Below are 56,662 nucleotides of genomic sequence, written 5' to 3'. Positions count from 1 at the left end.
GATCGCGCGTGTCGCCGTCAGGCCGTCCATGACCGGCATCTGCATATCCATCAGGATCACGTCGAAGCGCCCGGTCTTGAAAGCCTCCACGCCGATCTCGCCATTCTCCGCGATCACGACGTCGAGACCCTGGGCCTCGAGGATGAACCTGACGACCTGCTGGTTGACCGGGTGGTCCTCGACCAGAAGGACGCGTTCGACATTTCCCGAGCTCTGGGTCTCGGAAACGTCTTGGACCTTTGGCGCTAACACCGTCCGCGTGCTCGGAATGCGCACGGAGAAGCGGCTGCCCTCGCCCGGGCGCGATCGGACGCCGATCGTGCCTCCCATCAACTCCACAAGGGTCTTGACGATTGAGAGTCCAAGGCCTGTGCCACCGAAGCGACGGGTGATGCTGTTGTCGGCCTGATTGAAGCGCTGGAACAGACCGTCCGCCGCATCGGGGTCGAAGCCGATGCCCGTGTCCTCGACCTCGAGGGTCAAGGCTCCCGCTTTGTCGTCATAGCCGATACCGACGCGAACCTCTCCCCGCTGGGTAAACTTCAGCGCATTTCCCAGCAGATTACCCAGCACCTGCTTCAGCCGGGTCGGATCGGCGATGAAGTCTCCCTCGTCGTCGAACCGTAAAGAGAACCGGAGGCCCTTGCCTTCAGCCGCGATTCGCGTCGTCTCGATCACCCCGCCCAACTCTGCGCGAAGATTGAAGCTGCGTGGTTCAAGGGCCAGGGCACCCGCCTCGGCCTTGGAAACGTCGAGGACATCATTGACGAACCGTTCGAGCATCTCGCTGGACTGGGTGATGAGCGACAGCATGCGCAGTTGCGCCTCATCAAGGGCGGTGCGCCGAAGGGCTCCCGCCACGCCGACGATGCCGTTCAGCGGTGTGCGGATCTCGTGGCTGATGTTGGCCAGGAAGTCCGCCTTGACCTGCATCGCATCGGCCGCAGCCTGGCGGGCCTTGGGTACCTCCGCCTCGTAGGCGCGTTTGGCCGCGGCTCGCCATGCCGTCACGATGATGTCCCCAGGTGCCTCGGACTGGCTGATATCCTGAACAGCATTCAGCAGAATGGGCACCCGCACGCCGTCCGGCCGGCAGAGATCCAGCGCCAGTTCTTCAATTCGCCCGGACAATGAAAGCTCGGTCTGCAGCCGGGACTGGATGAAGATGCGGCCGGCGACGCTCGACAGGTCATGAAACCGGATGCCCTGTTCGAGATCCGATGCGTGTCGTCCGCAGAGATCGGCGAAATAGGGATTGACCCGACGGATCCTCAGGCTCGCATCCAGGACGACCAGGCCGCCGGGCATGCGCGCCAACAGGGTGGACGCGGTGTCTTCCGCAGCCTTGAGTTCAAGCGGCGCTGAGCCGGACATCCGACGTATCTCCAACGAAGCGCCTGATCGCGTCGATCACCCTCAAAGGGACTGTCACATGGGGGCAATGACCCGACGTCTCCAGTGTCAGCAGCGTGCTGTCCTTGACGGCCCAGTTTACGAAATCACCGACATCAGCCGGGGCGAGGGCATCCTCCCGGCATCCGATGATCAAGGTCTCGGTCTTGAGCTTTTGATAGTCCGCTCGATGGTCGGACTCGAAGGTCACGCGGGCGAACTGCTTGGCGATGTCAGGATCGGTGCGGCAGACGCTGTCGCGCCAGTCGTCCTGGTCGGCCTTGTCGCCGTCGGCACCCATCACGGTCGGTGCCATGATCGCGGACCAGTCCAGATGGTTCTTGTCCATCAGGTCGAGAAGTTCCTGGATGTCTTCGGCCGAGAATCCACCCCGATAGGTGTCGGTGTTGGCATATCTCGGAGACGGACAGATCATCACCATCCTGCCGATCAGGTCGGGGCGCTTGAGGGCGGAGAGAACCCCGATGGTTGCGCTCACCGAGTGGCCGATGAAGACCGCGTCCTTGATCCCGAGTGCGTCGCAGATTTCGATCACATCGTCGGCATAGCCGTGAAGCGTCGCGTATCGCGTTCGATCATAGGCCGTCGCATCGGAATGGCCGGCTCCGACGAGATCGAACAGGATCACCGACCCATGGGCCTCGAATGCGTGGGCCACGCGTCGCCACATCGTCTGATCGCAGCCAAACCCGTGAGAAAAGACGAAGGTGAGCTCGCCACTCCCATGCCGGGTGACATTGTTGCGCGCCAGAACGTCCATGCGAATCTCCAGTCTGCGGTCTGGATACACCGCCTAGCTTAAGCGTGCATTACTGTGACGCTTGGGCCGTGGCGAGTTTCTGCATTGGTATCGCTCGTCCGTATCACAGCATCTTGCGATTCAACATGGCAAGAAATTCCCTCGTTTCGCTCGCTTTAACAAACGCGAAATATCGGCGGGCGCGTAGATCAAGGCAATCAGAGTCCAAGTGCCGCCTTCAGTAAACAACTATAGAGAACTAATATGGTTGATGAGGATTTCACTGTCGTGAGGGCGAAGGATGGTTGGGAGGTTGAGACGAGCCGCCGACGTTTAGGTCCGTTCCAGACGCAGGAGCAGGCGACGGTGCTCGCAGTCAAGCTTTGCCGAGAGGCCGCCGGTGTGGGGTTTGCGTCGGCCGTACTCATCCGTGACGCCGCAGGCCGGTCACGGGCCATACCCGCCCAGGTCTTGTTCGGAACGGCGGGTCCGGCCAAGGGGCGGGACTGGATCGGAGATTAGGGGCCCTGCCAGGTCGGTTTGTTACCGATTCTGCCGCTCGGGTGTTCGAACCGTACGATTCCCGCGCGACCGATCATGAACCTGCGGCAAGAAGGCACGGCTCATAACGCGCAGTATTAGCCAACGATCTCACGAGCCCGTCGATCGCAACGAGAGCGTTGCTAGCGATCCGGGCTCCGTTTCGACTGTGAGTTTGTCGTTTGAGAGGACGGCGTCCCGGCCCCGGTTGATACGGGCCCGCACAAGGGTTTGACGCGAACTCGCCTCGTCCGCCGATATTTAATAATCGTTGAGTTGCCAGACTTGCCCAAAAGGCTGAGCGTCCTTCCAACGGTGAAAGGTCGACCCGATGAAGATGCTCGATTGGCTCATCCTTCCATTGGCTCTCCTCGCAACGACGGCGCAGGGTCAGACCGTTGACCCGCCGCTTTTGACCGTCGCCGAAGCGATTGACGCCCGGATCGAGGCTGCGATGACGACCACGCGCGCAAAGGGTCTGGCGCTCGCCGTGATAGACGACGGGCAGATCGTCTACATCACCGCGCGCGGCGTTCGGAATCCCGCTCGTGATCCGCTCACGACCGACACGGTGATGTACGGCGCGTCCCTGACGAAGGCGGTCTACGCCTATACGGTGATGCAGTTGGTGGACGAAGGCGTCGTCGATCTCGATCGCCCTATGGCCGAGGACCTCGCCCAGCCTCTGACGGACTACTATTCAGAAGATCTGGCTAATCGCTATGCGGACTGGCGGGCTCTGGACCCGCGCTGGCGCCACATCACCCACCGGATGAGCCTCACCCACAGCACCGGTTTCCCGAATTTCGGCTTCCTCGAGCCCGACGGGAAAGAGCGGATCCATTTCGATCCGGGCAGCCGGTATGCCTATTCGGGAGACGGCTTCATCCTGTCCCAGTTCGTTCTCGAAAAGGGCAGGGCGGGGCTGGAGATAGGTGCGGAAACCCAGCGCCGCGTCTTCGATCGTTTCGGCATGCCGAACAGTTCGCTGATCTGGCGTCCCGATTTCGCCAACAATCTGGCCGACGGATGGGACGAAGCCGGAGCTGTGGAGCCGCACGACGAGCGCAGCAAGGTTAGGGCAGCCGGGTCAATGGACACGACGATCGCGGACTTCGCGCGGTTCGCCGCCGGCTTCATGCGGGGCGAGGGTCTCAGTCCCGCCGCGCGTGAAGAGATCGTGCGTCCCCAACTGGCGATTACGACCGCGACGCAGTTCCCCAGCCTTCAGGTCGAACTCGCGCCTTCGCTTCGACGCCCGGATCTTGCGGCAGGACTGGGCGTGGTGACATTCGTTGGGCCTCAGGGCCGTGGCTTCTACAAGGGTGGCCACAACGGCACCACCGCCAACACCTGGGTCTGCGTCGAAGCTTCAGGCCGATGCGTCATCATCCTCTCCAATGATGTCCGCTCTGAACCGGCCTTTGCGGAACTGGTCGGCTTCGTCCTGGGTGAGACCGGGGTGCCGTTTGAATGGGAATATGGAACCACCCCTCCATCGCCGCCATAATCTACGTTTCATCAAGGACTGTGTGCCCGGTCTCCGACGCCGCTCATGACCACGACGGACCGCGACGACCGTTTTAAAGCCTGATCGCTGGTTCGAGGGCGGCCGCTCTCACGCAGCATGCTGGTGCATAGGGGCGGCGCGGGCCAACTCAGGCGGTTGCGCCTATGGCGCTATCGTGCGGTGATGGCGTCATGGGGGAATGCGGCGAAGAAAAGCCGAGTGGACAGACGAGCGGGTATGCGATCCGTCGGGACGCGTTCCTGGACGGACTGGCACGTCGCTACTCCCAGCCTCTGGCGCGCTTTTTCGCGCGTCGCGTGGCCAACAAGGCTGACGTTCCGGATCTCGTGCAGGACGTTTTCATCGGGCTGAGCCGTATGAAGGATCCCACGCAGATTGAGCGCCCAGAGACCTTCCTGTTCGTGGCGGCCGCGAACGCGCTGCGCGACCGCAACCGCCGCGAGATCACGCGGCGCGCCGGGGCGCACGACGAATTCGACGACCAGTTCAATTTCGGTTCGGGTTTTTCACCCGAGCGCGTCCTAGAAGCCAGGGACGCCCTCGTCCGCATTCGCGAGAGCCTGTCAGACTTGCCAGTCCGGACCCGGGACGCCTTCGTCCTGCGCGCTTTCGAGGAGTTGACCATGGCCGAAGTGGCCAGTGCTTTGGGTGTGTCGGTCAGGGCGGCCGAAAAACACTATGCCCGGGCCCTGGTGCATGTCGCCGCCGCGCTGGAGGGCCCAAGCCATCCGATCCGCGACTGACATGCCTGAAACAGCTGAAGCCCAGGCAGCACGCTGGTGCGCCACGCTCGCGCAGGAACGGGACGGCGATCGCGCACGCTTCGAGGCGTGGCGAGACAGTCATCCCGCGTACGCCCGTGCCTACGATCGCCTCACGGCGGCCGAAGCGCGCGCGGTATCACTGAGGGACACTCCGGAACTGCTCGCCCTGCGCCACGCAACGCTGGCGCGCGCGTCCCTCGGGCCTCGGCGCCACAGGTCGGAGCGCCGCCGTCTGTTCGGGGCGGTGGCGGCCGCCGTGGCGGTCCTGGCCTTCGTGCCCGTCACAATCTGGGCCGTCCGGACCGACGGCGGGCAGACCCCAGCGGCGCGGCCCGCCTCCTATGCCACCGCCGTCGGCCAGCGCATGGTCCTGACCTTGCAGGACGGTTCGCGCGTGACCCTGAACACCTCCAGTCGCCTGCGGGTGGCCTATTCGGGCAATGAGCGGCGGCTTCATCTCGATGCGGGACAAGCGCTGTTCGAAGTCGCGCACGATGCCGAGCGCCCCTTCAACGTGCAGGCTGGCGAGACGATGGTCACGGCCCACGGCACCCGCTTTGACGTCCGCCTGAAGCCAGGTGCCACGGAGGTGCTTCTGACCGAGGGGCGCGTGAGCGTCGTCGTCGGCGACCGCGACACCTCGGCCACGCGGGTCGTGCTGTCGCCTCGTGATCTCTTCACCGCCGACGCGTCCGGCGTGCGCGTGCGGCAGGTCGCCGACGCCGACGCCCGGGAAGGCTGGCGCGAGGGCGTCGTGGTGTTCGACGACCGACCCCTGGCCGAGGTCATCGAGGAGATCAACCGGTACGCGGCCCGGCCGTTGGTCCTGGACCCCGGCCGCATCGGTGCCATCCGCGTCAGCGGCGTCTTCAGGATCGGCGAGGAAGCCGTCTTCGCAGAAGCGCTCGAACGCGGGTTCGACCTGAGGGCCGATGCCTCGCGTCGCGACAGGATCACCCTGTCCGCCCGCCGCTGAGCTTAGGTTCCACCATTCGGTCAGAAAAAACGACGTTGGCCGTTCGGGTTTCAGCGAACGCTGCGTCCTTAACCCTGAGAGCTCCACCAAGGGGGCCGGGAGGACAACATCAAATGAGGACCACATCTATCGTGCGGGCGCTCGCGCTCTGCTCCGTCGCACTCGCCGCCGTCAGCCCCGCGCTGGCTCAGGCGCAAGCCGCCATCCGCATCGAGCGGAACAGCCTGAACGAAGCACTGACCCAGCTGGCCCGCCAGAGTGGCAGCCAGGTGATCTTCGCCCCCGCTGTCGTACGCGGCAAGAGCGCCCCCTCGCTACGCGGGCAGTTCACGCCCGAGCAGGCGCTGGAGCGTCTGCTGCAAGGCTCCAGCCTGGCCTACGAACGCACAACGGGGGGGGCCTATGTCATTCAGGCGCGTGCCGCTTCGCCGCAAGTCGGCGCACGGTCCAGCACCTCCACACGGCCCGCTTCAGGGTCGTCCCAGGATGCGACCATCATCCCCGATCAAGCGACCGAGATTGAGGAGGTCATCGTCATCGGCACCGCCGGAGCGGGGATCCGGCGTCAGGACGCAGCCTTCGCCGTGACCAACCTGTCGGCCGAGGCCATCAGCCAGGCCGCCCCCAGCAGCACGGCCGACCTGTTTCGACTGGTGCCCGGCGTCACCGCCGAGAGTTCGGGCGGCCAGAACGGGGCCAACATCTTCGTGCGCGGATATCCCTCGGGCGGAGATGCCGAATACGTCACCTTGCAAAGCGAGGGGGTACCGTTCTTCCCGCCGTCCACCCTGTCGTTCCTCGAGAACAGCCAGCTCATCCGCATCGACGAGACACTGCAGCGGGTCGAAGCCGTCCGAGGCGGCACCGGTGCCCTGTTCTCGTCGGGCCAGCCCGGCCTGACCGTCAACTTCGTCCAGCGCGAGGGCGGGCCGGAATTCGAAGGCCTGGCCAAGCTTTCGACCACCGACTACGGCGACGTGCGAGCGGACGGCTATGTCTCGGGGCCGCTTGGACCGGACACGACCTTCATGGTCGGGGGTTACTACGCCGGAGGGCCGGGCGTGCGCGATCCCCAGTTCGACGCGGAGCGGGGCGGCCAGATTACCGCGAACGTGCGCCACCGCTTCGAGCGCGGCTCGCTCCTCGTTTTCGGCCGCTATCTGAACGACAGGGGCCAGTGGCTGCTGCCCATCCCGGTCCTGCAGGACGGCGACGACATAAACGAGTGGAACGGGTTCGATGCAGGAACCGGGACCTTTGCCGGCAACGAGACCCGCCTGTCGGTACTGAACGACGGCAGCCGCGTCGATCTGGCCGACGGTCGGGGCGCCGATATCGTCAATCTGGGCTCGAACCTCGATTTCGACCTCAGCGACTCTATCACGCTGCGCAACCGTATGAGTTTCCTCAGCGGCTCGGCGGACACCTCGGGCCTGGTTCCCGGCGGTGCGCCGCCCCAGACGGCGGCGTCCTATGCGGCGTCGCTCGGCGGCGCGCTGACCAGCCTGACCTACACCAACGGCGGCGGCGCCGTAGCCAACGCTGCTGCGCAGCTGGTCATCCCGGTGGGGGTCTGGCGGGTGGAGAAGGACATAGAAGCCTTTGTCAACGATCTCGCGCTGGAGGTCCGCCTGGGCACCCACACGATAACGGCGGGGATCTATCACGCGCGGTACTCTTCCGAGGACCGGTGGAATCTAGGCAATGCGCAGTTGCTCACGGCCGAACCGAACGCCCGTCGGCTGGACATGACGATCCGCAGCACCGCGTCCAACGCGCTACAGCAGGTCACCCGCGCGGGCTTCGCCGGCGGTTCGTTCTTCAACGTCAACGCCAGCTACGACGGCAACGACACGGCCTTTTATGTGACCGACGAATGGAAGGTATCGCCCGAACTGACGATCGACGGCGGGGTTCGATTCCAGTCCCATGAGGTGGACGGGACGCTGGAGAACAATACCTTCGGGGTCGACACCGACGCCAACCCGAACACCCTGTTCAACAACGGTGCCGCTGTGTTGAACGGCACCTTCTCGATCATCGATTATGATGGCGAGGAAACGTCCTACACATTGGGGGCCAACTACGCCTTCTCGCCGTCCCTGTCGGCGTTCGGCCGGTACAGCCGGGGGCACAGCTTCCCCTTCTTCGACAATCTGCGCGACGGCCTGCGCCAAACGCAGCGAGTCGACAGCCTCGAGGCGGGACTGAAGGCCTCCTATGACCGGTTCGACCTTTATGCGACCCTGTTCCGAAATGAATTCGAGGGCCTGGCCACCACCGTCATCGTGTCCGGCGCGCCGCTCGCCTCGGTCGGCGGAGCCGAGACTACAGGCCTGGAGCTCGAAGGCCGCGTGCGGCCGACCGACGCCTTCACCGTTGCTTTCTCCGGCACCTGGCTGGACGCCACCTATCAGGACTTCTTCGCCAACGGCGGCACCCAGGACCTGACCGGCAATCGGGTCCAGCGCCAGCCCGAATGGCAGGGCCGGATCACGCCGTCCTACGTCCTGCCGCTTGGAGACGCGGGTCAGCTGACGCTCTACACGACCGTGGCCTATACTGGAGACCGCTTCTCCGACGTGCAGAACCAGCAGACCCTGCCGGCCTTCTACAAATGGGACGTCGGCGTCACCTGGGACATCAACGAGCGGATCCAGGTCCAGCTCACGGGCGACAACCTGAGCGATGAGATCGGCCTGACGGAAGGCAATCCGCGCACCTTAGGTGCCCAGGGCAGCGGGGTCATCCTGGCCCGCCCGATCCTGGGTCGGTCGTTCCGGATAGGCGTCGGCTACCGCTTCTGATCTCCCGCCCCGGCTCCGCGTCCGGATCCTTGCGAGACCCGATGCGGAGCCTCTTTTCGCCGATACCCGGCGAGCCTTTGCTGTCAAAGAGTTCTTCATGCGCGTCATCCGCTTTCCTGTCGTCCGCTGCCTTCTGGCCGGGCTTCTGGCCGTCGCGCTCGGCGCGGCCCAGGCGGAGCGATCGACGCCTTCGGATCTCTATGGTCCGCTCTTCGAGGCAGTTCAGGCCCGCCGGATCTTTCCCGACGGCAAGACCTTCGTTGACGCGACCCCGCGCGTGTCGGTGGCCCGGATCATGGCTGACTACGCACGCGAGCAACCGGCCGACGACGCGGCACTACGGCGCTTCGTGGAGGCGCGCTTCATCCTTCCCGAGGCTGGACCGATGCCGGAGGCCGACGCATCCTTGGCGCGCCTGCCGCTCAAGGATCATATCGCCGCCCTGTGGCCGGTGCTGACCCGGCCGGCGCTCGAGCCCGTCGAGGGCTCTTCGGCGCTGGCCCTGCCCCAGCCCTATGTCGTTCCCGGCGGTCGATTTCGCGAGATCTACTACTGGGACAGCTATTTCACCCTGCTCGGCCTGGCCGCCGACGGCCAGGCCGATCTGCTCGAATCCATGGTCGAGAACTTCGAGGCGATGGTCGAGACCCACGGGCTGATCCCCAACGGCTCGCGCACCTACTACCTCAGCCGGTCCCAGCCGCCCTTCTTCGCGCTAATGGTAGGCCTGTCGACGCGCGACGACGCGGAGAGCCTGGACCGCCAGCTTCGCGCGATGCGCCGGGAACATGCCTTCTGGATGGCGGGCGAGGCCTGCGTCCGGACCCAGGTCGCCTGCGCCCATGTTGTGAGGATGCCCGACGGGGCCCTGCTGAATCGTTATTACGACGAGCGCGACACGCCGCGCGATGAGTCCTGGAGCGAGGACGTGGCGACAGCGGCCGCGGCCGCGGATCGGCCTGCGCCGGAGATGTATCGACACCTGCGCTCGGGGGCCGAGAGCGGCTGGGATTTCAGCTCGCGCTGGCTTGACGACCCCCAGCGCCTCGCTTCGATCCGGACCACAGAAATCGTGCCGGTCGATCTCAACAGCCTGATGTGGACTCTGGAGCGGACCATCGCCGCACACTGCCGGGCCCTTGCCGAGCGCGCCTGCATGCGGGACTTCGAGCGGCGCGCCGCCGCCAGGCGCCGGGCAATTCATCGCCATCTCTGGAGCCGGTCCGAAGGCCGCTTCGGCGACCTGGACCTCCGGAGCGGGCGTCTGACGGACCGGGTCTCCGCCGCCATGCTTTATCCGCTGTTCGCAGGTCTGGCCACGCCCTCCCAGGCCCGGGCGACGGCGCGTCTGGCAGAGGCCGACCTGGTGGCGCCGGGCGGCCTTCGGACCACGACGGTGACTACTGGCCAGCAATGGGACCGGCCAAACGGCTGGGCGCCGCTGCAGTGGGTGGCCGTCGTGGGGTTGAACCGCTACGGCCACGACGCCTTGGCCGAGACCATCGCCGTGCGCTGGTTGGCGACCGTCCAGCGCGTCTATCTCGAGACCGGAAAATTGCTGGAGAAATACGACGTGGAGGAGCAGAGACCGGGCGGCGGCGGCGAGTATCCGCTTCAGGACGGGTTCGGATGGACCAACGGCGTGACGCGCGCCTTGCTGGACCGCTACCCCGACCATCCCGCCGCCGCATCGGGTGCTCCGTCACACGACACGCCTGCTCCCGACACTCCATAGGCCCCAAGTCATGGGGCCGCTTGGCGATGGGCGTATCGATTGCTAGGCTTCACGGCACTGACAAGCGCACCTTGCAGTCCAGGATCGGCGCAAATGCCGCCCACGATCGATCGCACAGCGTGACCATGGTCCCGGGCATCCGCTCTTCCAGCCACGCGTCCGTGACGACGCGCACGGCCCCCATCAGCGCAGCGGCGGTGGCCTGGCTGGACACGTCGGCAGGGCCAGCTCGATCGTGGAAGGCCTCGTGGCCTTCGAGGCCCCAGGCGACCAGATCGTCGATCCGCGCGGTCCGTTCACGAGCAAAGGCGCGGAGCATCGGGGACTGGATAATCACGGCATGCAGCGCCCGGAACAGGGCGGCGTGTCGATCGTAGATCGCGCCCATTTCACGGATCGTACACCGGATCGCCTCATGCGGCGGATGTTGGGCCAGGTTCCGGCCGAGGGTGGCCTCGAACAGTTCCACCAGTCCATCGTCGTCGAACAGGATGGCGTCCTTGGTCCGAAAATGACGGAAGAGGGTGCGTTGGGTGACCCCGACCGAGGCGGCGATCTGGGCGGTTGTGACATTGTCGAATCCCTCCTCGCGAAACAGGGCGACGGCCGCCGATCGGATGCGGGAGCGCGTCCGCAGCTTGGCATCGACGCGGCTGAGCGTTGCCTTGGGGTCGGGTGCGGCTTCGAGCGCGGTCTCAGTGGCCATGGGGTTTGATACAATCGAGCCGCTCGCCCGACCACCCGTCGCGGTCAGGGCGTGATCACGAGGGGCAGCCGCATCTCGATCAGTTCCAGCGTGCTCCGATCGATGCCCCAGACCGTCCGGTCCCCGCCCCAGGAGACGGCCTGGCCGCGTGCGGCGACCGGAATCGTCGCCACATGGATCAGGCGGCCGCCGGCCTCCGGCAGGGCCAGCACATAGAGCTCCTGTTCGTCGTGGCCGGTGACATACAGACGATCGTCATCGCCCCAGACACCCCCCGAACTGCTGTATGGGGCGAACCAGGCCAGGACCGTCTCCGGGAACAGCCAGGCCTCCAGCCGGTGCCAGTCGTCATCGAACTTCACCAGCACCGTGCTGCGGTGATCGCGGCCGGTGTCGCCGCCGCGCCCGTCGTAGTTCGCGAACGTCGCCCACCAGAAGCCGTCGTGGCGCTCGACCCAGGTCAGCGACCCCGTGCCGGGGCCGAGCGAGACCGAGCCGCTGTGTGTGAGGGTCTCCAGGTCGAAGACCTCGACCGAACTGGTCATAGGCGTGGCCGGATAGTTGGAGGAGGCGCAAACCAGCTGGCGCTCGACGACCGAGCAGCTGTTCAGATGCGGGATCAGGGCCGGGTCCCCGGACCACGCCGCCATCCTGCGACCGCTCGCGCGATCGTATTTGCCGATGCGGCTGTTATCGATGGCGTAAAGGTGGTCGGCATCGACGGCCACGCCCTGCCGCGCCTCCTCGGCCGGAATGCGACGCAGGACCTCGGCCGGCGCGGTCGTGGCCGGATCGGCCACCGCCGGGGTCGACAAGGCCATCGCGGCGGCGAACAGAAGCATGCGCATCGTCGGTGTCCTCAAGCGGCCGTCACGCCGGCGCGGCCATTCTCGACGACGAAGGCGTTCAGGGTCGACAGGGCGCTGTCGGGATCGCGGGCGTCGGCCAGGGCGCGGAAGGCGACGTAGGCCCGACCCGCAGTCAGGTCCAGCCGCCCATAGCCGCGGCGCGCCGTTTCCAGCACCTCGAGCCGTGGGTTCAGCCCCTTGATCAGACTGGCGATCGCCGGCTCCATTCCCAGGGAGGTCATGGAGCCGCCGACGAACTCGCTGGCGACGACCGGGCCGTCCGGGCCGTTCCGGATCGTCCCCGCCGCGAAGGCGTGGATGTCTCCGCCGAGGACCAGGGGGTTCGAGACGCCGGCCTCGACCCACCGGGCGGTGATGCGGTCGCGGCCGGCCGGATAGCCGTCCCAGCCGTCGTTCGAGAACCGCGCCTGGGTCATGTCGGCCGGGTCGCGCACCGCCATCGGGCCGAACAGGGTCTGTTGCGTCAGCAGGTTCCAGCGCGCGTCCGAACGGGCCAGGGTGTCCAGCAGCCAGGCCTCCTGCCGCCCGCCCAGGATCGAGCGGGCGGGGTCGCGGCGATCGTCGCAGTCCGCGATCAGCTTGCCCGTCTGCCCGGGGGCCATGCAGGGCGGGGCGTCGCGGTACTGGCGGTCGTCGACCAGCTGGAACTGGGCCAGGTCGCCCCAGTCGACGGTCCGGTACAGCTGCATGTCCGGGCCGACCGGCCGCATCGTCCGACGCAGGGGCATGTGCTCGAAATAGGCCTGGTAGGCGGCGGCGCGCCGGGCCAGGAAGCTCGCCGGATCTGCGCCGTCGCCCCGGTCGGCCCCGTAGTCGTTGACCACCTCGTGGTCGTCCCAGATGACGACCCAGGGGGCGGCCGCATGGGCGGCCTGAAGCAGGGGATCGGTCTTGTAGGTCGCGTAGCGGACGCGGTAGCCGCCGATGTCCAGGGGCTCCGGGTTCTGGTGCAGGCGCACGCTCTGGCGGCTGCCCGGATCGCCCTCGTAGATGTAGTCGCCCAGGAACAGGATCAGGTCGGGGTTCTCCTCGACCAGATGGCGATAGCCGGCATAGAAGCCCGCCTCGTATTTCTGGCACGAGGTGAAGCACGCCCTCAGGCGATCGACCGGCGCGCCGGCCGCCGGCGTGGTCCGGGCCCGCCCGATCTGGCTGGCCTCGCCGCCCGCCATGAACCGGTACCAGTACTCCCTGTCGGGTCGCAGGCCCTGGACCTCCACATGGACCGAGTGGCCGGCCTCGGGCGCGGCGATGGTCCGACCGTCGGCGACGACGCGGGTCAGGGCCGCGTCCTCGGCCACGATCCAGCGGACCTCGACCGGGGCGGCGGGCATGCCGCCGTCGGCCTCGAGCGGCCTGGGGGCCAGCCGGGTCCAGGCGACGAATCCGTCCGCCAGGGGATCGCCCGATGCGACCCCCAGGGTGAACGGATAGCCGCCCAGCGGGACGCGCGCCGAGACGCACCCCCAGACCGAGACCGGAGCCAGAGACAGCGCGGCGAGCGTCGCGGCGCTCCTCAGCAGGCGGCGACGCGAAACGGTCTGGAGGTCGGTCATCGTCCTAGAACCTGAAGTTCAGGCCGGCCGCCGCCGACAGGCCATAGATTTCCCGCGACGAGACCCGGCTCTTGTCGCCCAGATAGGTCTGGAGCGGCACATCGTTGATGTTGAGCACCGAGCCGAAGATCTCCAGCCCGTCGCGGATCTCGTACGAGGCCTTGAAGTCCAGCTGGTTGCGTTCGGCGACGTGCAGGTCGAGGCCGGGGGCGTTGAGCGCATCGATGTAGTCGCTGCGGTGCGCCAGGGCGAGGCGGGCCGAGAAGCCGTATTTCTCATAGTAGAGGGCGACATTGCCCAGGGTGTCCGACTGGCGGAAGAAGGGGATGTCGCCGGTGCGGCCGAAGACTTCGACCTCACTGTCCACCAGGGTGCCGTTGGCCGAGAACCCGAACCCGTCGAAGGGCGACGGCAGGAAGGTGAACTGCTGCTGGTAGTTGATCTCGACGCCCTTGATCTTGCCGTTGTCGGCGTTCGTCGGCCGGGTGATGCTCAGCAGATCGAAGACCTGGCCGTCAAGGGTGACGTTCGTCTGGTCGACCGTGCGGTTATAGACCGGGTTGTCGATGTCCTTGTAGAAGGCGCCGAAGGACAGGATGCCGGCCGGGGTCAGGTAGTATTCGGCCGAAAAATCCAGGTTCATCGATTCGAACGGTTCCAGGTCGGGATTGCCTTCGCTGCCCGCGCCGCGGAAGACGCCGGCCGCGATCTGGGTCGACTCGATCTGTCGACGCGGCACGATATCGGTGTAGTTCGGCCGGCCGATGGTGTTCGACCAGGCCGCGCGGATCAACAGATTGTCCATCGGCTCGGCCCGCAGGTGGATGCTGGGCAGGACGTTGGTGTAGTCCGTGCCGCCGCGCCGCAGCGGCGGGGTGCCGACCGAGCCGGTGCGCAGGTCGTAGGCCTCGTAGTCGGCGTTGGTCTGTTCGACCCGCAGACCGGCGATCACCGTCACGCCGTGGAACTCGAAGTTGCCCATGCCGTAACCGGCCAGGACCTCTTCCGAAGCGTTGAAGTCGGTGACAAGTGAGTCGGTCCGGGTCGTGGCGGCGTCGGGCGTGAACCGGGCCAGGTTGTCGCCCAGGAACTGCTCGGCCGCGCTGTAGTTGATCTGCGGCCCGAAGTTGAAACGGCCGTCCAGGAAGTCGGTGGGACCGACGTCGGAGACCTTCGACAGCAGGAAGGTCGTGGTCGCGCCGGTGAAATTCTGGTTGGTGCGATCCCAGGACTTGTCGCGGGTGACATAGCGGGTGCCGGCCTTGAGGAAGGCCGAGGACTGGCCCAGGTCGTAGCGCAGGTCGAAGCCCAACGAATAGGTGTCCTCCTGCACGTCGTCGGTGCGACGCCGCACGCGGCGGAAGGGATAGCGGCTGGCGTCGGCGAGGTTCGGCGACTGGATGTCGATGAACGGGCCCGAGGGGCCGAAGGTGTTCGGGAAAGCGTTGGCGGCGGACCGGAACTCCCAGTCGATCCGGCGCGGGGTGTCCTCGGTCGCATTGGCGTAGACGCCGTCGAAGTTCAGCGTCCACGGGCCGTTCACATATTCGCCGCCGGTCGAGAGGTTGTAGAGGGTCTGGACGACCTTGCGGCTGCGCAGTTCGACCGTGCCGCGACCCTGGGAATAGGTGCCTGAAGTCGTCGCCGTGCTGGGTGTCAAGGTTCCCAGGGCGTACTGGACCGTGAGCGTGTCGCGCTCTTCGTCGTCGGCGTAGCGGGTGTAGGTGTTGTTGGCGAACAGCCGCAGGTCGTCGTTCGGACGCCACTCCAAGTTGGCCACCGCGCCGACGCGCTGGCGCTCGATCGCATAGTCGCGGAACACCTGGCTGTCGGGCAGGATCTGACCGTTGATCGCGCGATAGCCGGCCCCCTCGATCGTGTCGGATTCATATTCCCGCAGCGAATAGCTGCCCGACAGGACGACGCCGAACTGGTTGTCCGGCCCGAAAAGGCTGCCGTACGACAGGTTGCCGCCGTAGGGGTGGTTGCCGCTCTTTTCGTTGTAGCCGTAGGTCGCCGAGCCATAGGCGAAGCCCTCGGGCCGGTCGAAGGCGCTGGCCGTCACGAGGTTGATCGAGCCGCCGACCGCGTTCGGGTCCATGTCCGGCGTCAGCGCCTTGACGATCTCGACGCGCGCGATGATGTCCGACGGGAAGGTGTCCAGCGCCACGCGCCGCGCACCGCCTTCGGGTCCTGGGAAGATCTGGCCGTTGACCGTGACGTTGTTCAGATTGCTGTCGACGCCGCGGATGACGACATAGCGGCCTTCGCCCTGGTCGATGGTGATGGACACGCCGGGCAGGCGCTGAACGGCGTCGGCCGCGTTGGCGTCGGGCAGCTTGCCGACGTCGTCGGCCGCCAGGGCCTCGATGATCGTCGGGGCCGACCGCTTGACCTGCAGGGCGCGGGCCTGGGCCGCGCGGGTGCCGGTGACGACGATCTCGCCGACTTCGGTGCCGGCGAGCTCGGCCCCCAGCCGCAGGCTGATCTCGGCCGAGCCGGTCTCGTCGACGACCACCTGCTGGGTGACGTCGGCATAGCCGGTGTAGCGGGCGACGACCGTATAGGTCCCGGCGGGCAGGCCGGTGACGGTGAAGGTCCCGGCGCTGTCGGCCACGATCTGGCGACCGGTCTCGACCAGGCGGATGTCCGCGCCCTGCAGGGCGGCGCCGCTGTTGGCGTCCGTGACCCGGCCGCGCAGGTCGCCGGCCTCGGCGGCCGTGCCGAGGGCCAGAAGGCTGACGCCCGTCAGGGCGGCGAGCAGGGTGGATCGGCGGCCGAAGCCGGTGCGGATGGTGTTCATGAATGCCCCCGAGGTTCGAAGGTCGATCGGACCTTCGCGTCAGCGACTGACATATTCGCTGTTTGTGACCGTCCCTCTGCGGGATTTCGGCAGTCTCGTGAATTCTGGCCGATGACGCAGCCAAACGGCGCCGTGGAGGTGTCTATCGGTGTGGTGGATCCCGACGATACCCGTGCATTGCGACCCCGTCGGCCTCAGGCCCGAAGGCCCGCCGCCATCCGTGATCGGAGGTAAGGCATCAAGAGCGGAAGTCGCATTCGCAGGCAAGTTCCTCCCTTGAGCGCGGAACCGATGCCCTCCGCACGTCTCTTCTCGCCGACAGGCTCACGAGTGACGTTCGCCACCATGGTCGGCAATCGTCATACCGATCGCGTTTCATAACTGACGGCGGCACCTCCTACGGACGCGAACTTGTCAGCCATGACCTGAACTCCGCCATTGCGGCGGTCTCCGGCTTAGACTGCAGGCGGGTAAGCCAATAGCCGCCCCTTGGGACCTGGATGTCGAAAGGCTGGACGATCGCACCGGTCGAGAGATGCCTCTCAAACATCAATGGCGGAGCCAGAGCGACTCCTGCGTCCTGCAGGGCGGCGTCCATCATGGCGAGCGACGAGTCGAAGGTCATGCCGCGGATCGGCGACGGCCGGTGGCCCAAACCCGCTGCGTTGAACCAAGCGTCCCATTCGTCCGATCTGTACGATCGGAGGAGCGGCTGTTGCAGGATGTCTTCGGGTGCCCGGAGCGCGGCAGCGACCCGCGGCGAGCAGAGGGCCGCAAGCGGCGTGTCGAATAGGGCCTCGGCGAGGGTGCCGTGCCAGGCCCCATCGCCGAACCGGATCGCATAGTCCAGACCCTCGGCTGCGAGGTCAACATGGTTGTTGTTCGTGGACAGGCGCAGGTCGATGTGGGGGCAGCGCTCGCGGAACTCTTGCAGTCGCGGCAACAACCAGCCGACCGCGAAAGTGCCCACAACGCCCAAAGTTAGGACCTCGTGCAAGGCTCCGCCGTCGAAGCGATCCAGGAGCGCGTCGATCCGGTCAAAGGACTCTCTCAGCGGAGGCAGAAGAGCCTCGCCCTCGGCGGTCAGCGTGACGCCGCGGGGCACGCGCTTGAACATGGCCGCGCCAAGACGCGCTTCCAGCGACCTGACGTGGTGGCTGATCGCCGTCTGGGTCACGCAAAGCTCGATCGCCGCTTTGGTGAAGCTTCCATGGCGAGCGGCGGCTTCAAACGCTCGCAATGCATTGAGTGGAAGAGACGATCGGGGCATTTGCGATATGAGGTTTACGAATGGGTCGCCACTAATAACATCGATTGTCCGCCAGCCCATCAAGGCGTTCAGTCGCGACGTCGCGTCCTAAAATCTGCACTCCTCGTCGCGCGACACCCGAATCCACTCAAAGCCTAGGTAGTGAGCCATGAGCTTCGTGAATAGTGTCGGTGTGATTACGATCATGATTGTGGGCGCAGGCGGGCTCGCTCTGGCGACGACGCACCGTGCGTCGGTTCAACAGACTCTGGCAGCGAAGACTGATATGCCCACTCCACTCGACGCCTGGCCTATCGGGGATACGGAGCGGATCTGGACGGCACCCGACGGTCTGGTTCAGGAGCCGATCTGGCCGGGAGAAGCCCCGGATATGGGAGGAGCCCCAACGGCGCTGGAGACCGTGAGTGTCGCCGAGACGCCGGAGGCGCTAAGGGGCGACCGATCCGAAGCCGTGCTGAACGTCAGCCGTCCGACCATGACCGTGTATCCCCCCAAAGGACGCAACACCGGCGCCGCTGTCGTCGTTTTCCCGGGGGGCGGCTTCCGCGCCGTGGTGATCACGCTGGAAGGGACCGAAATCTGCGACTGGATCACCGCGAGGGGCATGACATGCATCCTGTCGAAATATCGGGTGCCCGGCAGCAATCACTACTGGAACCCCGACTGTCGCTGCGTTATCGACCCCAAGCCGCCCCGGGCGCTTCAGGACGCACAGCGGACGATCCGGCTCGTCAGGGCGCGCGCGGCCGAGCTGGGCATAGCTCCGGACAAGATCGGCGTCATAGGCTTTTCGGCCGGCGGCTATCTCGTTGCCCAGACCAGCAATATCTTCGACCCCAGCTACGACCCGATCGACGGGACGGACGACGTCAGCAGCCGCCCTGATTTCGCTATCGCTTTCTTTCCCGGGCATCTCTGCAGGGGGGGGGCACTGGATCCTGGCATCCAGGTGACCGAGCGGACGCCGCCCACTTTCCTTATCCAAGCGTGGGACGACCCGGTGGACCCCATCTGTAACAGTACGCTCTACGCGCGCGCCCTGAATGAAGCGAATGTCTCCAGCGAAGTTCACTTGTTCGCCCGTGGCGGCCACGCCTTTGCATTGAGACGCGACCACTCGCCCGACACGGTCTGGCCTGGGCTAGTGGAGACTTGGCTAGTCCAGATCGGTGTCTTGACGGAATTGCCCAATAGCCTCGGCATGAGCAAATGATCCGAGCCATGGCCTGCAACTTTAGGAGTAGTGTCGGTAGGATATGCGAGGGTCGAGTGCGGGGGCCCGGCACCAGGTCGAGCCGCTCGATCTGATCCGAACTCGACTGCCAGACCTAGGCGTTGTCCGCTTTCTGTGCCTGAGTTCCGCGCTTCTATATGATCCGCACCCATTGAAGCTCAACCGGCTATTCGGCTCTTCGTCGGTAACCCGCCCATTAAAAAGTACACGCCATATTGGTAGAAGGGCTCGCGTCAAGCGGTGCCGTTGAGGACTGAGAAGTAGTCTTTTCCTATTTTGCCCCAGGGGCGGTTCCCTTCTCTCGGTCGATACCGCACAACGAAGGAAGGCTGTGTTCCGACAGGGTCAGTCGTGATCTGAAGGCGATACTGGACTATTCGAAGACCCTCGTCGGCTGCAGCCTCCAGGGAAACGGTTCGAGCCTCATCAATCCAGCCATCGCGTGGCATGACCGCGATAGCGGGGTAGTCCTCGGGTTTCAGATCGACGAACCGCCCGCTCTGCGCGAGATCGCGCCATTGACCGACCCAGGCCGCGTCCTTGGTGTAGTTCGGCAAGCCAAAATGCGATTTGATGAGACCGATCTGATACCAGGCGGGTGTCGTCGTTCCCGGACGGGACAGCAGGAAATAGAACTCGCGATCCTGCGTGACGACCCGGACGGCGTCCCCTGTCAGCCGGCAGCTTATGGCACCCCAGCCGGCACCCCCATAACTGTAACCGTAAGCCTGGTTGGAGCGAAGGCTCACGACGCTGCTGAAGGTCTGGTCGCCCGTCGGGGTCGCGATGGTGACGAGGTGCTTCAGACGCAATTCGTGTCCGTCACGGACCTGTCCGCAGCCGGCCAGCCCCAAGGCCGCCGAAAGGATCGCGGCCCAGATGCCTTTCGCTTTCGGTCGATACACTATGGCGCTCCCGATCTGGATCGGGCCAGCGCCTCTTGGGAGGCCGTCGTGAACATGCCCCGGTTGGCGGTGACGGCCAGCGCGTCGGTCGTCGGATAGCGCACACTCGAAAAGTTTGTCCGGCGGTCCGCCAGCCATGGGAGCCGACGCGGGATGTCATTCGAGACGGGCTCTTCGGTGATCTCGATCGTGATGGGTTTTAACCGGGCACCGCCGGGGAGGGCATCGGGATCGAGTTCGACGATGGACGTCGGATCGTTGGGTCGAGTGAAGCGCGCCAGGCGCGGCCATCCCGATCTTATTCGATCGTCGCCGCGATCGACCTGGCGCGGGAGGTCATAGATGCCGACCTGTTCGATGCGCGCCCGAATGCGATCGAGACCATGCAGGGTGGGGTCGGTCAGGAGAGCCACGTCCTCGGGGAAGTCACCGGGGGGTCCTAACAGGGCATAGACGTCTGCGCTCTCCGGAAGCGCCAGCGCAAGCGCCTCCCCTTCAACATCGCGCGAGAAGGCCGGTGCCTCGCGGGAGCCAATCATGAGCGCATTGGTTTGAACGACTTGGCGTACGGTGCTGAAGCGCTCAAGGCCGACCGGGGTCTCCACCTCGGGTGTCATCTTGAACCTGTAGTCCGGCGCGGTGTCGCATCCCGTGAGGGGGATCGCCGTCAACAAAATCAGCAGTCGCCAATCCATGTGACACCCCCCGGCCAGGACGACAGCAGACCGGTCTTATCCTAAGGTTAGATGAATGCGGTGATTGACCCTGGGGTGAGCAGTCCTAAGCGGGTGCCTGTGAGCAGCGGGTAAGGATCAGAACTGGACGTGACCGACATGACCCTTGGCGTCAGAGACCGAAACTGAAAGCGCATGACGCGAGCCGGTAAAGTCTTCAGTTGCACCGCTCGAGCAGCTGCTTTCGTCCGTCGACATCAATCCCCAAACGGTTGTCATCGGCAGACAAGGTCCAGATTTCGTTACTGTCCCAGAACTGACCCTCGCCTTCGTAAGCGAGTTGGACCCTGATCGATCTCGGTTGACCCGATTGTGTCACCCGCATGAGGCGGCCTCCGCTTTCATAATAGTCCACTCCACTAGCGTAGACTTGAACGAGATTAACTCCATCGCTTTCTGTACAGCTTGCTCGGTCCGGTGCCCAACGGCCCCGAAACGCATCGGGAAACAGCTCCGGCTCCAGCACGCTGCTCCCGCCAGGCGACCAAGCGTCCTGAGGAGTTTCCGCCCCAGCGGTGCCTACAATCAGGAAAGAGGCAAATGCTGTCGTGAGGATGAGCCGCCGCATAGGACCTCCGGATTGTAGACGAGAAACATTCATGCGCATCGCTCCTCCTGTCTACCATCGCTGTGGCCCCAGACCGGAGGTCGGTCCGTTTAAGCAAGAGCGGCTCAAGATCTCGACCGGCTTTTGACCGGAAGACCGAAGAGCTGGTCTTGGCTGCTTGTCTAAATATCGTATTCCCGGCGTTCAGCGAATGCCGCTTCTGGCCCTCAGCGGTTCTTAGAAGCGTCTTGAAAGCGAAAGCGAGAGGTTGCGGGGCCTCTGCGGCGTTATCACACTCTCCCGCTCAACCAGAAACGGGTTGCCGTAGCCGAAGGTGTCGCCGGCTCCCCCGAACAGGTTGTCCAGCCGGAGGGTGGCGAACCACTTGTCGAACGCCAAGCTTGCGGCCAACTCAGACGTGACGTAATCGCCCATGTCGGTGACCGTCGTCGGCGTAAATCTCTGCCGGGACGGGCCGACATAGCCGATCGTGCCGCCGATCCAGCCGGGAAGGCCGAACAAGCCGCCTTCGCGACGGGCGCTGATCGCGCCCAGGATCCTGGGTACGCCGGGAAGATCGCTGTCTGTCGCCAAGGGGTAACCGTCGTCCTCCGCGTTCAGGCGCGGATCGTTAGCCATCAGGTTGAAGTCGATCCGCCAGTCGTCGTCGCGCCAGACGCCTTCGATCTCGAGACCGGTATTGTCGGCCGAGCCGATATTGGCGGTGAAGGGCAGGCCGTCACGCGAGACACGGTCAGACTGGATGGAGCGCCAATCGACCAGAAAGGCGGCGATCCGCAATGCGAGCCGTTGATCCAGAGTCCGCCAACGCAAGCCGATCTCGTGGCTGAACAGGGCGTCGGGCTGGAAGGCGCGATAGGGCTGCGACCCAGTCCCCGGTTCCCCGTAGACCCCGTTTAGCACAGCGCCGCCGTTGAAGCCGCCCATGCGATAGCCTTGGCTGGTCTGGGCGTAGACCAGGACGTCGTCACGGAACGCGTATTCCAGCACCGCCTTGGTCGAGAAGTCGTCGTCATCCAGTCTGCCTTCATAGGAATCCGACAGCAGGCCGCGACGACGGGCCGTCGTCGATGAATCCGTGGCCGCATTGAAGTAGCGGCCGCCGAGGGTGACCTTGATACGCTCGCGAGGCGTCCAAGCGATCTCGCCGAACAGAGCCGCCTCGTTTGTCTCGTCCTGTTTCAGGGTGTCGTAGAGAACGAGAGCGTCATCCGGTTCGACGATCTGTCCGGTGCGGTCGTGGCTGTAGTGGGAGACGTAGAGACCGACGAGCCAGTTGACCGGTCGCCCCGCAGGGGACGTCAGGGACGCTTCCATGGCGAAGGCGCGGATGATGTCGGTCTCATCATAGGCCAAGGGTGCCCCGGTCCCGCCAAACCGGACGAAGGCGGTGGTCGCGTCGTAGCGGCGGTCCAGATTGTGACCCTGGTAGGCGCTGCTGAGCTTGATCACCCCCCAATCAAACTCGCCCTCCGTCATCAGGGACACGCCATTGAAGTCGTTGTTGCTGGGCTCGCGCAGGGACAGGCTTCGCTCATAAGCGGGCCGAGATTCGAAGCCGTATTGGCTGTCGTCGATATGTAGGGTCTGAAACACCCCGCCGACCCGCGCTTCCCAGTTGTCGTTGATGCGCCAGAGCATCGAGGGACGAAGGCCAAGGCGCAGGGTTCTGCCTGTGTTGGACAGGCCCAACCCGGCATCGTCGACGACGCCTTCCAGGGTCTCCTCGTACAGAACCGTTCGAATGGCCAGGCGGTCGCGGAGCAGAGGTACGTTGACGACCATGTCCACCGATTGTCCGGGCGCAGCATCGTCGGCGAAGGTCAGGCCGGCGGTGACCTCGGCCTGGTAGTCGTCGAGCACGGGCCGTTGGCTGATCAGCTTCAAGACCCCGCCCAAGGTTCCGGCGCCGTAGAGGGTGGACTGCGGTCCGCGCAGCAACTCCACCCGATCCAGATCCACGAGGCGCAGGTCGGGGTCAGGTGCGTCGTAGGTCAGGCGGGTCTCGTCGAGATAGAGGCCGACCATGGCCTGGGTCTGGCCGGTCAGCGGGCTGTCCGCGAGGCCACGCACGAACAGCTTGTTGCGGCCGGGGCCGAGGTTCGTGACCGTCAGGCCCGCCAGCCGGGTCGCCAAGGCAGACGTATCGCGGCGAGCAGCCGCGTCAAAAGAAACACCGTCGACGGCGGACAGGGAGTATGGGGCGTCGGCGAGGTCAATTTCGCGCCGGGTCGCGGTCACGACGACTTCGTCGAGCGTGCTGATGGCCACGGGCCGAGGTTGGGGAGGCCCGACGCGCCGAAGCCGGGGAGAAGGCGTCGGCGGGCGAACCAGGATCACATAGGCGCCGCGATCGATCCGCCGGAACGTGCAACCGCTGTCGGCCAGCATCATCCGCAGCGCCGTCTCGACGCTATAGCTTCCGGACACGGGACGGGACCGACCGCAGCGGTCGGCGTCGCGAGCGCCGATGGACACGCGCGCCTGGGCTCCCAACTGCAGGACCGCCGTCGTCATCGGCTGCGCGGGGATTGAAAGACGCCGAGCCTCCTGGGCATGAACGCCGCCCGCTCCGAGCAGCCATGCGAGCGCGGTACAGATCAGTCTGGTTCGGATCTGCCGACTCATTCGGACGGGGTCAGCGTGGACGGAGTTCGATGACGCCCTCGCGGCGGGCGGCGGCGATCGGCAGGAAGGCTTCCAGCCGGCGAAGCGTTTCATCCTGGCTGTCCAGGGCGATGACGCCGCTGAAGCGCATTTCCGCCGCGCCGCCAATCACCCGGATCGGCGTCGGATAGGCCCGGTTCAGGTCGGCGACCACCTCCGACAAGGGGCGGTCGTTGTAGAAGAGCTGGCCGCCTCGCCAGCCTGCCGGCTCCGCCGATCCCCGCGTCACCTCCAGCTCGCCCGTGGCGTCGGCACGAGTGACAGCCTGACCGACGGTCAGCCGGACGTTCCGGGCGGCGTCGTCGAGATCGGAGACCCGGACGACGCCTCGCGTGACGGCCACCCGAGTGGTGCCGGCGTCGCGGCGGACGTCGAAGGACGTACCGAGGACCTCGACCCGGCTTTCGCCGACGGTGACCTGGAACGGTCTGTCAGCGTCGTGGGCGACGTCAAAGGCGGCCTCGGCGTCCGCCATCTCGACACGGCGTGCCTCGCGCGAGATTCGCACCGACAGGGTCGAGCCGCCGTTCATGACGATGGTCGAGCCGTCGGGCAGGTCCAGGGTCCGTTGCTCCCCCGGCGCAGTGACATAGGTTACGGGGCGCGACGTCAGTGCGGGGCCGAAGATGACGGCGCAGACTGCGGCTGCGGTTGCCAAAGCTCCCGCGCTCCATAGCCAACGCCCGCTGGCTGCCGGACGGCTCGGTGCCGCACGAGCGGCCGCGCGGCCGAGGGCCGCGTCGAGCGCGGCGCGATCCTGGTCCAGCGAAGCCCACAGGCCTTGTGCTTCATCGAAGGCGGGGCGATGGTCCAGCGACTGATCCAGCCACGCGGCCAGACCCTCGTAGTCGGCGTCCGATACGTCGTCGCCGCCCAGCCTGACAACCCAGTCCGAGGCCTGGTCGATGACGGACTGCGGATAGGTGCGGCGAGCGGTCATTGGCTTTCGATCCGGCGGGGAGACCGCCGTCCAGATGAGGAGACGCCACGAACGTCGACGACCCACAAGGAAAAATGGCGAAATCTCGTTCTCATGGCCAGCCGACCTCCCTGAGAAGGCGGGCGAGCACGCCGCTGAGGTATTTCTCGACCGATGAAGTAGAGACGCCGAGGCGTTCGGCGATCTGGGCGTGTGTCAGGCCGTCGATGCGGTGCAAGCGGAAGGCCTGGCGGGCCTTGGGCGCAACGTCCTCGAGCGCGCGGGAGACCTGGTCTAGCTTGAGCCGAGCCCAGGCTGCGTCCTCCGGCGAGGGCTGGTCGGCGACGGACAGGCCGCCGACGACCTCGCCTGAGGTTTCGGTCCAGGCCTGATCGCGGACCGCGGTCCGCTTGCTCTGTCGCACCGCGTCGAGCACCAGATTGCCGCCGATGCGATAGAGGAAGGCCACCGGCTTCTGGACTTCGGCGGCCGATATCTCGGTCAGGGCCTGAAGCCGGACGTAGATGTCCTGTACGATGTCCTCGGCCCGGTCGGTCGACCCCAACCGTGCGGCAAACGAGCGGACGAGGGCGGGGCGCCGCTCAAGATAGACCGCGAGCAGTTCGTCTTTCACGCTCGACGCCACGTGTCGGAGGCCCCCTGGACAGCGAGCGGCGCCGCGCCCGCCGGACCTTGTCCGCCGCGCCGGAACGCCACGCAATGGGGAGGTTCCGCTTTCGCAGAAGTTTTTTCGATTTTCGATTGAGAGGTTTGGTGGGCGGTGACGTCGTTGACCGAGCGCCAGACAAGGCGACGTCAGTTCGAGATGCAATAGCGATGCAAAAACGCCTTCAACTCCCCCCGCAGTCCGGACCGACTGGCCAAGCCCTGTCCAGGATCGTGACCATCGCGGCCCTACTGGGCGCGACGAGCCTTGCCGCCTGCCACACGACCGCCGCGCCAAGTTCCGGATATCTGAGCGCCTACGATGGCATGGAGAAAGCTGGCCGGACGCCAGGTATCGCCTTGAACCAGCGCCGCGATGATGTGGCTTCCGACAGCGTGCACAGCGTCTACCTCGAGGCCGCCGTTTTCGCGCCCCAGGTCGGCGACAACCTGTCAGACCATGAGCGGGCCATGGTGCTGAGCGAGGTCGATCGTCAGATCTGTTTCGAGGTCAGCGAGCGCTTCGTGATCGCGCCGACGCAGGACTTGAACACGGCGACGATCCGCACGGCGATCGTGAGGGCCCAGCCCACCGGCCGCATCGGTTCGGTGGTCAGCGCGGCGGCGGGCTTCTTCGTGCCGGTCGTCAGCCTGAGGCCGCCGATGACCACGGGCGGTCTGGCGGTGGAATCCGAACTGCTGGAGGCCGGTACCGGACGCCAAATCGCGGCTATCGCCTGGGCTCGCAATGCCCAATATGTCGGCCGCGATTCCGGATCCCTGTCCCGCGTCGGCGATGCATTGCAAATGGCGGAGCCGATGGGCGACGCGGTCGGCGACGCCTTCTCCAGCGAGACGCGCGAGGTCAAGGACATCCCGGATCCCGACCCGTGCGCCGAGTTCGGCCCCCGTCGTGATGTCGGCCGCACGGCCGCCGGATTCGTCTTCGGCGCGGCGACCGGTCTCTATTCGCCGGAAGCCTCCGGCAACGGCGCTCGTCAACGTTCCCCGGAACCCTGACGGCAGACGGTTCCGGGCCGGCTGCCGATTTCTCCTCGGCTTCCCCCAAGGCCGGCGTGGTGCCGAGCCCGTTGTTCCCGCTCCCAAGGAAACTCCCATGTCACTCGACCTTTGGCCGGCGGGCTTCGCGCCGCCGCGAACCCCCATGCCCGCATCCGTCCGCCTGAGCCGGTTCTACCGCCACCTCTTTCTCTGGGTGCTTCAGGGTTGGTTGGCGATGTTCTACATCGGCGCAGCGTTGGCCAAGTTGAGCCAGCCGCTGGACACCCTGTCCTACCTTCTCGTGTGGCCAGCCAGGGTGGACCCGGTCCTGGTTCAGGCGATTGGATGGGGCGAACTGGCCATGGCGATCGCGGTCCTCTCGCCACTTGCGTCATGGCGGACTTTCCGGCCGCTCCTGCTCGCTGCGGCGGCGGCCCTGCTCGCCGAGGCGGTCGTGATGACCGTTTTCCACGCTCTGGAGATGCAGTGGTCGCTGGCGGTCGCCAATCTTCTGCTGGCCGCTATGGCGCTGACCGTCCTGACAGGGCGCCGCCCGGCCGCCGAGCGAACGGACCATCGCGCATGAGCGCCGCGATCAGGAGCCGGAAAGAGCTGAGCGGGGTCCAGCACCGCCGTCGCCGCTCGGTCGCCGTGGGCCTCGCACTCGTCATGGCCGTCGCCGTGTTCACGGAATCCCGATGGCGCGAGGACGGCGCAGTTCGCGTCCTGATCGAAGACCTCGGCCTCATCATGATCGTCTTCGCCATCATCGGCCGGGCGTGGTGCTCGCTCTATATCGGGGGACGCAAGGCCCAACAGCTGGTGACCACCGGGCCTTACTCGATCAGCCGCAATCCACTCTACCTCTTCAGTTTCATCGGCATACTCGGCGTGGGAGCGCAATCAGGCAACTTGACCTTGGCGATGATCTTCCTTGTGGCGACGTTGACGGTCTTCCTGCCGTTGATCGCGCGCGAGGAAATCTATCTCACCAACGCCATGCCGCGGCTGTTCGAAGCCTATCGCAGCATGACCCCGCGCCTCTGGCCGCGCCTGGCCCTGTGGCGGTCGCCGGAGGAGATCACCATACGGCCCGACCTATTCCTAAGGACCCTTGTCGACGGCATCCCGTTCCTTGCGGCCTGGCCCCTGTTCGAGGGGATCGGGGCCCTACAGCGAGCCGGCCTGCTCCCGACCCTGCTGCGTTGGCCATGATCGATCTCTTCGACAATGTTTTCGACTTCCCCCGGCGCTTGGCGGCCGCCACGCCGGGCGTTCAGCATCCGACCACACAGACGGTTCTCGTTTTCGAAGACGACGCCGAGGTTCGCACGCTAGCGATCCACAGTCTGCAAACGCCCTCATGGCGGGTTGTGGCTTTGGCCAAGGGCACTGATTTCGAAACGTCTGCGCGCGAGTTTCACGCTGACCTGATTGTCCTGGGCGCGATGAAAACGACGCAATCGGACGTATCATCATCTTTGCGACAAACCTTCGGGACGCCGATCGTGCCGCTGTTCCGTCCTTCGGTCTATGCCCGACAAGGGGTGCGTCCCACGAAGCTGGCGTCGGAGTTGGTGCTCGGTCTTCTGGATTGCCGGATTCGGATCCGCCAGCACTTGGGAGCGTCTTCGCCCCCTCGGGAAGTCGCTGTCCGGTGGGGAGACTTCACCTTGAAGCTCGAGCCGTCCGCGTTCGTCTACCGAGGCCACGGCCTTCACCTGACCAGGGTCCAGGGGGCGATAATGTCGCTGCTGATGCTGCATGCCGGAGAAGTCGTCAGCTCCCGCATGATCGAGAACGTCGTGTTTCAGGCGAAACCGAGAAGCGCGACGAATTTCATCCCGGTGCACATAAGCCGGCTCAGAGCAAAGCTGCGGGAGAACCGAAGCGGGGTGTTCATCGAGAATGTCAGGGGCATCGGCTATGCGCTGTTCTGGAACCCGTCCTTCTCGACGGAGAGCATTCCAGCGCCCCATGTCTTCGTTCCGAGACCGGAGGATCAAGAGCGACTTAGGGCGAAGGCCGAAGCGATCTCGATCGTCTCGAGACCTCAGGTCGGATAGTGCCGATAGGCGTAAGTTCGCCCGGACTGGTCCATCGCTCCCCGCTGTCGCCTGCGTGGCACGCGCCGACAGTGGCCCGCCGGCCGCGAAGTGTCGGCCGATCTCCTGGTCCGATCTACCGGCCCGATGCTTTCACCTCAGCTCCGCCGAACACAAGCCGGTTTACGAAGGGCGTAAACAGGGTGCTCGGATAGGACGGTTGCGGTTCGCTGGCCGCGTCGAGACGTCGGGTCTGATCGGCGCTCAACGAAACCGCCAGGGCTTCGGCGTTGTCTGCCACTTGTGACGGACGGCTGGCCCCAATCAGGATCGCGTCTACGGGACGCCGTGCGCTGAGCCACGCCAGCGCGACTTGCGCCGGTGTGACGTCGACCTCCCTGGCCACGGCCTTGACCGCCTCCAGAACGGACCAGTTCCTGTCGGTGAACTTGCTGTCGCCGAAGGGGTTGGAGCCCGACAGACGGCCGGTGCCGCCCGACGATTCCCGGGCCTTGCCGTCGGGCAGAGACGGGACGGACTTGCCGGACCTGTTGGCAGAGTCGTCCCGGCTGTACTTGCCGGTCAGGAAGCCGCCGCCGAGCGGGGACCACGGAACAAGGCCCATGCCGAAGACCTCGGCCACAGGGATTAGCTCGGCCTCCACGCCGCGTTCGACCAGCGAGTATTCGAACTGGACGGCGACAGGTCCCGGCATGCCATGGACCTTGGCGAGGGTCGCAAGCTGGGCCGCATACCAGGCCGGCACATTGGACAGACCATAGTATCGGATCTTTCCTGAGTGGATCAGGCCAGACAGCGTTTCGAGGAGTTCCTCTGCGGGGGTGACCATATCCCAGACGTGGACCCAGTAGAGGTCGATGGCGTCCATCCCCAGACGTTTGAGTGATCCCTCGACGGCCGCCCGTACATGTTTGGCTCCATTGCCGCCCGAGTGCGGATGGTTGCTCGTTCCGAACCCTGACTTTGTCGCGACCACGATCCGATCGCTGAGCCCGGCGTCCTTGACGAACCGGCCGACCAAGCGCTCGCTCTGGCCGCCAGAATAGACGTCGGCGGTATCGATGAAATTGCCGCCCGCCTCGACATAGGCGTCGAAGATCGCCCGTGAGCCGGTCTCGTCAGTCCCCCAGCCCTGGGTACCGAACGTCATGGCCCCGAGAGCCATGGGGCTGATGACCAGGCCGGAGCGACCGAGGGTCCGGAAGGCTGTGAGGGTCATGGGTTAGGTCCTGTCTGAAAGGAAACGACGCTGTCCGGTAGAGTGGCGCGGCCGGACAGCGTCGGGGAATTGCGTGTCGGACGGCGTCCTAGAGGCCGACGTAGACCGACTTGATCTGGGTATAGGCGTCGATCGACTCCGGGCCGAGCTCGCGACCAGTCCCGGAGGATTTGTACCCCCCGAAGGGCGAGGCCGCGTCGAGATTAAACATGGTGTTGACCCACACGGTCCCGGCCTTCAGAGCCCGCGCCATCCGGGTCGCTCGACCGGCCTCGGCGGTCCAAACGGTGGCGGTAAGGCCGAACTCCGTGTCGTTGCCCTTGGCCACCGCGTCAGCCTCGTCGGTGAATCGGATCAGGACTGCGACGGGCCCGAAAATTTCCTCACGGACGATCCGCATGTCCGGCGTCACATCGGCGTAGATCGTCGGCGCGATGAAATAGCCCTTGTCGCTGAGAGTTCGATCCGGCGTTATCCTGCGCGCACCCTCCTGTTCAGCCAGCGCGAGGTAGCCGTTCACACGGTCATACTGGGCCTTCGACGCCAGGGGGCCGAGCGCTGAGGCCTCATGGAAGGGGGACCCGGGCGCCATCGCGCCGACAGCCGCCGTCAGCTTGGCGGCGAAGGCATCGTAGACCCCGTCCTGAACCAGAATGCGTGATCCCGCGACACACATCTGCCCGGTGTTGCCGGCGAACCCGTAGGCCGCCAGGGCCGCCGCCTTGTCGAGGTCGGCGTCGTCGAAGACGATCGTCGGCGACTTGCCGCCGAGCTCCAGTCCAACCTTCTTCATGGTCCGCGACGCCACCTCCATCAGATGCTTGCCGGTCTCGGTGGATCCGGTGAAGGCGAGCTTGGCGACCAGAGGGTGGTTGATCAGCGCCTCTCCCGCACCCTTGCCGTAGCCCGGGACCATGTTGACGACGCCGGCGGGAACGCCCGCCTCCTGGATCAGTTCGGCGAGACGAAGAACGACGAGGGGCGCGACCTCGGCAGGCTTCATCACGACGGTGTTGCCGCAGGCCAGGGCCGGCGCGAGCTTCCAGGTCGCGGCCAGGATCGGTCCGTTCCAGGGAATGATGGCGGCGACAACGCCCAGGGGTTCGCGAAGCGTATAGTTGAACACGCTTCCGTCGGACGGATTGGTGTGGCCGAACATCTTGGTCGTCCAGCCCGCGTAGTAGCGGAAAACATCCGACATCATCGACGTCATCAGACGGGTCTCGCGAACGACTGCTCCCATCTCGAGGGACTGCAGGGTGGCCAGCTCCTCAATGTTCTCATCCATGAGATCCGCGATCTTCAGCAGATAGCGGGCGCGCGCCGCCGGCGTGATGTTGGCCCAGTGGGGGTCGTGAAACGCGCGATGCGCCGCTTCAACGGCCAGATCGATGTCGGCGGCATCCGCGAGGGCGACCTCGGCCAGAACCTCTTCCGTGGTGGGGTTGATGACTTCGAAGGTCTCACCCGATCGTGCGGCGACCCAGTCGCCGTCGATGAGGAGGCGTTTCGGCCCACCGGACAAGAAGCCCTTGGCGATGTCCAGGGCGGCGAGGGCAGGGTCGATTTCGATATGGCTCATGTCGAGCACCCTTGATTGCAGACCTCAAGATGTGCTCAACCCATTCCGATGATAAGGCGTGGTTATAGACATGACCCTGTGAGAAATTCTCAGCAATGACCCGCGACAATCTCAACGATCTGAGTACCTTCGCGGCCCTCGCCGACGCTCGGAGTTTCACACGTGCCGCCGAAAGGCTCGGTTCCTCGCCGTCGGCTCTCAGCCATGCCATGCGGGGCCTCGAGGAGCGCCTTGGCGTGCGGCTCCTGACGCGGAGAACGCGTAGCGTGACGACGACCGATGCGGGCGAGCGCCTCCTGCTGAGCCTGCGGCCGGCGCTGGCCGATATCGACAGCGCGGTCGTGTCCCTAAGAAGTTCACGCGACACGCCGGCGGGCTCGATCCGCGTCACGGCGGTCAAACACGCCATCACTTCGGTCATCCTCCCGATGCTGCCCGAGTTCATGAGGCGCTATCCGGACATCCGGATCGAACTGGCTGGTCGCGGAGGACTTCATCGAGTTCGGCGACCGGGGTGAGAATTTCAGCAGTCGACCTTCGCGGGCCACTTCGTGGAAGTGGGCGTCAACAGCTACACGGGCGAGACGCGCATCCGGCGCATGCTGGCGGAGTGCGCGGCCGGTCGCATCCTCAACCCCAAGGCCGCCCGCACCCAAGTCATCGGCGCCATGACCATGGGCATGGGCGCGGCCTTGATGGAGGAACTGGCTGTCGAACGCGGCACGGCTTCTTCGTCAACCACGACCTGGCCGGCTACGAGGTGCCCGTCCACGCCGACATCCCGCATCAGGAGGTGATCTTCCTGGACGAGGTTGACGACAAATCCTCGCCGATGAAGGCCAAGGGGGTCGGCGAACTCGGACTCAGCGGCGTCGGGGCGGCCATCGCTAACGCGGTCTACAACGCGACGGGCGTCCGGATTCGGGACTATCCGCTGACCCTGGACAAGTATCTGGACCGCCTGCCGGCGATCGCCCGATAAGGTCATGTTCTGATCGATCCTTCAGTCGACCGGCCCGGGCCTGTCGGGAGCCGCGATCTTGAAGACCTCGGCGATCCAGTCGACGAAGACGCGCAGGCGCGATGAGAGATGCCTGTTTTGGGGATAGAGGACGTAGACCGGCATCGGTGGGGGGGCGACGCGGCGAGTACCGGGACCAAGGCGCCCGCCGCGATCTCGCGGACAACCCGGTAACGCGGAATCTGGATCAGGCCGAGCCCGGCCCGCCCGGCCGGCCGTATAGATCTCGGCTTCCCGCACCACAATCTTGTAGGGCAGGGGGATTTCGGGCAGCTGCGGGCCGTCCCCGAACTCCAGCGGATAGGGCTTGCCGGTGCCCGACGCCTTATAGGCGACCATGAGATGACCGTGGAGGTCGTCCGGCGTCGTGCAGGTTCAACGCCTGGGTCAGCGCCGCCACGTCCGCGGCGTACGTGTCCATCTCGTTGCCCGTCCAGGTCCGGCTGGACCGGCCATCGCCATGGCCGCGGCGATCGTGGAGCGAGCACGCGGTAGCCTTGCGCGCGGAAGAACATTATCTGGTTGTCCCAATCGTCGGCGCGCAGGAGCCGCCCATCTCCAGCGACTGCAGGGTGGCCAGTTCCTCGATGTTCTCATCTATCAGATCGGCGATCTTCAGGAGACAGCGGGCTCGGGCCGCCGGCGTGATGTTCGCCCAGCTAGGGTCTACAAACGCGCGATGCGCCGCTTCGACGGCGAGGTCGATGTCGGCGGCGTCCGCCAAGGCACATGTGCCAAGACCTCTTCCGTCATGAGTCGATGACCTCGAAGGTCTCACCCGATCGTGCGGTGACCCAGTCGCCGTCGATGAAGAGGCTTTTGGGCCCGCCGGACAAAAAGCCCTTGGCGATGTCAAGGGCGGCGAGGGCCGGGTCGATTTCGATATGGCTCATGTCGAGTTTCCTTGATTGCAGGCCTCAAGATGCGCTCGGCCCATTCCCAGGATAAGATGCTATTATCGACATGGTCCTGTGAGGATAATTTCAAAATGGCGCGCGACAGTCTCAACGATCTGAGCGCCTTCGCGGCAGTTGCCGATGCCCGGAGCTTTACAAGAGCGGCCGAGAAGCTCGGCTCTTCGCCGTCCGCTCTCAGCCATGCCATGCGCGGCCTCGAGGAGCGCCTCGGCGTTCGGTTGCTGACGCGGACGACGCGCAGCGTGACGACGACCGATGCGGGCGAACGGCTCCTGCTGAGCCTGCGGCCGGCGCTGGCCGATATCGACAGCGCGGTCGTGTCCCTAAGAAGTTCACGCGACACGCCGGCGGGCTCGATCCGTGTCACGGCGGTCAAACACGCCATCACCTCGGTCATCCTCCCGATGCTGCCCGAGTTCATGAGACGCTATCCGGACATCCGCATCGAGCTGGACGTGGACGACGCCCTGTCGGACATTGTCGCGAACGGCTACGATGCGGGGGTCCGGTTCAGTGGCAGCGTCGACAAGGACATGCTGGCGGTACGAATCGGTCCGGAAATCGAGGTCGTGGTCGTGGCGTCGCCGGCCTATCTGGCCCCCCGGTCGCCGCTGGAAACACCGAAGGATCTCGATGGCCACGACTGCATCGTTCACCGGCGGCCCGGCGGCCGGGGATCTTACCCTTGGGCCTTCCAGCAGGATGGTCGCTTTTTCCAGTTGCGGATGAGCGGTCCACTTTCGTTCAACGACAGCGATCTGGTGCTTGCTTCGGCCCTTGCGGGTCAGGGTGTCGCCTATGTCTTCAGGGACTTCGCGGCCCCTCACATCGCAACCGGCGAACTCATTGAGGTCCTCAGCCGATCGACGGTCAATCTTCCAGGCTACGACCTCTACTATCCCAGCCGAAGACAGAACCCACCGGCACTGGCCCGGTTCATAGAAAGCCTCCGTCATCCGGTAAGATCGTCGCGTTCCAAGCCCTAGCGCGCTTGCCGGGAGGCCTCGAAATCGGCTCGCAGGGGCGCGGTGTCGTAAATGATGGTGAGCTTGGTGAAGCGATCCTGACTGGCGCTGAGCTCGAAGATGTCGACGCATTCGAACTCGACGATCGTCCCGCTGCTCAACGTCCAGACGTAGCGGAAATGCAGCGCGATCGCGCCGGAATCGGCGGAGCGGTCGAAGACATTCAGAAGGGTCGTGTTGGAGGCCGACGTGTCGGCGAAGAGACCTTGGAAGAAGGTCGCCGCTGGCCTGGTCTCATAAAGTGGAGAGACGACGACGGCGTCGTCGGAGAACAATCGCAGGACCGCTTCAAGATCGCCGGCGTTCAAGGCCGCGAGATAGTCGGTGCAAAGATGCTGGATGGTCATGGCGTTTTCCAGGTGAATCGGATGTCTGCTCGACGTCGTGATCGCGACCTTACAGTGCCGGGTTCGCTATCCGAACCGTCCAAGGTTCGGATAGCGATGGGGCTCAGACGACTCAGGCCGGAGCGCCGCCACTGAGAAGCAGGTGTTGGCCACTGACATAGCTGGAGAGATCGCTCGCCAGATATTCGGCGGCATTGGACGTATCCTCTATGCTGCCCATCCGGCCCATGGGATTGTTCGCCGCGATGAAGGCCTGGACCTGCGGACGTGGACCATTGGTGGAAACGCCTGCGCCATCCGTCGCCGTCGGCAGGATCGAGTTCACTGTGACCCCTCTGACCCCGATCTCCTTGGCCAGGACTTCGACGAAGAACCGGGCCGCCATCTTGCTGCTGCCATAGAGGGCGTGGCCGGGCATGGAAAGGCCGTCGTGCTCGATCCCACATGGATGATCCGGCCGTTGTCGGCGACGTCGCGGGCCGCCCGTTGCATCGTGAAGATGGCACCCTTGGTGTTGACCGCGAACAGGCGGTCGAAGTCCGCCTCGTCAAACTCCACGGCGGCCCGGCCCGGCAGTTCGACGCCGGCGTTGGCGACGATGATGTCGAGCCGCCCGAAGGCGCGCAGCCCGGCGTCGAACAACCGGTCTATGTCGGCCAGTTTCGAGACGTCGGCCTGGACCGCGATGGCCCGGCCGCCGCTGTCCTCGATGCGACGCACGGTGTCCTGCCCGGCCTCTTCGCTGCCGGCGTAGTTGACGACCACGCTTGCGCCAAGGCGGCCGTAGCGCTCGGCGATGCCCTTGCCGAGTCCACGCGCCGAGCCGGTGATCAAGGCGACCTTGCCTGTCAGGTCTGTCATGGTTTTGCTCCCTGTCGGCGCCCTTTGCGGGGGGGGGGGACGAGGTTGTTAGTTCAAATCCGCCTAGAGGTTCATCCCGCCGGAGACCTCGATGCGCTGGCCGGTCACCCAGCGGTTGTTGTCCGACAAGAGAGACGCGATCATCGGACCAATGTCGTCCGGAACGCCCGGACGGCCCAGCGCGGTGATGGAGGACACGAAGGCATTGACCTCCGGGTTGTCGCGCACCGTGCCGCCGCTGAAGTCGGTCTGGATGGCGCCGGGAGCCACGGCGTTGACCGTGATGCCGCGTGGACCCAGGTCCTTGGCGAGATAATGGGTGAAGACCTCGATGGCGCCCTTGAGCGACGCGTAGGGGATGGTGTCGGGGGTGGTGAAGCGGGTCAGGCCCGAGGAGATGTTCACGATGCGCCCGCCGTCATTCATCAGGGGCAGCAGGGTCTGGGTCAGGAAGAAGACCCCCTTGAAGTTGACGTTGTAGAGCGCATCCAGCTCGGCTTCCGTGGTCGCTGTGAAGCTGTTGTGATGCGAGATGCCGGCGTTGTTGACGAGGTAGTCGAACCGCTCGGCGCCCAGGCGGACGAGCACCGCCCGCACGCTGTCCGCGAAGGCGGCGAAGGACGAGACATCGCCCATGTCGAGCCTCAGGGCGACAGCCTCGGTTCCGGCCTCGCCAGCGCCCGCGACGACCGTGTTCGCCTCCCCAAGGCTGCAGTTGTAGGTGAGGATCACGTGAACGCCGCGCCGCGCGAGATTGAGAACAGTATTGCGGCCCAGGCCGCGGCTGCCGCCGGTTATGATGGCGATGCGGGGGGTATCGATCATTGGGCAACTCCTTGCTGTCCGCAACCCTATGCACCCGAGGTCGGCGCACGATAATCCATTGAAGTCGGCACAGGTTGTTCGTAGTTTCGCACAATGGCCACTGACATTGGGGATCTGACGGCCTTCGTCGCAGTCGCGCGCGCACGAGGTTTTCGCGAGGCGGCGCGGGCATCCGGCGTGAGCGCGTCCGGTCTCAGCGAAGGGGTGCGGCGACTGGAGACCCGTTTGGGGGTGCGTCTGCTCAATCGCACGACACGCAGCGTGGCCCCGACCGAAGCGGGCGCCCGCCTGCTCGAGCGGCTCGGACCCGCGCTCAGCGAGGTCGAGTCCGCAATCGACGTGGTCAACGGCTATCGCGACACGCCGAGCGGCACCCTCAAACTACACGTCCCCCTGAACGCCGCGCGTCTGGTTCTGCCCTACATCGTCCCGGCGTTCCTCGAGGCCCACCCGGACATCCGCCTGGAAGTCGTAGCGGACGCCGCTTTCGTGGACGTCCTGGCCGCCGGCTGCGATGCGGGCATACGGTATGAGGAGCGACTGGAGATGGACATGATCGCGGTGCCGATCGGCCCGCGCCGACAGCGGTTCGCGACGGCGGGCTCTCCCGCCTATCTCGATCGACACGGACGGCCGGACCATCCCCGTGATTTGCTACAGCATGCCTGTCTTTCGGGGAGGTTCTCCAGTGGAGCGCTGACGCGCTGGGACTATGAACGGGACGGGGAAACCGTGCGGATCGACCCCACGGGTCCGCTCGTCGTAAGCGCGGGCTGCATCGACCTGGCCGTCGACGCCGCCGTGAAAGGTCTGGGGGTCATTCAGCTGTTTGAAGACTGGCTGACGCCTCATCTGAGCGACGGATCGTTGGAGCCGATCCTGCAGCCATGGTGGCCAACGTTCGCCGGGCCGTATCTGTATTATCCGGGCCGGCGATACCTTCCGGCTCCGCTGCGCGCATTCGTGGATTTCAATGCCAGCCGTGGCTGGATCCACCAGCAGGACTCCACGCCGGCCTGAATCCGAGCGTTCGCAATAGCGTGCCGCAGGCGGCCGAAGCGGTGCCGCGCGACCTTCCGTTCCAACGTCGCAGGCCTCCCGGGATACTGAGCCCTACGCCACCGGCTTGACTTGTCTCCAAGTGGAGTGTTCATATCTCCAAGCGGCGACTTGGGCCGCATCTGGTGTCATTCGTCCTCCATGTCGAGCCCTTGTTCAGCCCGTATCCAGCCTTCATCGCGTTCGGCGGGTCACGCTCTCGCGACCGCTTGCGCCGTGCTTGCCCTTGCCGCGGGGCAGGGGGCTGCGGCGCAGGCATCCCCGTCGGTCAAGGGGGCCGATGAAGCGCGGACCGGCGGCCCGATTACCGCGACCGGCTGGTGGATTGGGCGTATCGATCCGGTCGCCCAGATGCTGATCGAGCGTACCCTGATCTCCAATCCCAGCCTCGAGCAGGCGGCGGCCCGGATCGATGAAGCCGCCGCAGCCTTGGGGGCAGCGCGCGCCGATGGTCGCCCCACGGCCGACGGGTCGTTTTCCGCGACTCAGGAGAACAGCGACGACGGCAGCGAGGCGCGCGTTCTCGATGGGGGTCTCGACCTCAACTGGACGGTCGATCTGTTCGGTCGCGTGGCGGCAGGTTCGGCGGCCGCTCGCGCGAGGCTCAGTGCGAGGACAGCCGACGCCGCCTTGATGCGGCTCGCCCTCACGACGCAGATCGCCGATGCGGCTCTGCAGCTCCAGGCCTGCCGCGTGTCGGAGGCCAACCTCGCCGTCGAGATCGAGTCCCGCCGCGCGACGCTGGACCTGACCCGGTTGCGTCGCGAGGCCGGATTGACCGCGCCGATTGACGAAGCCCGCGCGGCGACCGGGCTGGCGGCCGCGAGAACCAGTCTGGTGCTTCGCCGACAGGATTGCGACCGTCTGGGCAATGTGCTGGCCAATCTCGCCGGCATGGGTCGCCTCGAGGTCGATCGTCTGATCGGCGCGCCCAGCCGTCTGCCAACCCCCTGGATCGCCTCGACGCGTCTCCCGGCCGACCTGCTCGTCGACCATCTGGCCGTGTCGGCCGCCCGCCAGGACGCGGAAGCGGCCATCGCGGATGTCAAGGCGGCGCGAGCCGAACGAATGCCTCGCCTGGATCTCGCAGCCGTCCTGAGCGGGCGATGGTTCGATGCGTCCGGATCCGCGCTCGACGTGATCGCCAGCGCGTTTGGGCCGGCCTTGTCGATCCCTTTCCTGGACGGCGGGCGCGGCACCGCGGACGTCCAGGGGGCGGAAGCGCGGTATCGCGGCATGTCCGCCGGCGTCGAACTCGCTATTCGCCGGGCGGCACAAGACATTGATGACGCGATCGCGGCGGCGGACTCGGCCCGGGCCCGGGAACTCACCAGCGCCGACGCTCTCGACGCCTCGGCCTTCGTTCTCCGTGCCGTCGAGGCGCAGTGGCGCTCTGGCGCAGTCAGTCAGTTCGAGCTTGAGGACGCCAGACGGCAATACAACGCCGCTCAGGAGAGCGCCGTCGCCGCACGGCGCGATCGCGGCCAGGCCTCGATCGCCCTTGTCCTCGCCCTGGGCGGCGCGACCCCCGCTACGGAAGAATCCGACACATGACCTGGTCATCCGCCCTGTCCGGGAGCGCGCCCGCGCGTCTCCTGCGCCGCCGTCCCTGGCTCGCCGTGGGGGCCGTTGTCCTCCTGATCGGCGTGACCGGGACCGTCGTGGTCGTCTCGCGTACCGATGCCTCCCCCGCGTCGGCTGAGACGGCCACGACACCCCCCATCGCCATCGGCGTCGAACCGCTTGTTCGAGAGACCTGGCCGGTGACCCTTGAGGCCTCCGGGTCGGTGACACCCTGGCAGGAGACCGTCATCGGCAGCGCGCTGGGCGGTCTTCAGATCAACGCCCTGTATGCCGGCGTCGGCGACAGGGTGCGCGCGGGCCAGGTGTTGCTCCGTATGGACGCGGACCAGCTCAGGGCCGAGGCCGACCGGCTCGAGGCCTTGCTGCAGCAAGCCGAGGCCGAAGCCGTCCAGGCCGAAGCCAATCATTCGCGCGCCGCGCAACTGGCGGGAACCGGCGCGGTCAGCGATCAGGAACGCCTTCGTTACGAGACCGAAGCCGGTACCGCCCGAGCGAGAGCCAGAGCGGCGGCGGCTGAGCTCCGGGTGCAGCAGGTCCAGTTGCGCTATGCCGACATCCGCGCCCCCGACGACGGAGTGATCAGCGCGCGAGCGGCGACCCAGGGGTCCATCGTCGGCGTCGGGCAGGAGATGTTCCGGCTCATCCGCCAAGGTCGCCTGGAATGGCGTGGCGAATTGACGGCGACCCAGTTGGCTCAGGTGCGGCCGGGTCAGAGTGTGAGCCTGACCCTGAGCGACGGGACGGTCGCCTCCGCTCGCGTGCGTCAGACGGCCCCGGGGGTGGACGCCAGCACCCGCCTCGGTCTGGTCTACGCAGACATCACCCCTGGCAGCGCCCGGTCCGGAACCTATGTCACCGGGCGGATCGCCATCGCCGACGGACTTGTGAATGCCGCCCCGGCCCGAAGCGTCGTCATCCGCGATGGGCGGAGCCTGGTGTTCGGCGTCTCCACCCGGAACGGCGTCTCGCGTCTCACCGCCTATCCCGTCGTCATCGGGCGCAGGCGCGGCGGCCGCGTTGAATTGATCGGCGCCACCCCGCCCGACGGTCGTGTGGTGACGACCGGCGTCGCGTTCCTGAACGACGGAGACGCCGTGAAGTTCGCCTCGCCAAACGCAGCGCCGGTCGGACCGGGAGCTGGCGGATGAACCTCGCGACCTGGTCGATCCGCAACCCCGTTCCCGTCATCCTGCTGTTTGTCCTGCTGGCCTTGGCGGGCTGGCGCGGTTTCACCCAGCTCTCCATCCAGAACCTGCCGGATCTCGACCTGCCGTCGGTCACCGTCAGCCTGTCGCAACCGGGGGCCGCGCCCTCCCAGCTGGAAACCGAGGTGGCGCGTCGGGTGGAAAACTCTATCGCGACCCTGGCCGGCCTCGAGCACATCCGGACCTCGATCACCGATGGACGGGTCCAGATCATGGCGCAGTTCGCGCTCGAAAAGCCCTTGTCAGAGGCTCTTGCGGAGACGAAGGACGCGGTGGACCGGGTCCGAACGGATCTCCCGCAAGATTTGCAGCCGCCGATCGTGACAGCGGTCACCATCGCCGGCGGCCCCATCCTGACCTATTCGGTCGCCGCCGCCGGCCTGGATGAGGAGGCCCTGTCCTGGCTCGTCGATGACGAGGTGGCCAAGGCGATCCTCGCCGTCCCCGGGGTTGGGCAATTCGAGCGCGTCGGTGGCGTCCAGCGGGAAATCCGCGTCGAGGTCGATCCCGTCCGGCTCGCCGGCGTGAACGCCACGGCCGCAGAGGTCTCCCGCGCGCTTCGCGACACCCAGCAGGAATCCTCCGGAGGGCGCACGCAGGTGGGCGGCGGCGAACAGGCGATCCGTACGGTCGCGACCGCGGCACAGGCTTCGGACCTGGCGCGGATGCCGATCGTCCTTGCGGACGGCCGGAGTCTGCGGCTCGACCAGGTGGCCGAAATCCGTGACACGATCGGCGACCGAACCCAGGCCGCGATGCTCGACGGCACGCCGGTCGTCGGGTTCAACATCTTCCGCGCCAAGGGCGCGGACGAAACCCGCGTCGCCCAGGGCGTGGCCGAGGCTCTCGCCGCCTTGCAGGCCGAAGACCCTCGCCTGTCGGTGACGCCGATCGACAGTTCGGTGGACTACACCCTCGAGCAATATCACGGCTCGATGCAGATGCTCATCGAGGGCGCGCTGCTCGCGGTCCTGGTGGTCTTCCTCTTCCTGCGTGACTGGCGCGCGACCCTGATCGCGGCAGCCGCGCTGCCGTTGTCCATTCTGCCGACCTTCGCGGTCATGGACTGGTTCGGCTTCTCTCTCAACACCGTGACCCTGCTCGCCTTGGCGGTGATCGTGGGCATTCTGGTCGACGACGCCGTCGTCGAGATCGAGAACATCGAACGCCATCGTCGCATGGGAAAGCCGGCAGTGCAGGCGGCCGGCGACGCGGTGACCGAGATCGCCCTGGCCGTGATGGCCACCACGCTCACGCTTGTCGTCGTCTTCGTGCCGACCGCCCTGATGTCGGGGATCCCCGGCCTCTTCTTCCGGCAGTTCGGCTGGACCGCGGTCATCGCCGTGATGGCCTCGCTTCTCGTCGCACGACTGCTCACCCCCTTGATGGCGGCCTACCTCCTCGGAGCGAGCCGGTCCCGGACCGAGCGGGACGGCGCGGTGATGCGCCGCTACCTCGCCGCCGTCCGCTGGTGCCTCGCCCATCGCGGCGCGACCCTCGCCGCCGCCTTGGCCCTGTTCATCGGCTCGGTCGCCCTGGTCCCCCTGATCCCGACCGGGCTGATACCGCCCGCCGACCGTGGCTCCACCTCCGTCAACATCGAACTGCCGCCTGGCAGCGCTTTTGAAGAGACGCGGGCCGTGGCCGAAGCGGTGCGACGCAGCCTGTCCGGTCTGGATGGCGTCGCCTCCACCTTCACGGCCATCGGCACGGCCCAGGGTGGAGGAGACGGCCCCTCGGCGGCCGAAGTCCGGCGCGCCACGGTGACGCTCAAACTCAGACCCAGGGGCGAGCGGCCGGCCCAGGCTGAGATCGAAACCGCAGTGCGGACTGCGGTCACGGCCGTACCGGGCGCACGGTTCACCGTCGGTGGAGGGCCCGGCGCAGCCCTGTCCCTGATCCTGGCCAGTGACGACGCCCAGGCGCTGACCGCCGCCGCCCGCGCCTTCGAACACGACCTGCGCACCGTCCCCGGACTGTCCAACGTCGCCTCCACGGCGAGCCTGGAGCGGCCCGAGGTCGTCGTCCGGCCCGACCTCGCGCGCGCCGCAGAACGCGGCGTCTCGACGGCCGCCATTGGCGAGACCGTCCGGATAGCGACCAGCGGCGACTTCGATCGCGCACTGGCCAAGCTCAATCTCGACAATCGCCAGATACCGATCCGTGTTCGGATGACCGACGTCGACCGGAGCGATCCCGACGCCCTGGCGCGTCTGCGGGTGCCTTCGAGCGGCGGATCGACGCCCCTTGGCGACATCGCCACCCTCTCGCTCGAAAACGGTCCCGCCCAGATCGATCGCTATGACCGTCAGCGCCAGATGACCCTGAACGCCGATCTCGGGGGGACCCCCCTGGGTCGCGCCACCAGTCAGGCCATGGCGCTTCCGGCCGCAGTCGGCCTGCCCACCAGTGTCCACCTGATCCAGTCCGGAGACGGTGAAATCGCCGGCGAACTCGCGTCCGGCTTCATCGTCGCGATCGTGACCGGCATTCTGTGCATGTTCTGCATTCTCATCCTGCTGTTCAGGGATGTCCTCCAACCCCTGACCATTCTGTCGGCCATTCCCCTGGCCATGGGCGGCGCCTTCGTCGCCCTGTTGGTGGCAGGCAGCGAACTGGATGTCCCGGCCATGATCGGTCTCGTCATGCTGACGGGGATCGTCACCAAGAACTCGATCCTTCTGGTCGAATACGCCGTTGTGAGCATGCGCGAGCGCGAGCTCCCCATGGTCGACGCCCTGGTCGACGCCTGCCACAAACGGGCCAGGCCGATCATCATGACGAGCGTGGCGATGATCGCGGGCATGCTGCCCGTCGCCATAGGTCTCGGCGCTGACGCTAGTTTCCGGCAGCCCATGGCCACCGCCGTGATCGGAGGGCTCGTCACCTCGACCCTCCTGAGCCTGCTGGTGGTGCCCGTCGTGTTCAGCGTCACCGCCGGTGTCGAACGCCGGCTGGCGCGGCTGTTCCGAGCACCGGTCATTCGAACCCGCCACGCCCCTGATCCCAAGCCAGGAGAGACCGCGCCATGACCTCCGCAGACCACGACGCGTCCGTCGGGCGCTACGAGGCGAAGACATCTCGCCTTCGCAGCGTCTGGGCCAATCCGCTGCTCTGGACCCTCCAGGGCTGGCTGGCGATGTTCTACGTCGCGGCCGGCTACGCCAAGCTGACGGAACCTCGTGAACTTCTGATCGCGCTTCTGTCCTGGCCCACCTACGCGCCGCCGGTCCTCGTGACCGTGGTCGGGTGGGCGGAGCTGTTGCTGGCCGTCCTCCTGCTCAGCCCCCTTCTGTCGTGGCGGTTCGGCCGACCCGCGATGTTCGGCTCCGCTTTGGCGATCACGGTTTCGGCTGCGGTGATGGCCCTGATCCACGGGGCTTCCCTTCAGCCCGGACACGTCGTCACGAACCTCATCCTCATGGCGCTCGGGATCGGCGTGATCGTCGGCCGTCAGGCCCATCCGCCGCCCGCCGTGCGTCCAGATGCGGCTCTGCCCCGCTGACATTGCCTCACCGCCACAGCCTCCAACCGGCGTCCGTTCAAATTTCCCGCCTCCCCTCCAGACCACGAAAGAGACCTGACCATGCGTTCTTCCATCTCCTCCCTCGGCGCGTCCGTCGCGCTCGGCGCCCTGCTGATCGCTCATCCCGTATTCGCCCAGGACCGCCCCGAAGCGGATCGGCCCGAACAAGGCTTCCACCCCATCCTCGGCGTCGCCGGGTTGTATCGACCCGAGTTCCGCGGCTCCGATGACTACGAGTTCCAGCCTCGCCCGTTCGTCGGCTTCCGGTACGGGCTCGGCGGCACCACCCTGTCGATGCAGGGAGCCGATTTCGAACTGGATCTGGTCCCGAACGGCCGGTTCGAGGCAGGACCCGTGATCGGGTACCGATCCGGTCGGGACGACGATATCAGCAACGAGATCGTCCGCCTCCTGCCGACCATCGACGGCGCGCTCGAGGGCGGGGCCTTCGCGAAGATGAACTGGGAGGTCGGCGGCGGGACGATCGCTGCAGGGGTCAAATTCATGGCGGATCTCGGCGATGCGCACGAAGGCTATTCGGTCGGGCTGGACACCAGCTACTCGGCGCCGATCACCGAACGGCTGAGCTACAGCGTCGGCGCCAACATCGTCTGGGCCGACGATAGCTACATGCAGACCTATTTCGGCGTGGACGCCGCCGGTGCCGTCGCATCCGGTCTGACGCCATTTCAGGCGGAAGCCGGCCTGGAAAGCGCGGGACTTTCGGCGAATCTGCGTTACCAGCTGAACGAACGTTGGGGGATGGCCCTGTTCGCCTCCTATGACCGCCTTCTGGGCGATGCCGCCGACACGCCGATCGTGACAGAGCAGGGATCGGAGAACCAGATGCAGGTGGGCTTCGCGATCTTCCGGGCGTTCTGAGCCGAGTCCGAATCCTGCGAACTTCCGCGCCGGTGATCGCTGTCCGTTCCAACGGTCGGCGATCGCCGGGCGCGGGAATCGTCCGATCGTCGACCGCCCGATTGCGGAGCGGTTTGGCGTCGGGGGCCATCCCGGCCTAATGTGCTGACGAGCCGAACAGAAGAACCCATGTCCCCCCTTTCCAAGATCCAGCCTCGCGTTCGACAGACCCGCGATCGGGCTGCCACAGAGGCCAGGCTCGTCGCCGCCGTCGGGCAGGTGATCTCCGACGACGGATTCGAAGCGCTGGGAACGCGTACGGTCGCGAGACGGGCGGGCGTGGATCACATGCTCATCAATCGCTACTTCGGCAGTCTGGACGGGTTGTTTCAGGCCTATGCGGATTCTTCCGAGTTCTGGCCGACCGTCGAGGAACTGACCGACAACGGGGCCATCGAACACCTGCCGCTCTCCGAGCGGTGCGCCCGAATCCTCATCAATCTGGCGGTCGCCATCAAGGCGCGGCCCATGATGACCGAACTCATGTCCGCCGAAACGCGGCAAAGCAATGAGCTGACCCGGCGCATGATGGAGCGGCGGCAGGACTCCACCGCCGAGATCGCGCGTCTCTACTTCGCCGATCTGGGGCAGACGCGTGACGGGGTCGATGGTCAGGACCTGCTGCTCGTGCTCTCCGCCGCCATCCACTACCTCGCGATCCGTTCACGCCGCCCGCATATGGGATTCGGCGGAATGGGTCTGGAGTCACCGGAGCAGGTCGCCCGACTTTCGGCGGTGATCAACAGCGTCTGCGGGATGCTCGAGCCCGCTCCGACGGATATCGCAAAGGCTGCGGCCGCGGTCGAACCCGGCCAATAGGTCTCGCCAGCCGCTGGCCGGTTGACTTCTCTCCAAGTGAAGACTTAGATGTCTCCAGGTGAAGACGCGCGGACCGTCCACCCGCCGTGCCCGGCTTTCGGTCCGAGAGGGATGTGCAGGTCCAGCAGGTCCGCGCGCACTGACGGGCTGTCCGGCCCGGTTCGCGCAACCACGGCGTGGCGGACGACCAATCCACGCCAGGCCAGACGGTCCAGCCTCGCCCCTGCCCACGCCAGCGTCACGAACCGCGCCCGCCCCTTCAGACGAGAGACCCGAATGACCCCGCCCCAGGACCGCTTCACCCGCCCCGCCATCTGGCTGCACTGGATCACTGCGCTCCTGATGATCTTCATGTTGCTGTGGGGGGAGGATTACATCCGTCGCCCCGAGGGCGCGTCGCTCGCCGGCTGGCAGCCCTCGACGCACGCCACCATCGGGGTTCTGATCCTGCTTCTCGGCATTGCCCGGTTATTGTGGCGAATGGGAAATCCGCCCCCGAAGCTGCCTCGCACGATGCGGCCCTGGGAGGCCTGGGCGGCGAAAGCGACGCATTCGACCTTCTACGTCTTCCTCATCGCCCTTCCGGTGACGGGTCTGCTTGCGATCGTGCCCTACGGGATCGACCGACTGGACGTCGATCAGGTGCGGGTCTTCGGTCTGTTTCCAGTCGCCTTTCTACCGAACCTCGGCGATCTGACAGGGAATGTGCACACAAGCCTGACCATTCTGACCAAGGCCCTGGTGGTCGTGCACGTTCTCGCAGCGCTCAAACATCAGTTCTGGGACAAGGACGGCCTGCTCGGCCGTATGCGGCCGGTGTGATCGCATCGGATCATGACCGGCGACCCCGAGCTCGACGCGCACCGGTCCCAACGCTCTGGAGGCGCCGGCGACAATCTGATCCGGGTCCTCACAGCGGCTCTGGATGCCGTCGGAGCCAACCGGCCCGGACCGCTTCTGGACGGCGACGCGGGCGGACGGTTCCCACCCGCATCGCCGTCTGCGGCCTTCGCGACGGGCGCATCCTTCAATGGACCGACCAATTCGATCCGGATGTCCTGCCGCCCGCGGAGCTTTCGCTTCGGCGACGCAGCCGGACGGCTCTGCAGCGCCCAAGGAAGGCGGAGACCCCATGCCCATCGAACCGTCGGCGACGACCGTCCGTTCCGACCTGAACTCCGCCGGGAGCGTAGCCGGTCTTCCCCTGCTCCTGCTGAGGTGCGAGGGCGGCGCAGTTTTTGCGGCTGCCGCGATCGCCTATTCGCAGTCCGGCGAAGGCTGGTGGATGGCGGCGATCCTGTTTTTCGTGCCAGACGCCGTGATGCTCGGGTATCTCGCAGGGCCGCGCGTCGGAGCGATCGCCTATAACCTGGGACATAGCTATCTCGTCCCCGCCCTCGTCGCCGCGACAGCCTGGTTGTTCGACTTGGGCGTCCTGCTGCCGGTGACCCTCGTCTGGATCGCTCACATCGGCTTGGACCGCATGCTGGGCTACGGGCTGAAATACAGGTCAGGCTTCGGAGCCACGCACCTGGGGCGTGTCGGACGCCGAGCGGCCACTGAACGGCCTCGCTGACCCCTGAGGTGTGTCTGGGCCGCGCCGCAGCAGCCGGCCCGCAGCAGGGTTGGATCCCATCGTCCGACGGGCACGGGACCCCAGCCGGCGCTTGACAAAACGAGCGTCCGACCTTTAAGTCGCCAGACGGAGACTTGTTGGCGGGAGCCGTTCTCGGCGTCCGTGTCTCCGGCGCTCCGGCCACCGCGTCCTCTGGCGCCCGGTCGTCATCCGATACTCCCCGAGGCTTGAGACACGCGACATCATGGACTGGACGGACGGCTATTACGTCGGGTCGGAGTACACCTCCGGCTACTATCACCGGTTGGGGCCGGATCATTTGAGGTTCGTCTGCCGGGCCGCCGGCGTTCACTGCCGCATACCCGAAGCGCCGACCTATCTGGAGCTCGGCTTCGGACGGGGCGTCTCGATCAACCTTCACGCCGCCGCCGGGGAGGGCGAACACTGGGGGGTCGATTTCAATCCGGCCCACGTGGCTCATGCGCAGGACCTCGCCGATGCGTCAGGTGCCAGGGTCCGGCTGTTTGACGACGCCTTCGCGCGGTTCGCGGTCCGACAGGACCTGCCGATGTTCGACGTGATCGTAGCGCACGGCGTCTGGAGTTGGATCTCTGAGGCCAATCGTCAGGTCCTCCTTCAGCTCATTCAGGACCGACTTCGCCCGGGCGGGGTCGCCTATGTCAGCTACAACGCCCAACCGGGTTGGGCCGGGCTTGACCCGGTAAGGCATCTGATGCGCCTTGGAAGCAACCGGATCCTGAGCGGAAACGCCGGCGGGGGCGGGGAGGTCGATCGCGCGTTGGCATTCGTCGAGGAGGTGGTCGCGGTCAATCCGCTCTTCTTCGCCGACATCAGACCCGCCGTCAGCCATGCCGCGGGCCTGAGCAAACACAGCGCGCAATACCTGGCCCACGAGTATCTCAACGCCGACTGGTATGTGCCCTATTTCGCGGATGTGGCGGCGGACATGGCGAAGGCCAAGCTGACATTCGTATCGTCCGCGCGTCTGCTCGATCGGGTCAATGACGTCAATCTGACCCCGGCCGGAGTGGCCCTGCTGGATCGTCTCAAGGACCCCGAGCTCCGCGAATCCATACGCGACTATCTCGTCAATCAGCGCTTCCGGCCGGACGTGTATGTCAAAGGTGCGATCCGGATGTCGGTCGCTGAACAGGAAGCGTTCTGGGATAGCCAGACCTTTGTGCTCGATTGCGTTCGGGACCGGATCGATTTCACCGTCCCGGGAGCCTTGGGAGACGCGAGCCTGCCCGAAGAGGTCTACGCCCCTCTGGCGGACGCCCTCGCGGCCGACGGCTACAAACCCAAGGCCCTCCCGGAAATCCTCGCCCTGGCCAATCTGCCCGCCTTGAAGCGGATGGACGCCGTGTCCGCCCTGACCGTTCTCGTTGGACTCGATGTCCTTCGTCCCGCGCGGAACCCCGGCCCCGACGCCCGTCTGCGATCACGCGCCTATAACGAACACGTCCTTCAGCGCGCGGTGACGGGACCCTACCTCAAGCACCTGGCCGCCCCCGTAGTGGGAGGCGGCGTTCCCTGCGCCCGCCCGGACCAGGTGTTCCTGAGGGCCTGGTGGGCCGGGCATCGTTCGGCCGATCAGCTGGCCGCCGAAACCTGGGCGATCTTCCAGAGGACCAATGAGCGCGCGGTGAAGAATGGTCAGGAGATGACCACGCAGGCGGATAATCTGAGCGTTCTGGCGGAGATGGCCGACCGGTTTCTGAGCAGCGTCGTGCCGATGTACAGGGCGCTTGGCATTGTGGACTGAGCCATCGCGTGCGTGCCCGGCAATTGTGGAACTCGGCCTAAACGGTGCCGACGTGATCTCAAGCGAGCTGTGGATCCTCGGCCAGGGGCGAGACCTGCAATGGGACAATCCGACTGTGTTGTCGGGGCGTGCAGCCCGTCACCCGCTTGAACGCTGTGCTGAACGCGCAAAGCCAAGGGGACGCAGCGATGGCCGCAATGGCCTCGTGCGAGGACTCAAGGCGATGACCTGCGAGAAGCATGCACCAGCGTGTCAGATACTCCATCGGCGTTTCGCCGGCAGTGTGCGGAATCTGAGTTCGAAAGTCGTCGACCCCGACCGTTTCGCTCCACTTGCCCGTCACCCTCGGTATCGTAAAGGGAATCGTGTTCGATCGCGGCATTCACCCGCGGACTAGGGCGTTGATTGAAGGACCAGACCAGACGCGGTATGGAGGTTGGGTCTTTGACCAGCTTGGCCGGCACGATGATCTCCTCGTCGCGTCCGCAGCCGCTGCAATAGAATATTGCGCGCTGCAGTGCCCACAGCGAGCGGCCGTCCCGGATTGCCAGGCCGCCCGGTTGTGGAGCAGCACCAGATAAAGTTGAGCTGAAAACGGCGGCGCGGCTCGGATCAGTTGTGGCTTGGTCTGGCACAGAGAACGATACAAAGCTCTGGCGCGCAGCTTAGTCTAGCGGTCGCTAGTCGACGCGCGGTTGGATCATCCGCGTGTCCACTCGCATCTGGTCCGGTCCCGAAAGAACGCTCCTCACTTCGCGACGCTCCAGGTCCCAAGGGCTAGGAAAGGCCTGTTCCGCCTGGGGCAGGAGTTCCGACAGCCCCAGTCCGTGTTACTGTCTCGAAAGAGTAGATCACTGATCGCGGAGCTTCGTCACTCGCGCCTGCCTCGTCGTCGCGGTCGTCGGCAGGCCCAGAAGCTCATTGATCAGCGCTTGTCGGAAGGCCGGGTCATCGGCGACGCGCCGGCGGAGCTCCTCGCTCATCGCCGGCGGCACCACGTCCGGAAAATACCCCGCGACCTTGTCCCCGGGCTTCCCCCACAGGATGGTATTCAGCAGCGCCTCCCAGGCGTCGAGCGCGGCTCGCTTCTCCTTCACGTAGTCGTACAGGGCATAGGTAGTCAGGGTGACGACCGCTGCCCCGCCCGTTTCCGTCGAATGGCTGAGCACCTTGCCGATGAGGAAGGGTGAGACTCCCAGCCGTTCGCTGGCCATGTTCGTCGCGCCCGTTCTGCGGAGATCATGCGGCGTCAGCCGCCCCAGATCCAGAGCTTCGCGCACATGTCGCAAGGCGTGGGTGAGAGCGGCCGGCGTGATCGGCTGCCTGCGGTCGCGCGGCGAAGGGAAGACATATGGCGAGGGATCAATGTGCTTGGCGTCTGCGATCAGGATCGCACGCCTGAACAGCGAAACGGCGGTCGAGCTGAGCGGGACCAGATGGGGCCGCCTGCTCTTGGTGCGGGCACCCGGGATGAGCCAGATACCGTTCTCGAGGTCGAGCTCGGTGCGCGCCGCGCCCGACATCTCGGCGCGACGGACCAGAGTGACCAGGAGCAGCTTCATGGCAATGCTGACGGGCTCGCCGATGAAGACCCTGCTTTCGGCCGCAGGCTTGTTCTTACGCACCAGTCCGCTTCGATCGCTCAAAGCGGTCCAGAGCGCCCGGATCTCGTCGTCGTTCAGCACCCTCTGCCGGGGCACCTCGTCGCCCAGGGCGGTCGTCTTGGCGACCGGATTGACGGTGACCCGTTCTTGCTCGATCGCATAGTTGAACATCTGCCGGATCTGAGCCCGGACCTTGTTGGACGTTGACTCGCGCCCTGTCGCCACCAGCGAGCGCAGGATTTTCTTGATGGCGGCCGGGGTCACGTCGTCGATGGGTAGATCGCCGAGCTCAGGCTTGATGTGTCGCTCCCAGAGCCACTTCTCACCGGCCAGGGTGGACGCGCGCTTCTTCGTCTTTCGCGGCTTCCACTCACCGACCTCACTCGCCGCGAAATAGCTGTCGGCGAGATCGGTGAAGGTCTTTAGAGGGTTCGAACGGGCTTCGGCCCGCCGCTGTCGCCGTTCTCCGGCCGGATCGTCGCCATCGACGGCCTTCTTGCGCGCCTCTGCAGCCCGACCTCTCGCCTCCCCCAGACCAATGTCCGGGTACATGCCGAGGTTCAGACGTCGCTGCTGTCCGTCGTCGGTCCTGTACCGGACCATCCACACCTTGCGGCCGGTGTCGGTCACCCGCAGCATCAGCCCCGCGCCCATCAGGTGCTGATCGAATACCTCGAGCCGCTTTCCAGGCTCAGCGGTGATCGTCGCGACATACCGATCGGTGAGTTTGACCTTGCTCATTTAGCCCCCTCCGCACGCATCGGGTTAGGGATCGCGTTCCCCGCGACCCGTCAGGCGATCAGTCTTGAAATCGCTTTGGGGCACATATGGGGCACAGAAAAACAAAAAAAGGGTGAAACCGCTTGAAACGCAAACATACCGACAATTAGGAAAAATATGAACGAAGACAATAGTTTGTGAAGCAAACTGAAACAACCTGGAACCGCCCGAAACTGGCTTCGAAACTTCCTACGAATCTGAGGGTCGGACGTTCGAATCGTTCCGGGCGCGCCATTTAATTGATGAAATCAGAGACATAGAAGATCGGACGTCAGCGTGAAGCGACCCGTTCGGCTGTAACAAGCCATGTCCTAGACGGCCTTGTTGCTGTTTTTGTTAAATAATAGTTCAGGGTCGGGTCTGGTACTCATCAGCGCCTGAGCCCACGGCTCCGGCTATCCGCGCTCTGACTGCGTGACTGGCCTTCAGCAGAGCGGGTGCGGTGTTGCCCGACGCCGGCCTTGGGGCCGCAAGTTACCCGCGTCGACGGGGCACGTCGTCCCAAGCGAGCCGACGCCGGCTCGCTGTACCCACCTTTACGTTTCCCTTATGCCGACAATCCCTTTGCCCATGGAGCGCTTACGCCCGCCGGTGCTCAAACCCCGCCTTAACGTTGAGCTGGAGGCGTCGGCATGGCCGATCTTATTTTCTTGGGCGTCGGCGGCGGTGCGTTCGTCGCCTTCGCCGTTCTCGCCGCTGCCCTGAAGCGGGTGTGACAATGCTGGTTGCCATACTCTGGGGGGCCGGCGCGGTCGTCGTCGCCGTCTACATGGTCGCGGCGCTGCTGCGCCCCGAGCGGTTCTAGGGAGCCGCCGCCATGAACCTTCAAGGATGGGCGGAAATCGCCCTGACCCTCGGCCTGGCCGCCCTGATCGGCTGGCCGCTGGGAATCTATATGTCGCGCGTCTGGAACGGCGAGCGGACCTGGCTCGACCCGGTGCTGAAGCCGGTGGAGGGCCTGTTCTACCGGGCCGCCGGGGTCAACCCGACGCACAGCCAGGGCTGGCTCGGCTATGCCGGGGCCCTGCTGGCCTTCAACGGCGCGGGCTTCATCGCCCTCTACGCCCTGCTGCGCCTGCAGGGCGGACTGCCGCTGAACCCTCAAGGCTTCGAGGGTCTGTCGCCGCATCTGGCCTTCAACACCGCCGTCAGCTTCGTCACCAACACCAACTGGCAGAGCTACGGCGGCGAGACCACCCTGTCGACGCTGACCCAGATGGTCGGGCTGACGACGCAGAATTTCCTGTCGGCCGCCACCGGGGCCGCCATCGCCGCCGCCCTGGCCCGGGCCTTCGTCGCCAGCCGCGGCGAGGGGGTCGGCAATTTCTGGGCCGACATGACCCGCACGACGCTTTGGGTCCTGCTGCCCCTGTCCATCGTCCTGGCCCTGGTGCTGGTCGGTCTGGGCGTGACCCAGACCCTGGCCGCCTCGGCCGGCGCGACGGGGCTGGAGGGCGGGTCCCAGACCCTGTCCCTGTTCCCGACCGCCAGCCAACTGGCCATCAAACAGCTGGGCATCAACGGCGGCGGCGTCTTCAACGTCAACTCGGCGCACCCGTTCGAGAACCCGACGCCCCTGACCAACCTGATCACGGCGATCTCGATCAACGTGCTCGGCTGGGCCGCCTTCTTCGCCTTCGGCCGCAGCGTCCTGGCAAAGAAAGACGTGCGCGCCCTGATCCTCGCCGCCGTCGTGCTGCTCGGCCTGTCGGCGGCGGCCATGTATGCCATCGAGACCCAGCCCGCGCCGTCCCTCGTCGCGGCGGGCGTCGACGCCTCCGCCAATATGGAGGGCAAGGAGGTCCGCTTCGGCGTGCCGGCCTCGGTCGCCTGGGCGGTGCAGACCACCGGAGCCTCCAACGGCTCGGTCAACTCGATGCACGCCAGCTACCTGCCGCTGGGCGGGGCGCTGCAGATGTACCTGATGCAGCTGGGCGAGATCCTGCCGGGCGGGATCGGCTCGGGCATCGCCATCATGGTCGTCATGGCCGTGCTGTCGGTGTTCGTCGCCGGCCTGATGGTCGGGCGCACCCCCGAGTATCTGGGCAAGAAGATCGAGGCGCGCGAGATCCAGTACGCCATGATCGCGGTCCTGGTGCTGCCCCTGGCCGTGCTCGGCTTCACCGCCGTCGCGGCGGTCCTGCCCACGGCGCTGGAAGGGCTCCTCAACGACGGCCCCCACGGCCTGTCCGAGATGCTCTACGCCTATACCTCGGCGGCCGGGAACAACGGCTCGGCCTTCGCCGGCCTGACCGCCAACGCGCCGTGGTGGAACACGACCCTGGGCCTCGCCATGCTGATGGGCCGGTTCGTTCCCGCCATCGCGGTGCTGGCCATCGCCGGCAGCCTGGTCGTCAAGCCGAAACTGGCCCCCAGCCCCGGCACCCTGCCGACCCACGGGCCGCTGTTCATCGGCCTGCTGATCGGCGTCATCCTCATCCTCGGCGGGTTGCAGTTCTTCCCCGCCCTCGCCCTTGGTCCCCTCGTCGAGCATTTCCAGATGCTCGCCGTCGTGGCCGGGCTCTGATCGGACCCCTGACATGACTTTCGCAAACCCCGACCTGTCGGGCGAGCCTTCCCGCGCCGCGCCTCTGGCGGGGGGCCTGTCCGGTCCCCTGCTGGGCCGGGCGCTCGGCGACGCCTTCGTCAAGCTGGACCCACGCCGCCTGCTGCGGAACCCGGTGATCTTCACCACCTGGATCGTGGCCCTGCTGGCGACGGTCTCGGCCGTCGCCGCCGTCGTGGCGGGGGAGGCGGCCGGCTTCGCCCTCCAGCTGGCCCTGTGGCTGTGGGCCACCGTCCTGTTCGCCAACATCGCCGAAAGCGTCGCCGAAGGGCGCGGCAAGGCGGCGGCGGACTCCCTGCGCGCCACCCGCGTCACCACCAAGGCCAAGCTGATCGTCGATCCGGCCACCGGCCTGACGGTCCCGACGCCCGCCGGAGAGCTGCAGGTGGGCCAGGTCGTGCTGGTCGAGGCCGGGGACGTCATCCCCTCCGACGGCGAGATCGTCGAGGGGATCGCCTCGGTCAACGAGGCCGCCATCACCGGCGAAAGCGCGCCCGTGATCCGTGAGAGCGGCGGCGATCGTTCGGCCGTCACCGGCGGCACCACGGTGGTGTCCGACTGGATCAAGGTGCGGATCACCGCCGCCCCCGGCTCGACCTTCCTCGACCGCATGATCGCCATGGTCGAGGGCGCGGACCGCCGGAAGACGCCGAACGAGCTGGCCCTGTCGGTGCTTCTGGCCGGCCTGACCCTGGTGTTCCTGATCGCCGTGGTCACCCTGCTGGGGCTCGGCGCCTATTCGGGCATCGCCCTGGACCCGATCGTCCTGGGGGCCCTGTTCATCACCCTGATCCCGACCACGATCGGGGGTCTGCTGTCCGCCGTCGGCATCGCCGGCATGGACCGGTTGCTGAAGGTCAATGTTCTGGCCACCTCGGGCCGCGCGGTGGAGGCGGCCGGCGACGTCGACACCCTGCTGCTCGACAAGACCGGCACCATCACCTTCGGCAACCGCATGGCGACGGAAGTCATCCCCGTCCCCGGCGTCCGGCCCGAGGCCGCCCTGCGCGCCGCCGTCATGGCCTCCCTGGCCGACGAGACGCCGGAGGGCCGGTCGATCGTCGAACTGGGCCGCAACGCCGGCCTGTCCGTCGACCTGCCCGAGGGGGCCACCGCCATCCCCTTCTCGGCCACCACACGCCAGTCGGGCGTGGACGCCCCCTCTGACGGCTCTGGCGTCAAGTCCTGGCGCAAGGGGGCGGTCGACGCGGTGCTGAAGTCGCTGCACCGGACCGACGACCAGACGCCGGCCGAGTTCCGCCAGGCCGTCGACCGCATCGCCCGCTCGGGCGGCACGCCGCTGGCGGTGGTCGAGGACGGTCTGCTGGTCGGCATCATCCACCTGAAGGACGTGATCAAGCCCGGCATCAAGGCCCGCTTCGCCGACCTGCGCCGCATGGGCCTGCGCACCGTGATGATCACCGGCGACAACCCGGTGACCGCTGCCGCCATCGCCTCGGAGGCCGGGGTCGACGACTACCTCGCCGAGGCGACGCCCGAGGACAAGATGCGGCTGATCAAGGCCGAACAGGCCAAGGGGCGGCTGGTCGCCATGTGCGGCGACGGGGCCAACGATGCGCCCGCCCTTGCGCAAGCGGACGTCGGCGTGGCCATGCAGACCGGGGCCCAGGCCGCCCGCGAGGCCGGCAACATGGTCGATCTGGACTCAGACCCGACCAAGGTCATCGAGATCGTCGAGGTCGGCAAACAGCTGCTGATCACCCGCGGGGCCCTGACCACCTTCTCGATCGCCAACGACGTGGCCAAGTATTTCGCCATCATCCCGGCGATGTTCGTAGTCGCCCTGCCGGCGCTGGGGGCCCTGAACGTCATGGATCTGGGCAGTCCGGAAAGCGCGATCCTGTCGGCGGTGATCTTCAACGCCCTGGTGATCGTGGCCCTGATCCCCCTGGCCCTGCGCGGCGTCAAATACCGCGCCGTCGGGGCCGGGGCGCTGCTGGGCCGCAACCTGCTGATCTACGGCCTCGGCGGCCTGATCGCCCCCTTCGTCGGCATCAAGCTGATCGATCTCGTCATCTCCGGCCTCGGTCTGGCCTGAGCCTCATGTCCTCCCTGTTCCCGAAAGTCCCTTCGATGTCCCGCAAATCCCGTTTCAAGGCCTCCGGCGCCAACGACGCCTTGTTCGCCGGCGTCTGCCTGGCCGCCATCGCCGTCTTCGGCCTGGCCTCCCATGCCAGGGCCCAGGCGGTCGATCCCACCACGGCCCAGAACCCCAGCCAGTCGGTCGCCGCGTCCTGGTCGCCGGACGTGGCCTTCAACCTCGCCGTCGGCTCGGACTACGTGTTTCGCGGCGTCAGCCAGACCGAGGAAGACCCGGCCCTTTCCGGCGGTGTCGATCTGACCTTCGGCCAGGGCTATGTCGGGGCCTGGGCCTCGACCGTGTCCTTCCCCGGCGACGGCGACACCGATGCGGAGATCGACCTGTACGGCGGCGTCCGGCCCGAGGTGGCCGGCTTCACCCTCGACCTCGGCGTCGTCGGCTATCTCTATACGAACCAGCCGGACGGGGCGGACTACAGCTATGGCGAGGTCAAGCTGGCCGCGTCGCGCGCCGTCGGCCCGGCCACGCTCGGGGCCGCCGTCTACTGGTCGCCGGACTTCTTCGGCGCGTCGGAGGACGAAGCCACCTATGTCGAGGCCAACGCCGCCTTTTCCCCCGCCGACCGCTGGACCGTGTCGGGCGCGGTCGGTCGCCAGTTCGTCTCCTCGGACTTCGACTACACGACCTGGAACGCCGGCGTGACCTATGCCCTGACCGAGACCCTGGGGCTGGACGTGCGTTATTCGGACACCGACGAGCACGAGTTCGGCGACATCTATGGCGCGCGGGCCTTCGCGTCGCTGAAGGCGGTGTTCTGATGTTCAACCAGCTTCGTCCCGCGGTCGTGATGGTCGCCCTGTTCACCCTCCTGCTGGGTCTGGCCTATCCGCTGGGCGTCACCGGCCTG

50 protein-coding genes and 1 pseudogene (2 of these 51 only partly in view) are annotated in these 56,662 nt (G+C 66.1%); 29 read left to right on the top strand and 22 right to left on the bottom strand.

Features of this window, described 5'->3' with window-relative positions:
- Positions 1 to 1,374, bottom strand: the 5' portion of a protein-coding gene (locus tag BZG35_RS16500; RefSeq protein ID WP_077357343.1) for an ATP-binding protein. 198 nt of this gene lie to the left of the window's left edge; the window shows 1,374 of its 1,572 coding nt (coding positions 1-1,374); the start codon lies at positions 1,372 to 1,374; its stop codon lies beyond the left edge, outside the window.
- Complete coding sequence (locus BZG35_RS16495) at positions 1,352 to 2,173, bottom strand: alpha/beta fold hydrolase (protein WP_077357341.1); 822 nt, start codon at positions 2,171 to 2,173, stop codon at positions 1,352 to 1,354. The genes BZG35_RS16500 and BZG35_RS16495 overlap by 23 nt, the downstream gene beginning before the upstream one ends.
- Positions 2,174 to 3,023: 850 nt before the next feature.
- Here BZG35_RS16495 and BZG35_RS16485 point away from each other — a divergent pair.
- The 5 genes from BZG35_RS16485 (at position 3,024) to treF (ending at position 10,505) form a co-directional block, all read left to right on the top strand.
- Positions 3,024 to 4,202, top strand: coding sequence for a serine hydrolase (locus tag BZG35_RS16485; protein WP_253189208.1), 1,179 nt, complete (start codon positions 3,024 to 3,026; stop codon positions 4,200 to 4,202).
- Between the two features lie 164 nt (positions 4,203 to 4,366).
- Positions 4,367 to 4,966, top strand: a complete 600-nt coding sequence (locus BZG35_RS16480; protein ID WP_216351863.1) for an RNA polymerase sigma factor — start codon at positions 4,367 to 4,369, stop codon at positions 4,964 to 4,966.
- Positions 4,920 to 5,963, top strand: coding sequence for a FecR domain-containing protein (locus BZG35_RS16475; RefSeq protein WP_171981996.1), 1,044 nt, complete (start codon positions 4,920 to 4,922; stop codon positions 5,961 to 5,963). The genes BZG35_RS16480 and BZG35_RS16475 overlap by 47 nt, the downstream gene beginning before the upstream one ends.
- A gap of 113 nt (positions 5,964 to 6,076) precedes the next feature.
- Positions 6,077 to 8,770 carry a TonB-dependent receptor gene (locus BZG35_RS16470; RefSeq protein WP_150126078.1) on the top strand — a complete coding sequence of 898 codons (2,694 nt, stop codon included), beginning with the start codon at positions 6,077 to 6,079 and terminating at the stop codon, positions 8,768 to 8,770.
- Between the two features lie 97 nt (positions 8,771 to 8,867).
- Positions 8,868 to 10,505, top strand: coding sequence for an alpha,alpha-trehalase TreF (gene treF, locus BZG35_RS16465; RefSeq protein WP_077357333.1), 1,638 nt, complete (start codon positions 8,868 to 8,870; stop codon positions 10,503 to 10,505).
- A 49-nt stretch (positions 10,506 to 10,554) separates the two neighbouring features.
- On the opposite strand, the gene BZG35_RS16460 is transcribed toward treF, so the two are convergent.
- The 5 genes from BZG35_RS16460 to BZG35_RS16440 form a co-directional block, all read right to left on the bottom strand.
- On the bottom strand, positions 10,555 to 11,211 hold the full coding sequence (locus BZG35_RS16460; RefSeq protein ID WP_077357331.1) for a TetR/AcrR family transcriptional regulator: 657 nt from the start codon (positions 11,209 to 11,211) through the stop codon (positions 10,555 to 10,557).
- Positions 11,212 to 11,255: 44 nt separating this feature from the next.
- Positions 11,256 to 12,059, bottom strand: coding sequence for a hypothetical protein (locus BZG35_RS16455; RefSeq protein WP_077357329.1), 804 nt, complete (start codon positions 12,057 to 12,059; stop codon positions 11,256 to 11,258).
- A gap of 11 nt (positions 12,060 to 12,070) precedes the next feature.
- Positions 12,071 to 13,636: an alkaline phosphatase gene (locus BZG35_RS16450; protein ID WP_077357327.1), complete on the bottom strand. Its 1,566-nt coding sequence runs from the start codon at positions 13,634 to 13,636 to the stop codon at positions 12,071 to 12,073.
- Between the two features lie 4 nt (positions 13,637 to 13,640).
- Positions 13,641 to 16,439: a TonB-dependent receptor gene (locus BZG35_RS16445; RefSeq protein ID WP_077357325.1), complete on the bottom strand. Its 2,799-nt coding sequence runs from the start codon at positions 16,437 to 16,439 to the stop codon at positions 13,641 to 13,643.
- Positions 16,440 to 16,836: 397 nt separating this feature from the next.
- Positions 16,837 to 17,709 carry a LysR family transcriptional regulator gene (locus tag BZG35_RS16440; RefSeq protein ID WP_077358223.1) on the bottom strand — a complete coding sequence of 291 codons (873 nt, stop codon included), beginning with the start codon at positions 17,707 to 17,709 and terminating at the stop codon, positions 16,837 to 16,839.
- A gap of 148 nt (positions 17,710 to 17,857) precedes the next feature.
- Between BZG35_RS16440 and BZG35_RS16435 the strand changes: the two genes are divergently transcribed.
- Complete coding sequence (locus BZG35_RS16435; protein WP_253189207.1) at positions 17,858 to 18,922, top strand: alpha/beta hydrolase; 1,065 nt, start codon at positions 17,858 to 17,860, stop codon at positions 18,920 to 18,922.
- Positions 18,923 to 19,176: 254 nt separating this feature from the next.
- Here BZG35_RS16435 and BZG35_RS16430 read toward each other — a convergent pair whose 3' ends face one another.
- The 5 genes from BZG35_RS16430 to BZG35_RS16410 form a co-directional block, all read right to left on the bottom strand.
- Complete coding sequence (locus BZG35_RS16430; protein ID WP_077357323.1) at positions 19,177 to 19,848, bottom strand: hypothetical protein; 672 nt, start codon at positions 19,846 to 19,848, stop codon at positions 19,177 to 19,179.
- Positions 19,848 to 20,543 (bottom strand): hypothetical protein, encoded by a 696-nt coding sequence (locus BZG35_RS16425; protein ID WP_077357321.1) that lies wholly within the window; start codon positions 20,541 to 20,543, stop codon positions 19,848 to 19,850. The genes BZG35_RS16430 and BZG35_RS16425 overlap by 1 nt, the downstream gene beginning before the upstream one ends.
- An 823-nt stretch (positions 20,544 to 21,366) precedes the next feature.
- A complete protein-coding gene (locus BZG35_RS16420) occupies positions 21,367 to 23,667 on the bottom strand; it encodes a TonB-dependent receptor (RefSeq protein ID WP_171981995.1) in 2,301 nt (766 codons plus the stop codon).
- 121 nt (positions 23,668 to 23,788) lie between these two features.
- Positions 23,789 to 24,757 (bottom strand): FecR domain-containing protein, encoded by a 969-nt coding sequence (locus BZG35_RS16415; RefSeq protein WP_077357317.1) that lies wholly within the window; start codon positions 24,755 to 24,757, stop codon positions 23,789 to 23,791.
- 91 nt (positions 24,758 to 24,848) lie between these two features.
- Positions 24,849 to 25,370, bottom strand: a complete 522-nt coding sequence (locus BZG35_RS16410; protein ID WP_077357315.1) for a sigma-70 family RNA polymerase sigma factor — start codon at positions 25,368 to 25,370, stop codon at positions 24,849 to 24,851.
- A gap of 266 nt (positions 25,371 to 25,636) precedes the next feature.
- On the opposite strand from BZG35_RS16410, the gene BZG35_RS16405 reads away from it, so the two are divergent.
- The 4 genes from BZG35_RS16405 (at position 25,637) to BZG35_RS16390 (ending at position 28,470) form a co-directional block, all read left to right on the top strand.
- Positions 25,637 to 26,422, top strand: coding sequence for a DUF3313 family protein (locus BZG35_RS16405; protein WP_171981994.1), 786 nt, complete (start codon positions 25,637 to 25,639; stop codon positions 26,420 to 26,422).
- A gap of 97 nt (positions 26,423 to 26,519) precedes the next feature.
- Positions 26,520 to 26,990, top strand: a complete 471-nt coding sequence (locus BZG35_RS18065) for a DoxX family protein (RefSeq protein ID WP_171981993.1) — start codon at positions 26,520 to 26,522, stop codon at positions 26,988 to 26,990.
- Positions 26,987 to 27,619 (top strand): isoprenylcysteine carboxylmethyltransferase family protein, encoded by a 633-nt coding sequence (locus BZG35_RS16395; RefSeq protein ID WP_077357309.1) that lies wholly within the window; start codon positions 26,987 to 26,989, stop codon positions 27,617 to 27,619. Before BZG35_RS18065 ends, BZG35_RS16395 begins: the two co-directional genes overlap by 4 nt.
- A complete protein-coding gene (locus BZG35_RS16390; protein WP_077357307.1) occupies positions 27,616 to 28,470 on the top strand; it encodes a winged helix-turn-helix domain-containing protein in 855 nt (284 codons plus the stop codon). The genes BZG35_RS16395 and BZG35_RS16390 overlap by 4 nt, the downstream gene beginning before the upstream one ends.
- 115 nt (positions 28,471 to 28,585) lie before the next feature.
- On the opposite strand, the gene BZG35_RS16385 is transcribed toward BZG35_RS16390, so the two are convergent.
- Both BZG35_RS16385 and BZG35_RS16380 read right to left on the bottom strand, forming a co-directional pair.
- Positions 28,586 to 29,689 carry an aldo/keto reductase gene (locus BZG35_RS16385; RefSeq protein WP_077357305.1) on the bottom strand — a complete coding sequence of 368 codons (1,104 nt, stop codon included), beginning with the start codon at positions 29,687 to 29,689 and terminating at the stop codon, positions 28,586 to 28,588.
- Between the two features lie 88 nt (positions 29,690 to 29,777).
- On the bottom strand, positions 29,778 to 31,271 hold the full coding sequence (locus tag BZG35_RS16380) for an aldehyde dehydrogenase family protein (protein ID WP_077357303.1): 1,494 nt from the start codon (positions 31,269 to 31,271) through the stop codon (positions 29,778 to 29,780).
- Positions 31,272 to 31,366: 95 nt separating this feature from the next.
- Between BZG35_RS16380 and BZG35_RS18355 the strand changes: the two genes are divergently transcribed.
- Genes BZG35_RS18355 through BZG35_RS18345 form a run of 3 tightly spaced genes read left to right on the top strand, consistent with a single transcriptional unit; the run spans position 31,367 to position 32,253 of the window.
- Complete coding sequence (locus BZG35_RS18355; RefSeq protein ID WP_077357301.1) at positions 31,367 to 31,789, top strand: LysR family transcriptional regulator; 423 nt, start codon at positions 31,367 to 31,369, stop codon at positions 31,787 to 31,789.
- Positions 31,790 to 31,822: 33 nt separating this feature from the next.
- Positions 31,823 to 32,068: a molybdopterin cofactor-binding domain-containing protein gene (locus tag BZG35_RS18350; protein ID WP_371454817.1), complete on the top strand. Its 246-nt coding sequence runs from the start codon at positions 31,823 to 31,825 to the stop codon at positions 32,066 to 32,068.
- Positions 32,032 to 32,253, top strand: a complete 222-nt coding sequence (locus BZG35_RS18345) for a hypothetical protein (protein ID WP_256364119.1) — start codon at positions 32,032 to 32,034, stop codon at positions 32,251 to 32,253. Before BZG35_RS18350 ends, BZG35_RS18345 begins: the two co-directional genes overlap by 37 nt.
- Before the next feature lie 21 nt (positions 32,254 to 32,274).
- Here BZG35_RS18345 and BZG35_RS16365 read toward each other — a convergent pair whose 3' ends face one another.
- From BZG35_RS16365 to BZG35_RS18055, 3 genes are all read right to left on the bottom strand, one after another.
- Complete coding sequence (locus BZG35_RS16365; protein ID WP_077357299.1) at positions 32,275 to 32,631, bottom strand: hypothetical protein; 357 nt, start codon at positions 32,629 to 32,631, stop codon at positions 32,275 to 32,277.
- Between the two features lie 175 nt (positions 32,632 to 32,806).
- Complete coding sequence (locus BZG35_RS18060; RefSeq protein WP_171981992.1) at positions 32,807 to 33,016, bottom strand: aldehyde dehydrogenase family protein; 210 nt, start codon at positions 33,014 to 33,016, stop codon at positions 32,807 to 32,809.
- 25 nt (positions 33,017 to 33,041) lie between these two features.
- A complete protein-coding gene (locus BZG35_RS18055; RefSeq protein ID WP_171981991.1) occupies positions 33,042 to 33,185 on the bottom strand; it encodes a hypothetical protein in 144 nt (47 codons plus the stop codon).
- Positions 33,186 to 33,280: 95 nt separating this feature from the next.
- Here BZG35_RS18055 and BZG35_RS16350 point away from each other — a divergent pair, with 95 nt between their 5' ends.
- Positions 33,281 to 34,195, top strand: a complete 915-nt coding sequence (locus BZG35_RS16350; protein WP_077357295.1) for a LysR family transcriptional regulator — start codon at positions 33,281 to 33,283, stop codon at positions 34,193 to 34,195.
- Here the strand turns inward: BZG35_RS16350 and BZG35_RS16345 are convergent.
- The 3 genes and pseudogenes from BZG35_RS16345 to BZG35_RS16335 form a co-directional block, all read right to left on the bottom strand.
- Positions 34,192 to 34,581 carry a nuclear transport factor 2 family protein gene (locus BZG35_RS16345; RefSeq protein WP_150126076.1) on the bottom strand — a complete coding sequence of 130 codons (390 nt, stop codon included), beginning with the start codon at positions 34,579 to 34,581 and terminating at the stop codon, positions 34,192 to 34,194. The genes BZG35_RS16350 and BZG35_RS16345 overlap by 4 nt on opposite strands.
- A 112-nt stretch (positions 34,582 to 34,693) precedes the next feature.
- Positions 34,694 to 35,442 (bottom strand): annotated as a pseudogene (locus BZG35_RS16340) (SDR family oxidoreductase).
- Positions 35,443 to 35,505: 63 nt separating this feature from the next.
- Positions 35,506 to 36,267, bottom strand: a complete 762-nt coding sequence (locus tag BZG35_RS16335) for an SDR family NAD(P)-dependent oxidoreductase (protein ID WP_077357291.1) — start codon at positions 36,265 to 36,267, stop codon at positions 35,506 to 35,508.
- Between the two features lie 93 nt (positions 36,268 to 36,360).
- Here BZG35_RS16335 and BZG35_RS16330 point away from each other — a divergent pair, with 93 nt between their 5' ends.
- The 10 genes from BZG35_RS16330 to BZG35_RS16285 all read left to right on the top strand — a co-directional run bounded on the left by BZG35_RS16330 (position 36,361) and on the right by BZG35_RS16285 (position 48,743).
- A complete protein-coding gene (locus BZG35_RS16330) occupies positions 36,361 to 37,287 on the top strand; it encodes a LysR family transcriptional regulator (protein ID WP_077357289.1) in 927 nt (308 codons plus the stop codon).
- A 150-nt stretch (positions 37,288 to 37,437) separates the two neighbouring features.
- Positions 37,438 to 38,880, top strand: a complete 1,443-nt coding sequence (locus tag BZG35_RS16325; protein WP_150126075.1) for an efflux transporter outer membrane subunit — start codon at positions 37,438 to 37,440, stop codon at positions 38,878 to 38,880.
- Complete coding sequence (locus tag BZG35_RS16320) at positions 38,877 to 40,058, top strand: efflux RND transporter periplasmic adaptor subunit (RefSeq protein WP_077357285.1); 1,182 nt, start codon at positions 38,877 to 38,879, stop codon at positions 40,056 to 40,058. Before BZG35_RS16325 ends, BZG35_RS16320 begins: the two co-directional genes overlap by 4 nt.
- Positions 40,055 to 43,147 (top strand): efflux RND transporter permease subunit, encoded by a 3,093-nt coding sequence (locus BZG35_RS16315; RefSeq protein WP_077357283.1) that lies wholly within the window; start codon positions 40,055 to 40,057, stop codon positions 43,145 to 43,147. The genes BZG35_RS16320 and BZG35_RS16315 overlap by 4 nt, the downstream gene beginning before the upstream one ends.
- A complete protein-coding gene (locus BZG35_RS16310; protein WP_077357281.1) occupies positions 43,144 to 43,620 on the top strand; it encodes a DoxX family protein in 477 nt (158 codons plus the stop codon). The genes BZG35_RS16315 and BZG35_RS16310 overlap by 4 nt, the downstream gene beginning before the upstream one ends.
- A gap of 81 nt (positions 43,621 to 43,701) precedes the next feature.
- The gene (locus BZG35_RS16305; protein ID WP_077357279.1) at positions 43,702 to 44,523 is read left to right on the top strand and encodes a MipA/OmpV family protein; all 822 of its coding nucleotides are present in this window, start codon (positions 43,702 to 43,704) and stop codon (positions 44,521 to 44,523) included.
- A 168-nt stretch (positions 44,524 to 44,691) separates the two neighbouring features.
- Positions 44,692 to 45,381: a TetR/AcrR family transcriptional regulator gene (locus BZG35_RS16300; protein ID WP_077357277.1), complete on the top strand. Its 690-nt coding sequence runs from the start codon at positions 44,692 to 44,694 to the stop codon at positions 45,379 to 45,381.
- Between the two features lie 276 nt (positions 45,382 to 45,657).
- Complete coding sequence (locus BZG35_RS16295) at positions 45,658 to 46,203, top strand: cytochrome b (protein WP_171981990.1); 546 nt, start codon at positions 45,658 to 45,660, stop codon at positions 46,201 to 46,203.
- Positions 46,204 to 46,513: 310 nt separating this feature from the next.
- Positions 46,514 to 46,957, top strand: coding sequence for a DUF4260 domain-containing protein (locus BZG35_RS16290; RefSeq protein WP_077357273.1), 444 nt, complete (start codon positions 46,514 to 46,516; stop codon positions 46,955 to 46,957).
- A gap of 244 nt (positions 46,958 to 47,201) precedes the next feature.
- Positions 47,202 to 48,743 (top strand): class I SAM-dependent methyltransferase, encoded by a 1,542-nt coding sequence (locus tag BZG35_RS16285; RefSeq protein WP_077357271.1) that lies wholly within the window; start codon positions 47,202 to 47,204, stop codon positions 48,741 to 48,743.
- A 215-nt stretch (positions 48,744 to 48,958) separates the two neighbouring features.
- Here the strand turns inward: BZG35_RS16285 and BZG35_RS18445 are convergent, their stop codons facing one another.
- Positions 48,959 to 49,378 (bottom strand): DUF1353 domain-containing protein, encoded by a 420-nt coding sequence (locus tag BZG35_RS18445; RefSeq protein WP_077357269.1) that lies wholly within the window; start codon positions 49,376 to 49,378, stop codon positions 48,959 to 48,961.
- Positions 49,379 to 49,594: 216 nt separating this feature from the next.
- Entirely contained in the window at positions 49,595 to 51,088 is a 1,494-nt protein-coding gene (locus BZG35_RS16275) for a site-specific integrase (protein WP_077357267.1), read from the bottom strand.
- Positions 51,089 to 51,845: 757 nt separating this feature from the next.
- On the opposite strand from BZG35_RS16275, the gene BZG35_RS16270 reads away from it, so the two are divergent.
- The 5 genes in view from BZG35_RS16270 to kdpC are tightly spaced (at most 35 nt apart) and all read left to right on the top strand, a layout consistent with a single transcriptional unit that may run on beyond the window.
- Positions 51,846 to 51,932 carry a potassium-transporting ATPase subunit F gene (locus BZG35_RS16270; protein WP_077357265.1) on the top strand — a complete coding sequence of 29 codons (87 nt, stop codon included), beginning with the start codon at positions 51,846 to 51,848 and terminating at the stop codon, positions 51,930 to 51,932.
- A gap of 12 nt (positions 51,933 to 51,944) precedes the next feature.
- A complete protein-coding gene (gene kdpA / locus BZG35_RS16265; RefSeq protein ID WP_077357263.1) occupies positions 51,945 to 53,654 on the top strand; it encodes a potassium-transporting ATPase subunit KdpA in 1,710 nt (569 codons plus the stop codon).
- A 13-nt stretch (positions 53,655 to 53,667) separates the two neighbouring features.
- The gene (kdpB, locus tag BZG35_RS16260; RefSeq protein WP_077357261.1) at positions 53,668 to 55,752 is read left to right on the top strand and encodes a potassium-transporting ATPase subunit KdpB; all 2,085 of its coding nucleotides are present in this window, start codon (positions 53,668 to 53,670) and stop codon (positions 55,750 to 55,752) included.
- Positions 55,753 to 55,787: 35 nt separating this feature from the next.
- The gene (locus BZG35_RS16255) at positions 55,788 to 56,573 is read left to right on the top strand and encodes a TorF family putative porin (protein ID WP_253189205.1); all 786 of its coding nucleotides are present in this window, start codon (positions 55,788 to 55,790) and stop codon (positions 56,571 to 56,573) included.
- Positions 56,573 to 56,662, top strand: the start of a protein-coding gene (gene kdpC / locus BZG35_RS16250) for a potassium-transporting ATPase subunit KdpC (protein WP_077357257.1). 489 nt of this gene lie beyond the right edge of the window; the window shows 90 of its 579 coding nt (coding positions 1-90); its start codon is at positions 56,573 to 56,575; the stop codon falls past the right edge of the window. The genes BZG35_RS16255 and kdpC overlap by 1 nt, the downstream gene beginning before the upstream one ends.

The organism is Brevundimonas sp. LM2, from assembly GCF_002002865.1.
Taxonomy (GTDB): domain Bacteria; phylum Pseudomonadota; class Alphaproteobacteria; order Caulobacterales; family Caulobacteraceae; genus Brevundimonas.
This window is presented reverse-complemented; position numbering and strand designations above follow the sequence as displayed.

What these genes read in the sequence shown, in the direction of transcription:
- BZG35_RS16330 (WP_077357289.1), top strand. Translation starts at nt 36,361, where the DNA reads ATGGCCACTGACATTGGGGATCTGACGGCCTTCGTCGCAGTCGCGCGC.
- BZG35_RS18355 (WP_077357301.1), top strand. Translation starts at nt 31,367, where the DNA reads ATGACCCGCGACAATCTCAACGATCTGAGTACCTTCGCGGCCCTCGCC.
- treF (WP_077357333.1), top strand. Translation starts at nt 8,868, where the DNA reads ATGCGCGTCATCCGCTTTCCTGTCGTCCGCTGCCTTCTGGCCGGGCTT.
- BZG35_RS16415 (WP_077357317.1), bottom strand. Translation starts at nt 24,757, where the DNA reads ATGACCGCTCGCCGCACCTATCCGCAGTCCGTCATCGACCAGGCCTCG.
- BZG35_RS16420 (WP_171981995.1), bottom strand. Translation starts at nt 23,667, where the DNA reads ATGACGACGGCGGTCCTGCAGTTGGGAGCCCAGGCGCGCGTGTCCATC.
- BZG35_RS16470 (WP_150126078.1), top strand. Translation starts at nt 6,077, where the DNA reads ATGAGGACCACATCTATCGTGCGGGCGCTCGCGCTCTGCTCCGTCGCA.
- BZG35_RS16485 (WP_253189208.1), top strand. Translation starts at nt 3,024, where the DNA reads ATGAAGATGCTCGATTGGCTCATCCTTCCATTGGCTCTCCTCGCAACG.
- BZG35_RS16475 (WP_171981996.1), top strand. Translation starts at nt 4,920, where the DNA reads ATGTCGCCGCCGCGCTGGAGGGCCCAAGCCATCCGATCCGCGACTGAC.
- BZG35_RS16450 (WP_077357327.1), bottom strand. Translation starts at nt 13,636, where the DNA reads ATGACCGACCTCCAGACCGTTTCGCGTCGCCGCCTGCTGAGGAGCGCC.
- BZG35_RS16345 (WP_150126076.1), bottom strand. Translation starts at nt 34,581, where the DNA reads ATGACCATCCAGCATCTTTGCACCGACTATCTCGCGGCCTTGAACGCC.
- kdpB (WP_077357261.1), top strand. Translation starts at nt 53,668, where the DNA reads ATGACTTTCGCAAACCCCGACCTGTCGGGCGAGCCTTCCCGCGCCGCG.
- BZG35_RS16460 (WP_077357331.1), bottom strand. Translation starts at nt 11,211, where the DNA reads ATGGCCACTGAGACCGCGCTCGAAGCCGCACCCGACCCCAAGGCAACG.
- BZG35_RS16315 (WP_077357283.1), top strand. Translation starts at nt 40,055, where the DNA reads ATGAACCTCGCGACCTGGTCGATCCGCAACCCCGTTCCCGTCATCCTG.
- BZG35_RS16305 (WP_077357279.1), top strand. Translation starts at nt 43,702, where the DNA reads ATGCGTTCTTCCATCTCCTCCCTCGGCGCGTCCGTCGCGCTCGGCGCC.
- BZG35_RS16425 (WP_077357321.1), bottom strand. Translation starts at nt 20,543, where the DNA reads ATGGATTGGCGACTGCTGATTTTGTTGACGGCGATCCCCCTCACGGGA.
- BZG35_RS16480 (WP_216351863.1), top strand. Translation starts at nt 4,367, where the DNA reads ATGGCGCTATCGTGCGGTGATGGCGTCATGGGGGAATGCGGCGAAGAA.
- BZG35_RS16275 (WP_077357267.1), bottom strand. Translation starts at nt 51,088, where the DNA reads ATGAGCAAGGTCAAACTCACCGATCGGTATGTCGCGACGATCACCGCT.
- BZG35_RS16395 (WP_077357309.1), top strand. Translation starts at nt 26,987, where the DNA reads ATGAGCGCCGCGATCAGGAGCCGGAAAGAGCTGAGCGGGGTCCAGCAC.
- BZG35_RS16365 (WP_077357299.1), bottom strand. Translation starts at nt 32,631, where the DNA reads ATGGTCGCCTATAAGGCGTCGGGCACCGGCAAGCCCTATCCGCTGGAG.
- BZG35_RS18055 (WP_171981991.1), bottom strand. Translation starts at nt 33,185, where the DNA reads ATGAGCCATATCGAAATCGACCCGGCCCTCGCCGCCCTTGACATCGCC.
- BZG35_RS16255 (WP_253189205.1), top strand. Translation starts at nt 55,788, where the DNA reads ATGTCCCGCAAATCCCGTTTCAAGGCCTCCGGCGCCAACGACGCCTTG.
- BZG35_RS18065 (WP_171981993.1), top strand. Translation starts at nt 26,520, where the DNA reads ATGTCACTCGACCTTTGGCCGGCGGGCTTCGCGCCGCCGCGAACCCCC.
- BZG35_RS16380 (WP_077357303.1), bottom strand. Translation starts at nt 31,271, where the DNA reads ATGAGCCATATCGAAATCGACCCTGCCCTCGCCGCCCTGGACATCGCC.
- BZG35_RS16300 (WP_077357277.1), top strand. Translation starts at nt 44,692, where the DNA reads ATGTCCCCCCTTTCCAAGATCCAGCCTCGCGTTCGACAGACCCGCGAT.
- BZG35_RS16320 (WP_077357285.1), top strand. Translation starts at nt 38,877, where the DNA reads ATGACCTGGTCATCCGCCCTGTCCGGGAGCGCGCCCGCGCGTCTCCTG.
- BZG35_RS16440 (WP_077358223.1), bottom strand. Translation starts at nt 17,709, where the DNA reads ATGCCCCGATCGTCTCTTCCACTCAATGCATTGCGAGCGTTTGAAGCC.
- BZG35_RS16295 (WP_171981990.1), top strand. Translation starts at nt 45,658, where the DNA reads ATGACCCCGCCCCAGGACCGCTTCACCCGCCCCGCCATCTGGCTGCAC.
- BZG35_RS16270 (WP_077357265.1), top strand. Translation starts at nt 51,846, where the DNA reads ATGCTGGTTGCCATACTCTGGGGGGCCGGCGCGGTCGTCGTCGCCGTC.
- BZG35_RS16495 (WP_077357341.1), bottom strand. Translation starts at nt 2,173, where the DNA reads ATGGACGTTCTGGCGCGCAACAATGTCACCCGGCATGGGAGTGGCGAG.
- kdpA (WP_077357263.1), top strand. Translation starts at nt 51,945, where the DNA reads ATGAACCTTCAAGGATGGGCGGAAATCGCCCTGACCCTCGGCCTGGCC.
- BZG35_RS16455 (WP_077357329.1), bottom strand. Translation starts at nt 12,059, where the DNA reads ATGCGCATGCTTCTGTTCGCCGCCGCGATGGCCTTGTCGACCCCGGCG.
- BZG35_RS16390 (WP_077357307.1), top strand. Translation starts at nt 27,616, where the DNA reads ATGATCGATCTCTTCGACAATGTTTTCGACTTCCCCCGGCGCTTGGCG.
- BZG35_RS16435 (WP_253189207.1), top strand. Translation starts at nt 17,858, where the DNA reads ATGAGCTTCGTGAATAGTGTCGGTGTGATTACGATCATGATTGTGGGC.
- BZG35_RS16310 (WP_077357281.1), top strand. Translation starts at nt 43,144, where the DNA reads ATGACCTCCGCAGACCACGACGCGTCCGTCGGGCGCTACGAGGCGAAG.
- BZG35_RS16335 (WP_077357291.1), bottom strand. Translation starts at nt 36,267, where the DNA reads ATGATCGATACCCCCCGCATCGCCATCATAACCGGCGGCAGCCGCGGC.
- BZG35_RS16285 (WP_077357271.1), top strand. Translation starts at nt 47,202, where the DNA reads ATGGACTGGACGGACGGCTATTACGTCGGGTCGGAGTACACCTCCGGC.
- BZG35_RS16350 (WP_077357295.1), top strand. Translation starts at nt 33,281, where the DNA reads ATGGCGCGCGACAGTCTCAACGATCTGAGCGCCTTCGCGGCAGTTGCC.
- BZG35_RS16445 (WP_077357325.1), bottom strand. Translation starts at nt 16,439, where the DNA reads ATGAACACCATCCGCACCGGCTTCGGCCGCCGATCCACCCTGCTCGCC.
- BZG35_RS16290 (WP_077357273.1), top strand. Translation starts at nt 46,514, where the DNA reads ATGCCCATCGAACCGTCGGCGACGACCGTCCGTTCCGACCTGAACTCC.
- BZG35_RS16385 (WP_077357305.1), bottom strand. Translation starts at nt 29,689, where the DNA reads ATGACCCTCACAGCCTTCCGGACCCTCGGTCGCTCCGGCCTGGTCATC.